The following is a 57,209-nucleotide window of genomic DNA, read 5'->3' as shown; positions in this document are numbered from 1 at the left end:
CGTCGATGTCGATGTCGACCGGCTGTCCCTGCCGCATCAGATCGAGCTGCGTCTCCTTGAAATTGGCCTTCACCCAGACCTCGTCGGGAACGAACATCATCAATACCTGGCCGGGTTGGGCGTAGGTGCCCTTAGCGGCGGAAATGCTCGTTGCGCGCCCGGCTGCGGGTGCTGTGATAGTCGTGCGCGACAGCGTCGTGCGGGCTTGCTCCTGGCTGGCCTTTGCCTGCTCGAGCTGCGCCTCGGCGCTCCTGGCCTGTGCCTGCAAGACCGAAACCTGGCTTTTTGCGGAGGCGACATTGGCCTCGGCGCTGTCCAGCGCGGCCTGGTCCTGACGCAACGTCGATGCCGCCTGCTGCGCCTGCTGCTGCGTTGCTGTGCCCCTGGCCAGGAGTTCGCGATTGCGTTGATCCTCGGCCTTGGCGAAATCCAGCGCTGCCTTGGCCTGTGCAACCTGCCTCTGGGCAGCGTTTACCTTTGCGTTTTGAGCCTCGATCTGGGCGGCGACATTGACGATTTCGGCCTCGGCCGCGGCGACGCCGGCGTCGGCCTGCTTCAGGTTTGCCTGATAGTCGCTGTCGTCGATACGCAGGAGGACATCGCCCGCCTGTACATGCTGATTGTCGGTAACCGCCAGCTCGGTAATGCGGCCGGCTATTTGCGCACCGATCATCACTGTGCGCGCATCTATGAAGGCGTCGTCGGTCGATTCGTACTGGCGAGCGTTCAGCCACCAGATCGCGATGCCTGCCGCGACGAGCAACAGCGCAAGCGCGATGGCTGCGGCCGCATAGGGATGGCGCCTGGGAAAGCCGAGCAGACCGGCCTTTCGTTGCGAGGCATTCCCGTCGGGTTTTTCCTGCCGGGGCTCTGCCGATCGCTCACGAGATTCTCGAACCGGGGCCGGTTGCTCCCGGGTTTCATTTACAGGCTCGACGTCTTGCTCGACGCGTTGAGGCTTCGTGTCCAACGGAATTGCTTTCAAGACTGATATTGCAGCCGCCGAAGCGGACGCAAAGCCAAACGGCAAGCTTCCGGAAAAGTTCCTGTCCGGAAACGGGTTCGGTTAACGGGTCGACATCGAACACAGGCGGGGGCGCGTCGGAATTCGAGCGCCGCTTCACCGGGCAGGTGATCCGTACGCCTCATGTTGCGACGGTCCGGCCTTGTCAGCGCTCCATGGCGCGATAATTGCTCATGTAGGCGTGGGCGAATTCACCTGTCGACAGGAGCCGACCATGAAACATCAAACACTCGACCAACTGCAGGCCGTCGCGGAAGTTGAGTCCTTCGCGGCGTATCCGGCGATGACTCGAACCCAGCGGATTGAACGTTGGGCGGAACTTCTCGAACAAAATCCGACGCGATGCCTTGGGGCGCTTCCAGGCACCGAATATATGAACAGGGAAGCACGTGACAGATCGCGTGGCGCTGGGACGCCGCTCACTGTCGCCTTCGAGGATCCGGTTCTGCGTGCCATGGGCCTCAGCGATGATACCTATGGTGAGGCAAAGCGCTTCTTCGAACTGAGCGACCGGCAGTTGCACCAAATCGTCTGCCATTGCCATGTCGGCGCTACGATGCAAGCGAGATGGGCCGCTGCCAGGGTGCGCGGGATAGTTCGCGGCAACAGATTTGTTGCCTGGATGAAGGGCTTGATCGTGCATTGAGGCGGTACGAGGAACGGCGGAACACGCGTTCTTTCCGCGCCGTGGAGAGCGCTTCCGAACTTGGAAGGGCTCGTGCCCCGTCGGGCCGCGCAGATTGTGAAACTCCTCGACGCTTGGCTGCGCCTTGTCGCGGCCATGCGTGCGTCCTTGATGTGAGAATTTGAGCTGGCCCGCCGCAGGTGAGGGCCTTCGTCTGACCGGCGGTCGAGCGCCGTCCAGGCCTGCCTGCGCGGCTACTAACGACGAATGATCCTGCGATCGGGGAAGATCCTGCGACCTGGCTAAACTAGCGATCGATTTCTCCGAACACGATGTCGAGCGAGCCGATGATCGCGGCAACATCGGCGATCATATGGCCTCGGGACAGGAAATCCATCGCTTGCAGGTGGGCGAAGGAAGGTGCGCGGATCTTGCATCGGTAGGGAATGTTGCCCCCGTCCGACACGAGGTAGACGCCGAATTCACCCTTCGGCGCCTCGACGGCGGCATAGACTTCACCGCTCGGCACGCGAATGCCTTCGGTATAAAGTTTGAAGTGGTGGATCGTCGCTTCCATCGAGCGCTTCATCGTGGCACGCGGCGGCGGCGTGATCTTGCGGTTCGGGATCGCGACCGGCCCCTGACCTTCTGGTGAGCGCAACATTTCCAGACATTGCCGCATGATCCGGACCGACTGGCGCATTTCCTCCATGCGGACGAGATAGCGGTCGTAGCAGTCGCCATGCTTGCCGACTGGGATATCGAAATCCATCTCCGAATAGCATTCGTATGGCTGCGCCTTGCGCAGGTCCCAGGACGCGCCCGATCCGCGCACCATCACGCCGGAAAAGCCCCAGGCCCAGGCATCGTCGAGGCCGATCACGCCGACATCGACATTGCGCTGCTTGAAAATGCGGTTCTCGGTCAACAGCTCTTCGAGATTGTCGCAGACCTTGAGGAACGGATCGCAGAACTTCCAGATGTCGTCGAGGAGTTCCGGCGGCAGATCCTGATGCACGCCGCCGACCCTGAAATAATTCGCGTGCATGCGGGCGCCGGACGCGCGCTCATAAAAGACCATCAGCTTCTCGCGCTCGGCGAAACCCCAGAGCGGCGGCGTCAGCGCGCCGATGTCCATGGCTTGCGTGGTGACGTTGAGGAGGTGCGATAACAGCCGGCCTATTTCGCAGAAAAGCACGCGGATGAGCTGTCCGCGTTTCGGAACCGATATTTCGAGGAGCTTCTCGGCGGCGAGACAGAATGCATGCTCCTGGTTCATCGGCGCGACGTAGTCGAGCCGGTCGAAATAGGGCAAGGCCTGCAGGTAGTTCTTGTACTCGATGAGCTTTTCGGTGCCGCGATGCAGCAGGCCGATGTGGGGATCGGCGCGTTCCACGATCTCGCCGTCGAGTTCGAGCACCAGCCGCAGGACGCCGTGAGCGGAGGGATGTTGTGGCCCGAAATTGATGGTGAAGTTGCGAACTGCAGCCTCGGCCATGACAGTCCTCCGCGATCGGGCGGCCTTCGTTTCCGTGCCGGAGCCGGCTTGTCCGCTTTCAGCCGCTCACGTCGTCGTCTGGATGATCAGCGTCAGCGTGCCGTCGCCGTCGATATTGGCCGCCACGACCTGCGTGGAATTAAGCCCGTTCGCCGCCAGCGCCGATGCCGCCTGCGGCGATGCGTCGATCGAACTTTGCAGGATGCGCAAATCCTCGGCGCTGGTCTGGGTGACGACGGCCTCCGCCTGTGCCTTGATGTCAGGAGGCAGATCCTCCATCGCCACGATTGTCACTGCGGTGAAATTCTGGGCGGAGAAGGCTTGGTCAGGTGTAGTCTGGTCGGGAGTGGTCCCTTCGGGCGTGGCTTGCTCTGGCAGGGTTTGCGGGGCCGTCGGCGGGACAGGGGCAAGCTCTGGTCCCACGGATTGCGCATAGACCGGCGAGGCAAGGGCCAGCGCCGAAAGTGTGGCAATTGTCGTCGATAGGCGCATGGCCGTTCCTTCCGTTTGCTCAGCGGACGATCAATTCGGTGACGACAAAACCATCGTGTCGAAATATGGTTCCGTGACCGAGGTGATGTCTTGCCGAAAGCCGTGATTGTCGCGGAAAGCAGGGCGCGAAATCCGGCGTTGCCTGTCTCAGGCAGCGGTGTGGCTGCGATCGGGCTGCGGCCAGCGCTGCAACGCCTCACGGCCCTGAGCGGTCAGTTCGTAGATCCCGCGATCGGTGCGTGCGAACCAGCGATACACATTGTGCAGCAGGATCTTAGGCGCGTTCGGCAGGTTGGGCTTCAAGTCACGCGGCCGCTTTGGGCCGTCGGCGAGGGCTGCGGCGCATGCCAGCGCCTGCTGGCGATAAGCGGTCATGATCGGCGCACGCGAGCCGCCGCCGGCGACAGGATCGCCCTGCCGACGCCGATGTTCGTCAATTAGCTTCGAGCGGCGCCGGGGATCGCGACGCGGAGCCAATGCCGTCGGGCTGAGCAGCACCTGAACCTCGCCGTTCGGTCGCACGCCAAGCAGGCCAAAGCCGAGCCGACGGCAGAGATTGCGGTATCTCACATCGCTCTCACGGCCCTTGCCACGGGCCGACATGCATGCCGCTAGCCAGACCTCGTCGCTTGCCGCCATACGGTCGACGCCCTGGAGGATGAGCTCGAGATTGAACTTCAGCTTCAGCTCGCAGATGACGACGATCGGTGGAGAGTCGGCACTCAGCGCCAGCAGATCGCAGCCGCCGATCTCGCCCTTGACCATAAATCCCAGGCCTTCCAGGAAGGCCTTGACCGGGCTGTAGAGTGACGTTTCGAGCATGGGCCTTTGTCGGCTGCGAATCATCCCGCCGATCGGCGGTTCAGCGCGATGATCGCTCTTTGCCGTTGAACAGGAGGTAAACGACGGCCAAACAAGTGGTCGGAGCCGTGCCATGGCCGCTTGCCAATTTGGTATGCTGGTATAATGTGTACCTAAGGTAGCATGCTCCGCGTAGCTGCGCTGTGCTGGACATCCGGGCGCCCGAGACATCGTCCACGGCATCGTCATTTGAGCGGCGGCTCTCCTGCGTTCTCTAATCCGCCAACCGGCGGCAATGTGCGTACAAGTCAATGGGATGACGATCGGCAGGGCCGTCGTTGGAATTCAGGAGTAACGGACACATGACAACGATTGCGCTGTTTGGTGCGGGCGGCAAAATGGGTTACCGCCTGTCGACCAATTTTCGCGGATCTCCCTATACGATACGCCATGTCGAGGTCAGCGACGCCGGCCGCGAGCGGCTTAAGTCGGGCCTCGGCATCGATGCCGTCAGCGCCGATGAGGCGCTTGATGGCGCCGATGTGGTGATCCTGGCGGTGCCGGACACGCACATCGGCAAGGTCGCGGCGAGTATCGAGAGCAAGCTTGCATCAGGCACGATGGTCGTCGTGCTCGACGCCGCGGCACCTTTCGCCGGGCATTTGCCGAAGCGGCCGGACCTGACCTATTTCGTCACCCACCCGTGCCATCCGCCGATCTTCAACGACGAGACTGACATGGCGGCGAAGAAGGACTATTTCGGCGGCGTCAAGGCCAAGCAACACATGGTCAGCGCCTTGATGCAGGGACCCGAGGAAGATTTCGCCAAGGGTGAGGCGATCGCCAAGATCATCTGGGCCCCGGTCATGCGCTCGCATCGCGTCACCGTCGATCAGATGGCGCTGCTCGAGCCCGGCCTTTCGGAAACGGTATGCGCTTCGCTGCTCGTCGTCATGAAGGAGGCCGTTGACGAGGTGGTGGCGCGCGGGGTCGACAAGCAGGCGGCGCTCGACTTCCTGCTTGGCCATATGAACGTGCTTGGCGCCGTCATCTTCGGCGAGACCAAAGGCGTGTTCTCCGACGCCTGCAACAAGGCGATAGAGTTCGGCAAGCCGGTGCTGATGCGAGACGACTGGAAGCGGGTGTTCGAGCCGGAGGAGATTGCCGCGAGCATTCAGCGCATCACTTGAGGGCAGCGACGCGTCTTCCGGAACATGTCACCTGAAATTGTCATTGACTCATCATACCAGTTGGCTTAGCTGTTCGATGGATCGGACCGTCAAGCTTCGCAGCAGGATCAGGCGCTGGATGAGTGGAGGATAGGGGGAGCGATCCGTCGAAGTGAAGCCGGCAAGGCTTGTGAATCTGACGCGACCCGCCGCCTAGGGCCGGCTAACGAAATCGATGCATATAGCCTTGGGATAAGGCACGGATTTTCAACGGGAGGAATACATGAAACTGACACGCAGAATGACGCTTGCGGCTTTTGCCGGCATGCTGGCGCTTGGCACCGCCGCACCCGCCTATGCGGCGGATTTGATCGCCATCATCACGCCCTCGCATGACAATCCGTTCTTCAAGGCGGAAGCTGTCGGCGCGGAGGCCAAGGCCAAGGAACTCGGTTACGAGGCGTTGGTGCTCGTCCATGACGACGACGCCAACAAGCAGTCCGAATTGATCGACACGGCGATTGGCCGCGGCGCCAAGGCGATCATCCTCGATAATGCCGGCGCCGACGCCACCGTCGCCGCGGTGCAGAAGGCCAAGGACGCGGGCGTTCCTTCCTTCCTGATCGATCGCGAGATCAATGCCACCGGCGTTGCCGTCGCGCAGATCGTCTCCAACAATTATCAGGGCGCCCAGCTCGGCGCACAGGAATTCGTCAAGCTGATGGGCGAGAAGGGTAATTTCGTCGAGCTCGTCGGCAAGGAATCCGACACCAATGCCGGCATCCGCTCCAAGGGTTACCACGACGTCATCGACGACTATCCGGACCTGAAGATGGTGGCGCAGCAGTCGGCCAATTGGAGCCAGACCGAGGCCTATTCAAAGATGGAATCGATCCTCCAGGCCAATCCCGATATCAAGGGCGTGATCTCCGGCAACGACACGATGGCGATGGGCGCTTATGCGGCACTTGCCGCTGCCGGCCGCAAGGACGTCATCGTCGTCGGCTTCGACGGGTCGAACGACGTGCGCGATTCGATCACCTCCGGCGGCATCAAGGCGACAGTCCTGCAGCCGGCCTTCGCGCAGGCGCAGATGGCGGTCGAGCAGGCCAACGACTTCATCAAGAACAAGAAGTCTCCGGCCGAGGAAAAGCAATTGATGGATTGCGTCCTGGTCAATGGCGACAATGCCGCCAAGCTGGAGACATTCGCGCTCACCAACTGAGCCGGCGTAACATCAAGCAGCAAGGGACGAGCCTCCGGTTCGTCCCTTGCTTCCATTTCGCCCTTGCCTCCATTTCTCTGGGTGCTCCTGACCGCCATGCCGAACGAGCCGACATGTTCAACACGCTGACCCGGCCGATCTTTGTCGCATTGTTCCTCGCAGCAATAGGCAGCCTGACCGCCTGCAAGATCTTGCCGACGCCGTCGGCGGAAAACGGCGGCACTGGCTCCGCGTTCAATCCCGACAAGATGGTCGAGGACATCTGGGCGGCGAAAGTGATACCCTATCTGCAGCAGAAGGCCGGGCCGTTTGCCGAGGTTCATGCCTTGGCCAAGACCGATCCCGCCGCTGCCGGCACCAAATACGGCAACCCGAAGAAGCAGGCGAATTCGCCATGGACCTTCGCGGTTCGGCTCGAGGGCAAGGTCGTTGCAGCCAATACACAGTCACGCGCGGCGACGATGGACATCGATGCCGACGGCGACGGCAAGGCGGACGCGCGGGTGCAGATCGGACCCGCCATGCGCGGAACCGCGCTGCGCGACAGCCTCGACTTCATCCAGTTCAACGATTTCACCAACCAGATCGACTTCGCCCAGTTCGGCAAGGCTTTCAACGCCTATGCCGACAAGACCGTGCTTTCCAAGCTGCCGCGCGAGGCACTCGAGGGCCGCAGCGTCGAAGTACTTGGCGCCTATACGCCGGGCAGTGGCCAGGACCTGCCGCTGGTGACGCCGGCGGAAGCAAAGATCGGGCCGAAGCCATGACCGGCGATCAAGATGTCATCCTAAAGCTGGAGGACGTCTCGAAAGTCTATTCCGGCACCGTCGCGGTCAAGCGGGCGAATTTCGAGGTGCGCAAAGGCGCGGTCAACGTGCTGGTCGGCGAAAACGGAGCCGGCAAATCGACGCTGATGAAGATCATCGCCGGCGTCGAGCAACCGACGCTCGGGCGCATCTTGCTGGACGGCGAGGAGGTTTCATTCTCGTCTTCCGGTGATGCCGTGAGCCGCGGCATCGGCATGGTTTTCCAGGAGCTGAATCTGTTCGGCAATCTGACTGTCGCCGAAAATATTTTCGCCACCCGCGAGATCACCAACCGCTTCCGCAAGATCGACCGCAAGGAGCAGGAGCGCCGCGCGGCGGAGTTCCTTGAACGCCTGGAAACCGGCATCCGGCCCGACATGCTGGTCGAGGATCTGCGCATCGGCCAGCAGCAGCTGGTCGAGATCGCCAAGGCGGTTTCGCTCGATGCGCGCATCCTGATCATGGATGAACCGACCTCGGCGCTGAGCGCGGCGGAAGTCGAGATCCTGTTCAAGGTGATTGCCGACCTCAAGGCACGCGGCGTGGCAATCGTCTACATCTCGCACCGGCTCGAGGAACTGATCCGCATCGGCGACACCATCACGGTGCTGCGCGACGGCCGCATCACCGGCCAGGCGGAGATGAAAGACGTCGACACCCAGTGGATCGTGCGGCAGATGATCGGCTCGGACGCCAAGGACTTCGCCAAGGCCGACGGCCATGTGCCGGGCGAGGAAATATTCCGCGCCGAGGACATCTGCCTGCCGCGCGTCACCGGCGGGCTTGCGGTCGATCACGTCTCGCTATCGCTGCGCGCCGGCGAAATTCTCGGCATCTATGGCCTGATGGGCGCAGGACGCAGCGAGCTGTTCGACTGCATCATGGGCCGCCACGGCCATTCGACGGGCACGATATTCATTGCCGGCAAAAAAGTGCACGAGCGCGACACGACGCGGCGCATCCGGCGCGGCCTGGCGCTGATCCCCGAAGACCGCCAGCGCGAAGGGCTGGTGTCGATCCTCTCCGTCGCCAGCAATCTGACGCTGGCCAGCCTGTCGCGGTTCGTGCGCCTGTTCCACATTCGCGGTGCCGCCGAAAGACAGGCGGTGGCCCGGACGGTGCGCGAACTGGCGATCAAGGTCGCCGATCCGGCGCAGGAAGTCTCGTCGCTGTCAGGCGGCAACCAGCAGAAGGTGGTGATCGGCAAGGCGCTGCTCACCGGCCCGAAGGTGCTGTTGATGGACGAGCCCAGCCGCGGCATCGACGTCGGCGCCAAGGCCGACGTGTTCCGCACCATGCGCAAGCTGTCGCGCGACGGCCTGGGGATACTGTTTGCCACCTCCGATCTCGACGAAGTGATGGCGTTGTCCGACCGTATCGCAGTGATGAGCAATGGAAAATTGACCGGCATGTTCGATCGCGCAGAGGCGACGGAGGCCGCACTCGTCGCTGCCTCGGCCTTCGGCCACGGACCGGTCCCGCACGGAGAGCAAGGCGCATGACTGACATCCCAGCCAAGGCGGCGGTCAACTCCATGTCGGGCGGCTCGGTCCTGCTGACGCTGATGAAGGCGAGGACGTTCATCGCGCTAATCGCCGTGCTGTTATTCTTCTCGATAGCCGCCCCCAATTTCCTATCGGCCGCCAATCTTATCCTGATGTCGAAGCACGTGGCGCTGAACGCATTCCTCGCAATGGGCATGACCTTCGTCATCATCACCGGCGGCATCGACCTGTCGGTCGGCTCGATCGTCGGCCTGTGCGGCATGGTGGCCGGCTACCTCGTGCTCAACGGCATCGACCTGCAGGTCGGCTACACCATCTATTTCAACGTCTTCGAGATCGCGCTGATCACGCTTGCCGTCGGCATATTGATCGGCGCCGTCAACGGCTTGCTGATCACCAGGCTTAACGTTGCGCCTTTCATTGCCACGCTCGGCGTGCTCTATGTCGCGCGCGGCCTGGCGCTGCTGTCGTCGGACGGCCGTACTTTCCCCAATCTCGTCGGCAAGCCCGAGCTCGGCACCACAGGGTTCGGCTACCTCGGCGCCGGCCGGCTGCTCGGCCTGCCGGTCGCGCTCTGGATTCTGCTCGTCGTTGCGCTAGGGGCGGCCTATCTCGCCAAATACACCCCGCTCGGCCGCCACATCTTCGCCGTCGGCGGCAATGAGCGGGCGGCGCGGATTTCAGGCGTCCGCGTCAACATGGTGAAGATGTTCGTCTACATGTTCTCCGGCTTCTGCGCGGCGATCGTCGGGCTGATCATCTCGTCCGAACTGATGGCCTCGCATCCGGCGACCGGAGAGAGCTTCGAGCTCAACGCCATTGCCGCGGCAGTGCTCGGCGGCACCTCGATGTCGGGCGGACGCGGTACCATCGGCGGTACCATTGTCGGCGCCTTCGTAATCGGCATCCTTTCGGACGGGCTGGTGATGATGGGAGTGAGCTCGTTCTGGCAGATGGTGATCAAGGGCCTCGTCATCATCGTCGCCGTCGTCGTCGACCAGGCACAGCGCCGGCTGCAGAGCCGTGTCACGCTGATGCAGATGGCAAAGGCCGGCTGACATGGCGGAACTGCGTGGAGCGCTGATCGGCTGCGGCTTCTTTGCCGTCAACCAGTTGCATGCCTGGCGCGACATAGAGGGCGCCTCGATCGCCGCCATCTGCGACCGTGATCCGGACCGGCTGCGGATCGTCGGCGACCAGTTCGGGGTCGCGCGGCGCTATACCGACGCGGCGGCGCTGTTTGCCGGCGAAAGGCTGGATTTCGTCGACATCGCCACCACCGCACCAAGCCACAGAATGCTCGTGGAGATGGCGGCGCAGCACGGCGTTCCGGCAATCTGCCAAAAACCGTTTGCGCCGACGCTTGCCGACGCCAAGGCGATGGTAAAGGCCTGTGCTGACGCCGGCGTGCCGCTGATGGTGCATGAGAATTTTCGCTGGCAGTCGCCGATCCAGGCGGTGCGTACCATGCTCGACAGCGGCGAAATCGGCACCCCCTTTTTCGGACGGATCTCGTTCCGCTCTGCCTATGACGTGTTTTCCGGCCAGCCCTATCTGGCGACCGGAAAGCGCTTCATTATCGAGGATCTCGGCATCCATATCCTCGACATCGCCCGCTTTCTGCTGGGCGACGTCTCGACGGTCACTGCGCGAACGGCGCGCATCAATCCCGGCATTGCCGGCGAAGATGTTGCGACGATGCTGATGGACCACACGAGCGGCGCCACTTCCATGGTCGACTGCAGCTACGCGAGCAAGCTCGCGACAGAGCCGTTCCCCGATACGCTGATCGAGATCGACGGCAGCGACGGCACGATCCGGCTGGCGCAGGGCTACCGGCTCACCGTCACCGGAAGAAGCGGGACAGTCGTCAGCGATGTCTCGCCACCGCTGCTGGCCTGGGCATCGCGGCCGTGGCACAACATCCAGGAAAGCGTCGTCGCCATTCAAAAGCACTGGGTCGATTGCCTGACCAAGGGAACCGAGCCCGCGACCTCGGGCGCGGACAACCTCAAGACATTAGCGCTGGTCGAGGCAGCCTATGCCGGCGCCGCAGGCCGGGAGCCGGTGCAGCTCGACGCCTTGCTGAAATGACAGCCGACGCCTTCCTCCTCTACGGTACACGTGCAGTTGAAGCCGAACCGGTCAGGCTGCGCGCCGGCGCGCTGACGGCGGACTTCGTCAACGGCAATCTGTGCACCATCCGGCATGGCGGCACCGAGGTTCTGCGCGCCGTCGCCTTCATCGTCAGGGATCGCGACTGGGGCACCTACGAGCCAGCGCTCACCGATTTAATCATCGACCAGGGCGATGACGCTTTCTTCGTCAGCTATTCGGCAGGTTGTTTCGGACCAGAGGGAAGCCGGCTCGACTTCCGTGCGACCATCAAGGGCTCGGCTGACGGCCAGCTGATCTTCGACGTGAGCGCTCTTCCCGACAACGATTTCGAAACCAATCGCTGCGGCTTCTGCATCCTGCATCCGATTGCCGGCCTAGCCGGCAGCCCGGTCACGGTCGAGCATACCGATGGCAGCGTGGTCGCGACGCGGCTTCCAGAGCTGATCGATCCCTGGCAACCTTTCAAGGATTTGCGCGCCATCACTCATGAAGTCCGGCCCGACGTCACCGCCGAATGCCGGATGGAAGGCGACACTTTCGAGATGGAGGACCAGCGCAACTGGTCGGATGCCTCCTACAAGACCTATGTTCGGCCGCTGGCGCTGCCATGGCCCTATGTGCTGCCCGCCGGCAAGACCTTCCGCCAGACCATCAGCTTGCGGATAGAGGGTCGCGGGAAAGTGCCGGCGGCTGCGGCAACCGTCGAACCAATTCGCGTCACGCTCGGCAAAGCCGGACCGGCGCTGCCGGATATCGGCGTGATCATCTACCCGGATGAGGTCGAGGCGGCGCTGGACAAGCTATCGGTGCTGTCCGAGCTTGGTCCGCAGCAATTGATGTTCCATTACGACCCGACGCGTGGCCATGGGCTCGACGCCTTGCGGGCTTACGCCCAGCTCGCCGCCGCCTATCCGGTCCGGACAACGCTCGAATGTGTCATTGCCGGCGACGGCGATCTCGACGTCGAGCTTTCAGACGTCGCCGACAGGGTGCGCAAGGCCGGGCTCAAGCTCTCGGCCATTGCCGTTTCGCCCTCGGTCGACCGGCAGTCGACGCCGCCGGGCAGTGCATGGCCGCAATGCCCACCGCTCGAAGACGTCTATGCCGCGGCGCGGCGCGCCTTTCCCGACACCCGCCTCGGCGGCGGTATGTTCAGTTATTTCACCGAACTCAATCGCAAGCGTGTGCCGGCTGACCCGCTCGATTTCGTCACGCATTGCACCTGCCCGATCGTGCACGCCGCCGACGATCTCAGCGTCATGCAATCGCTGGAGGCACTGCCTTTCATCACGGCGTCAGTACGAACGATCTTCGGAACAATACCTTATCGGATCGGGCCCTCGACCATTGCCATGCGCCAGAACCCTTATGGCGGCGCGACCAAGGCCAATCCCGACAATCAGCGCATTGCAATGGCTGACCGCGACCCTCGCCATGCCGGGCTGTTCGGGGCCGCATGGACGATCGGCTATGCCGCGCGCGTTGCGCCGGCCGGGCTCGAAATGCTGACGCTCTGCAGCTTCACCGGACCATTCGGCGTACTGGCCTCGTCGGGCGAACCTGTCGAAGAAGGTGCACCCCGGCCGATTTTCCACGCGGTGAAAGGACTTTGCGATCTGGCCGGCCATGCGCATGTGGCGGCGACAACGACCGATGAGACGCGGGTATTGGCACTGGCCGGCCGCTCCCAGACAGGCAAGATCATCGTCTGGCTGGCGAACCTTACCCCGGACGATTTTCCGGTCGATGTTTCCGGGCTCGGCTCCGATCGGGGTCCTCTGAAGATCTGGGATGGGCGAATGTCGCGCAAGATTCCGCAAGACACGTCGGGCCGAGACCATCTTGTGATGACACCCTACGCAATCGTCCGGATCGGCTGAAGTCATTTGCCGAGGCTCTTGGATAGCCGCACTTCGGCAGCGGTTGCCCGTAGCGGCAGCACTTCCGTTGCCGACTTGTCACCGGATCTGCTTTCGAAACTCGCCTGGTGCCATTCCAGTTGTCCTGGAAAAAAGACGGCTGAACGAGGCGACGTCCTGATATCCCACCCGATAGCAAATTTCTGAAACGCTCAGTTTCGTTTCCTCAAGGATGGATTTTGCCAACTCCAGCCGCCTTTCCTGGATCCATTTTCCCGGCGTTGTCTGGAGTTCGTCGAAAAATCTGCGAGACAGGGTTCGCGAAGACATGCCCAATTCGGTTGCCAGAAATTTCAGATCGATTTCCGACATCTTGTCGTTCGAGAGCTCGCGCAGCTTGTTCTCGAATGGGCTGGCCTCGTTCGAAATTTCGTCGAGAGAAAATTCGTAGGGACTCTGGAATTTGCGCGGCGGAGGAAGAACCAGAAGTTTTCGAATGATCCGCTCCTCCTTCGAGAAGCCCAGATCGATCAGCAAAGCCCTGGCGAGTTCGAGTCCGGAAAACCCGCCTCCGCATGTGTAAAGGCGGTCCTGGCGAATGAGCAGGCGGGAAGCGTCCCATCGCACTTGCGGAAACCGGCGGCTTGCCTCGGCTTTCAGCCACCAGGATATCGTTGCGCGTTTACCGTCCAATAATCCCGAATTGGCGAGCAGATAACACGCGCCGCAATGTGCTGCGATGATTGCGTCCTGCTGCTGCGCAAGCGCGATCAGCGGTTTTGAATGTTCACTCTCCTCGTCGAGCGAGCGCAGAAGCTCCGGAATCTCGACGCCCGGCATCGCAATGAGAATCAGGACATCCATTTTTCGCGATGGTTGAGCCTTTGTCGGGAAGGAAATTCCGGTGCTTGATGTCGACGGCGCGCCCCTTGAAACGAATTCACAGGAGAGAACCTGTGAACGGCAGACGTCATTCACAAGCTGAAACATTTCCACGAGCGTCGAGACGACGGCCGAATAGAAATTCGACGGCAGCCAGATCACGACGTGGAGGCTCCTGTCAGCCATTGCGGTTCTCCCGGTGTCGTTCTCGCCGATTGGCAAATCTAGCATAGTCTTTGCAAGAATTGCCAATTCAAGAAGAAGCCAGGCGCCTCCAAGACGGGCCTATGCGGGCCTGCTGACGAAAGCGGGCGGCGGAAATCCATGGCTGGGAAGATGCAAATGCTGAAATCGCTGAATGAAAACAACGCGGCACATACACCGGATTCAGACGGCAACATAAAACTGCGTCGGTCCGGGCTCAGGCTGATCTGTGGTCAGCCAGTAGGCCGAGAACAAGGTCCGACCGCGACGCCGGTCGGGACCTGCACTTGATTTTCAGTTGCCGGAATTCATCACGTAGAGCGCGCGCGAGCGTTCGAGGTGCTTGATCATCGCCTTCTCGGCGCCATCCGCATCCTTGGCTTCGATGCGTCCGACGATCTCTTCATGCTCGGTCAGCGTGAACTTTTCCTTGCCGGTCCAGATCAGCATTTCGGTGTGGTATTCCTTTAGCCAGCCTAGCATTGCCTCGCTGACAGCGACATAGATCGGGTTACCGGATATTGCCGCGATCTGTGTGTGGAATTTCATGTCGGCAGATATGAATGCTTCCGAGTTGCCACGATGGCTGCGCTGCTCGGCGACCGTTTCCCGCAGCCGCTGCACGTCCTCGGCTGTGGCCTTTTCTGCAGCTTCCTTGACCATGCCGCGCTCGAAGAAGATGCGCGCGTTCTTGAGGTGCTCGAGCGTGTCCTTCGATGACGACAGGATGATCTTGGCTGCGCCGTCGACCTGCTTGATGATCGACTTGGCGGTGAGCTGCAGCACCTTGGCACGCTCACCATGCGAGATCGCGACCAGCCCCATATTGCTCAACGCCTGCATCGCCTCGCGGATCGCCGGCCTGCCGACCTCGAAACGCTCCATCAATTCGCGCTCCGACGGCATGTCGTCACCCGGCAGCAATTCGCCGCCGGTGATCAGGCGCTTCAGTCTCAAGAATACTTCGTCGGAAAGCTTGCGCCGGACGATCGGCTCCGAACGGTTCATCGTCGCGAATCACTCCTTTGACCGGCCTATACCTAGCATTTCCGCCGTGAATTCCGGAACGCCTGTTGCCGACTCGCCCTTACCGCCAAGCCGGATAGGGCTTGCAATGCTTATGTACTCATTATACCAGATTTCGAGGGCCAAGGAACCTTTTTCGAAACCTCCCCGGCAGGCCGCGCGAATATGATTGTTCTTACCTATCGCATCGAAACGCCCGGCAATATCGAGGCGCTGGCGGCCAAGATTGCAAGCGACCAGTCGACCGGGACCTTCGTCGCGCTGGCCGGCGAGACGGAAGAGCTCAAGGCTAGGGTCGCAGCGCGAGTCCTGGCGATACGGCATCTGCCGGACGCGGACCGGCCGTCCCTTCCCGAAACCGGTTCCGGAGCAAGCCCCGAAGCACGCAACGGCCCGGTCAAGCGCGCCGACATCGATATCGCCTTTCCGCTGGACGCCATCGGCACCGACCTGTCGGCGCTGATGACCATCGCCATCGGCGGTGCCTTTTCGATCAAGGGCCTGTCCGGCATCCGTGTCGTCGACATGAAGCTACCCGAGGAGTACCGGGGCGCGCATCCGGGCCCGCAATTCGGCGTCGCGGGCAGCCGCAGGCTGACCGGTGTCGCGGATCGTCCGATCATCGGGACCATCGTCAAGCCGGCGCTGGGACTCCGCCCGTACGAGACGGCCGCAATGGTGCAAGAGCTGATTGCCGCCGGCGTCGACTTCATCAAGGACGACGAGAAGCTGATGAGCCCGGCCTATTCACCGCTGTCGGAGCGAGTGAGGGCAATCATGCCGCTGATCCTCGACCACGAGCAGAAGACCGGTAAGAAGGTCATGTATGCCTTCGGCATTTCACATGCCGATCCCGACGAGATGATGCGAAACCACGATCTGGTGGCAAAGGCCGGCGGCAATTGCGCGGTGGTCAACATCAATTCGATCGGCTTTGGTGGCATGGCTTACCTCCGAAAGCGCTCCAGCCTGGTGCTCCATGCCCACCGCAATGGCTGGGACATTCTCACCCGCCATCCCGGCCTCGGCATGGATTTCAAGGTCTGGCAGCAGTTCTGGCGGTTGCTCGGCGTCGACCAGTTCCAGATCAACGGCATCGCCTCGAAATACTGGGAACCCGACTGGTCCTTCGTCGAATCCTTCAAGGCGGTGACCACGCCGATCTTTTCGCCGGCCGATTGCGCATTGCCGGTCGCCGGCTCCGGCCAGTGGGGCGGGCAGGCGCCTGAAACCTTCCAGCGAACCGGCCGGACGGTCGATCTTCTCTATCTCTGCGGCGGTGGCATCGTCAGCCACCCGGACGGGCCGGGCGCCGGCGTGCGCGCCGTGCAGCAGGCCTGGCAGGCGGCGGTCCAGGACATTCCGTTGGCGGATTATGCCTTGAGCCATGTCGAGCTGGCGCGGTCGATCGAGAAGTTCGGCGGCGGCGAGGCGGCCTGACGCCATGCAAAACCTGCTTCTGAGTTACTATGGCGACGACCTGACCGGCTCGACCGACGTTATGGAGGCGCTCGAGCTCGGCGGCGTGCCGACCGTCCTGTTCATGCGCCAGCCGGACGAGGCGCTGCTTTCGCAATTTGCGCATTGCCGCGCCCTTGGGCTGGCCGGCACCAGCCGCAGCGAGACGCCGCAGTGGATGGACACGCATCTGCGAGATGCCTTCGCCTGGCTGAAGACCGTCAACGCCGAGATCTGCCACTACAAGGTCTGCTCGACCTTCGATTCCAGCCCGGCAATCGGCAGCATCGGCCGGGCGATCGAAATCGGCCGCTCGGTTTTCCGGCAAGACGGCGTGCCGCTGGTGGTCGGCGCGCCGCAGCTGAAGCGCTACACCGCCTTCGGTCATCTGTTCGCGGCCTATCGCGAAAAATATTTCCGCATCGACCGCCATCCCGTGATGAGCCGCCATCCGACCACGCCGATGGACGAATCCGACCTACTGATCCATCTGTCGCGCCAGACCAGCCTCGCCTCGGGCCTGGTCGACCTGGCGACGCTGCAGTCTGCGTCGCGGTCGAAAGCATTCGACCGGCTTGTGGAGAATGGCTCAGGTATCGTGCTTGTCGATGTCGATAGCCTGGAAACCCAGGCACTTGCCGGCAAGGAGATTTGGCGCGCTCGCAAGCCGGGCGGTTATTTCGTCGTCGGCTCTTCAGGCATCGAATATGCCTTGCTGGTCGAATGGGCATCGAACCGGATCGTGCATACCAAATCCGCCTTTTCGCCGCCGGGGGCTGCCGACAGGATCGCCGTGGTCTCGGGGAGCTGCTCGCCGACGACGGAACGACAGATCCGTCATGCTCTGGCCGACGGCTTCGACGGGATCGAGCTCGACCCCGTCGAACTGGTTTCTGAGGCTTCGAACGATGCGATTGCGCGCGCGGTGGCGACCGGCCGCTCCAGCCTACGGGCCGGGCGCAGCGTCATCCTCTACACCGCGCTCGGACCTGCGGCCGACCGCGGTGCAGAAATCGATCTCCGGGAAGGCGCCCGCCATAAGCTCGGCCGCGGCCTTGGCGAGGTTCTCCGCGAACTGACGCTTCAAGAGAAGCTACTGCGCGTGGTCATTGCCGGCGGCGACACGTCGAGCCATGCACTTGGCCAGATGGGCGTCGACGCGCTGACTGTGCGAATGCCGCTGCCGGCATCGCCGGGCTCGCCACTTTGTGTGGCGCATTCAAGCATTAAGGCGATCGATGGGCTGGAAATTGCCCTCAAGGGCGGGCAGGTCGGAACCGACCGCTATTTCTCCACTATTCGCGATGGGGTCGGCGGTTGAGAGCGGGGAATGTCAGGTCAAATCGGTGATGCTCGATCGGGATCGAGGATAGTCACTAGCCGGCAAACCAGAAATCTCAGGCGTTCAGATCAGCGGCAATGCCACTCATCCCGCTATCTGCCCATTGTCCTGCCTGGATGATACTGACGGGCGTAGGCGACACAGGCGTCTACCGTGCTGACACAGAGCGCATCGCGGTTATTCGGCAGGTTGTTGTCGCCGGCGTAGGCAACCTCGGCAACATGACCGTCAACCATTCGAATTTGCGTGTTGCAATAGCCGCCGGGGGCGACGTTGACGGAACCTCCCAGCGCCGGGACGGGGCCAATGGCCACGGTCGGAACGACAATGTTGAGATTGCCGCGTTGAACGACGCGCTGATAGGTCCAGATCTGGCCGGATTTGCCGACATCGGCAGTGGCGGTCGGAAAGCCGGCGCACATTCGAACGTCCGCCTCGCTAAGGCCGACCATCTCCCTGCGGGCTGCCGCCGCCGTGGCGTCTTCCTTCGCAGTGCTCGACGTGTCATCGGGCATGACGCAGGAAGACAGGATGGCGGCGCTTGCCGATAGAAGGAGAAGGGCAAGCTTTCGGGTGTGGAAAGATGTCATACCAACTTCGGATTGCACGGGAGCCCCGAATGCCAACCTAGGAAGTGGGCCAATCGAGTCAACCGGCAGAAAATTCACGAAGTCGTTTGGTCCGCCATTCCGCCGCACGCATCTGCTGGAAGAGGTTGAGGCTGCCGCCGTGACCCTCGCGCCCTATCTTCCGCCTGGGCATCGGATTTCCCAAACCGATCCCTTCTTGTCAGACGTACTGGCGCACGGTGCTGTGACTTTGGTTCGGCCGACGGTGTGCTAGTTTCAGCCAATTGCTCCGGAGACGTCATGCCTATCAAGCTGCAAGAAATCGCCCTCGCTCTTCTGCTGTTGGTTGCCGGAACTGGGGTGGGTCACGCGGAGACGGCCCAGCGGCCGCCGCCCACAGGCGGGGTTCTCTCGCTCCTGCCACCGCCGCAGACTTCCGATCATTCGATCGTCATTGCCGGACGCACGCTCGATTACGAGGCCAAGGCCGGCACGCTGTCATTGCCGTCCGGCAAAGGCGATATCACCGCCGAGATTTTCTACGTCGCCTATGCACTGCATTCCGGGAAAGAAACGGGACCGGATCCGCGGCGCCCGATCACCTTCGTGTTCAATGGCGGTCCGGGAGCAGCTTCCGCTTATCTTCATCTCGGCGCGCTCGGTCCGCGGGTCCTGGCGACGGCGGCCGATGGAAGTTTCTTGCCGCCGCCGCAGAGGCTGTTCGACAACCCCGACACTTGGCTCGACATGACCGACTTGGTCTTTGTGGACCCTGTTGGAACCGGTTACAGCCGTGAAGCGCCCGGCACGGAAGCACACAGCTTCTGGGGCGTCAGCCAGGACGCCGCGTCGATAGGCGCGTTTATCCGGCTCTATCTGGCGCAGACGAACCGTACGGTATCGCCTGTCTTCCTGGCTGGCGAAAGTTATGGCGGCTTTCGAGCAGCATTGCTCGCCAGGAAGCTTCAGGAAGACATCGGCATCAGCCCGAGTGGCGTCGTGCTGATTTCGCCGGCGCTCGAATTCACGCTGGTGCGCCCGGACGAGTTCCAGCCGCTCCACTGGGCGCTGGAACTGCCGTCGCTGGCGGCAGTGCGCCTACACAGCGAAGGCGTTTCCGGCCCGGCCCTGCAGGAGCGGCTGGCGGAAGTCGAACGCTATGCGCTCGGCGATTATCTGGCCGCGCTGGCAGGTGGGCTGGAGCAGGGTGGGCGCCTGGCGAGCCAGCGTGTCGCCGCAATCACCGGTCTGCCACTCGATCTCGTCCAGCGGCACTTTGCACGCATTCCCATAGGGCTGTTCGCCAAGGAGTTTGCACGGGCAAAGGGCAATGTTCTCAGCGCCTATGACGGCAACATCGCGACAGCGGACGTGGCGCCAGAGAGCCTGGGAGTCGAGGGTCCCGATCCGGTGCTCGACCGAAGCGTGCCGGCGCTCACCTCCGCTTTCGTCGGCTATGTGCGTGATGAATTGAACTTCCGCACGGATATCAGCTATCGGCTTCTCAACCGTGAAGTCAGCGGCAATTGGGACTATGGGACGAGCGCGACGCGTCAGGGCTATGCGGGTGTCATGGACGACCTTCAACAGGCGCGCGTGCTAAACCCCAGCCTCGGCGTGCTGATCGTCAACGGCTACAGCGACCTAGTGACGCCGTACATGGGCTCGCGCTACCTGCTTGGTCAAATTCCTTCGCTTGCCGGCGCAAAGCCCATTCGCACCGAGGTGCTGGAGGGCGGGCACATGATGTATCTGAGGCCGGATGGACGGGCGGCACTGAAGCAGGCCGCGTCCGAGCTTTACCGAACGACGCAATGAGACGGTTTGCCCAAAAAAGCGCCGGATACGCTGTTCGCCCTCTCATCAGGCCCTAGTTCCATCGCGATTGATCGGTTACACACCTAGGATGGCGTCTTTCAGCGACGTTCGACAACGGATTAGCCGGCTCTCCAGAATCGCGCCACTGGTGCGGCGTGCTGCCGAGCGGGCCATTCGGAACACCAAGCCACACAGGCTGACAAGCCTTGTTGACCGTTGGAATGCGCTGTCGCTGGCAACGCAGTTCCTGCTCGCGGGCGGTCTATTTTCCCTGTCAGCCATGGTGGTGGTGGGGATTTCCGTCACGAACCATATAGAAACCGTGGTCACGCAGAATTCGGCTTCCGCGACGGCTCTTTACGTGGACAGCGTTATCGCGCCGCTGCTTCCGGATATGCGCAAGAGCGAAGTGCTCGACGAGAGCGTCGCCCATGCGCTCGATGAAACGCTGGGACAAGGGGCACTCGGCACAAGGCTCGAATCCTTCAAGCTCTGGCGTCGCGACGGAACCATCCTGTATTCGACCGACAAGACATTGATCGGCAAGCGCTTCGAACCCAGCGACAATCTCCGGGCGGCATTCGCAGGCCAAATGGTCTCGGAGTTCGACAAGCTCGACGATCCGGACAGCGAGGCCGAAAGAGCCAGCGGCTTGCATCTCCTCGAGATCTACAATCCGGTGCTGCAGCCATGGTCGGGGGAAGTGGTGGCCGTTTCGGAATTCTACGAGGTCGCCACTGATTTTGAAAGAAACCTGCATCAGGCGCTCATTCGAACCTGGCTGGACGTTGCCGCCGTCACAGCGGCCTGCTTTCTCGGGCTGTCGGCAATCGTGTTCCGTGGCAGCCGCATGATCAGTTCGCAGAGCCGCTCGTTGAAGCAGCGCATTGCCGAGCTTTCCGATCTGCTTGCGCAAAACAGACTGTTGAGGCTGCGGGTGCAGCGTGCCTCGCAGCGTGCCACCGCACTTAACGAACGCTATCTCAGGCGCATCGGTGCGGACTTGCACGATGGCCCCGCGCAATTGGTTGCTCTCGCGGCGCTGGGGATCGACAGCCCCGTCATTGCCGATCCCGCTACGCCGCAATCGAAGCGCGCACAGGAATTGCTGGCCATCAAAGCACATCTGGACGATGCCATGCGCGAGATCAGGAGCATCAGCAAGGGCCTTGTCCTGCCGCATATCGAGCATGCCGAACTGGGTGAAATTCTCCAGCTAGCCGTACAGGCGCACGAAGAACGAACCGGCGTCAAAGTGAGATTATCGATGACCGGCGGCCATGCGCCGTTGTCGCCGGCGGCCAAGATTTGCATCTTCCGCTTCGTCCAGGAGGCGCTGAACAATGGATTCCGTCATGCCGGAGGTGAAGGTCAGTCGGTCGAGAAACATTTCGACGGCGAGCGCGTTTGTATCGAAGTGGCCGACGCCGGCGCTGGCTTTGACCCGCAAATCGTGCGTCCCGAGAGGCTGGGACTCGTTGGGCTGCGCGAGCGGGTGGAAAGCCTCGGGGGCCAGTTTACCGTGACTTCCTCACAGAGTGGCACAGTCGTAAGAATGGCCCTCAACATCGTTGAAATGGGGCAGACATGACAGTAGCCATCAAGCTCGCCATCGTCGACGACCACCCGCTGTTCAGGGAAGGCGTTGTGCGCACGCTCGATCAGATCGGCGGGTTCGAGATCGTCGGTGAAGGAAGCAGCAGAGACGATGCCCTGCGGATAATCGAAGACCAGCGGCCCGACATTCTGCTGATGGACATCTCGGTTCCTGGAGGTGGCCTTGGCGTGATCGGACCGGCCCTTGAGCGGCATCCGGCACTGAAAATTGTGATGCTGACCGTTTCGGAAGAAAACCAGCACGTGATGACCGCGTTGCAGAGCGGGGCAAGGGGCTATGTTCTGAAGGGGGTCGGGTCGAGGACGTTGGCTGCGATCCTGCGCACGGTAGCGTCGGGCGAACGATATGTCTGTCCACAATTGTCGGCGCGCCTGTTGGCCGATCTCTCGGCTCAATCAAAAGAGCCGGCGAAAGCTGACGGACTTGCCGACCTCACCAGCCGCGAAAGGGAGATCCTGACGCTGGTTGCCGCGGGACTGAGCAACAAGCGGATCGGGCTTCGGCTGAACCTGCATGAAAAGACGATAAAGCACCACATGACGCGAATCCTGGCCAAGCTCAACGTCAGCAACAGGACCGAAGCCGCCATGACCTTGCGCGACGCGACTGAGCGCCGCCATCCGCCTGTTCGCGATCATGCTTGAGCCGAAATTGCCGCACTGCGCGGCCATGTGAACTGGCCCTCAGTTGATCATTCCAAGCAACCTGTCCCGATCGGAACGCGTCGCCAGGCGCCGAATGATGATGCGGCCCTCGGCATCCCGCATTTCATATTGGTCGCTGTCGATGCGCTCACTGAGTCCGTTCGAATGCACCACGCCAATGCTCGGGCCGCTCACCTCGACCCGGTCTCCTGTGGATGCGTTGACAAAGAGTTTTGGCTTGCTATCGGGGTTTACCGCAGGGGCGGGATCAGGGAGATTGTCGTCCTGCGACTTTGCTTTGCCCTTGCCGGCACCAGCGTTCGAGTTCGAATTGCCGGAGTTTCCACCCGAATTGCCCGAATTGCCGTTCCCATTCCCGTTCCCGTTCCCGCCATTGCCGTTCCCGCCATCTTTGGCCCAGGCAGCCTGCGGGCCGAGCGGCTGCGATGATCCATCGACCACGACGCGATAGGGGCTCACGACGAGAATGAAGGTCAAGACGACTACAGAAATGCCGACATGACGTCCTCGTGAAGATCCGGTCCTTCGTTTCCGGGTCGTCATCAATGAACTTGCCAGTCGCATGTCGGAACTCCCCTTAATCATACGGCTCTGTCGTACTGCCTCCTGTTCGAATTCGTGTGATGCTTAAAACAATGGTTTGCGTCCGGAACGTCAAGACCCACCAGTCCCACGATGGTAACTGGTGGGTCTCGCTAGCGCAGGAAGGGACTATTTACTGCGCAAGTCTTTTGCCTTCCCGTGGTTGCGTCTCTCCGCGGTAGCGCCGACTTCCACCGTCAGCCAACAATAAATCCAATGGCCGCGACCCCGAAGCACAGGCCAAATAACGGAAAAAGCAGCCAACGTGCCTGGTGAATGCTCGGGTCCATGGCGGCCTCCTGTAACAGTCGGCATCGCAACGGGGCTCCTCGGAACTCAGTTCCTGAAACTCTCGCATTTCGGGCTTTTGCGATAGCAGCCTCGGACCAAAGTTTGGCCGTGCGGGTCCTTGGTCGATAGGCCTACAGACTGAAGTCCCTATGCCAGGAGCCGCCCTGCATTCGGCGACCTTTGTGTCCAACTGGCAGCTGCGATCCACCGCCCTCTTCGAATGCTTTGCGTTTCTGGCTCTATGGCAGCAACGCCGTTGGTCTACTGCCGCATCGTTGAAACGCCACCAATACAGACCCATATGCGAATTGCGTCGGATGTCTCCTCCCATTGCGTCCGGCGCGTTCCCCTCTGGAGGTTATAGACCTTCACACTTGGCCGGGCTTAACAACCCGGCCTTTTCTTTTGGCATTTGTGTAATCCGCCTGACGGCCCTAATTTGCGAGACATTGGTAAAATCGATTTGCAAATGCATTCATGTGCCCATAACTTGTCACCATGAGCACGATTTCCAAAGTTGCCACGCGAGCGGGCGTGTCGCGCACGACCGTGTCGCATGTCATCAACCATGCGGACCGGGTATCGAAATCGCTACGTGAGCGCGTACAAGCGGCGATCGACGAACTCGGCTACACGCCGAACCCGCAGGCGCAGAGCCTACGCACCGGCCGCACCAACATTATCGCGATGCTGATCCCGGACATCCGCAACCCGTTCTATCCGGAGCTGGTGAAAACGGCGCAGTCGACGCTCGAAGTGGTCGGCCTCGACATGCTGATCTTCAACACCGACGTGCCGGGCGGACATTCACAGGATCACGGCCGCGAGTATTTGCGCCAGATAGGGCGCAAGCGGGTCGACGGCGTCATCGTTGCCGACTTCGCGCTGCACGGCATGCACAGCGAACTGCTCAGCCTCGATCTGCCCGCCGTCTTCATCGGCCATCTGCCGAACCATGCTGTCGACAGCGTCCAGCTGGACGATTTCGGCGGCGGCTATCTGATGGGCGAGTATCTGGCGAAGAGGGGCCATCGCCGCGTCGCCCATGTCACCGGGCCATCCTTTTTCAAGGAGGCGATGGCGCGTGCCGCCGGCTTCGAAAAAGGGCTCGCCGACAATGGCGTGCCAATCTCCGTCGATCTGCGGTTCGAGGGAAGCTATCTTGCCCCGTCAGGGCGGGATGCGGTCACCTGGCTCAGCGAGAAGCACGGCGGAAACCTGCCGTCGGCGATGTTCTTCGCCAATTATCTGATGGCCTCCGGTGCGCTGACCGAATTCTACGACCATGGGATCAATATCCCTCAAGATATCGCCATCGCAGTCTTCGATGACCTGCCTCAACTGGAATATGTCAGGCCGAAGCTGACCCATGTCGGCAACAGTCCGACAATGCTTGCCAAGCGCGCCACGGAAATGCTGCTCGAACGGCTGGGTGGCAAAGTCGAGGGCGCGCCGCGCACCGAAGTGATCCCATGCGCGTTGAGCCCATTCGACAGCGCGTGACGCCAGATGCCGGCAAAGGGAACGGAGGTCCCTTCGCCAACGTTCGACCGAACAACATCCAAGGGAGGAATTGATGACTGACAAAACGACCCGCGACCGGCCATTGGCCAGCCTGAACCGCCGTCGGCTGATCCAGGGCGGCGCCACTTTCGCTGCCGCCGGCCTTACAGGCTTCCCGTTCATCAACAGGATGGCCGTGCGCGCTCAGGAAGCGCCGCTGAAATTCTGGCAGTTCTATGCGCCTGGCGGAGACGTGAAGCCGCAGGTCCAGTGGTTCGAAAAGCTGGTGGCCGACTGGAACAACGGCCACGACCAGAAGGTCGAGCTCGAATATGTCGTCAACAGCGAGTACATCTCCGGTTCCAAGCTGGCAACGGCCTTCGCGTCGGGCGAGGGCCCTGACATCTTCCTCATCAGCCCCGGCGATTTCCTGCGTTATTACAATGGCGGCGTGCTTGCCGACCTGACGCCGCATATCGAGGATGCCGCCAAAGCCGATTTCCCGGAAAGCGTCATCGCCAACCGCATGGTGGACGGCAAGATCTACGGTGTGCCAATGGAAGTCGAGCCGATGGCCTTCTACTATTCGGTCAAAGCGTTCGAGGATGCAAAGCTCAACGAGAACGACGTGCCGAAGACCTGGGACGAGCTGTTGGCGGTCGCCAAAAAGCTGACGACGCCCAGTCGCTACGGCGTGCTGTTCGAAACGACTCCCGGCTATTACCAGAACTTCACCTGGTATCCGTTCCTGTGGCAGGGCGGCGGCGAGTTCCAGGGCAAGGACGGCAAGAGCGCCTTCGATTCGCCGGCCACCGTCCAGGCGCTGAAACTCTGGCAGGATGCCATCAATACCGGCGTGGCGCCGCGTCAGGTGGTCGGCGGCGGCTTCGACATAGTCGCCAATCTCGGGGCAGGGCTGTGCGCCATGCAGAACTGCGGCATCTGGGGCATTTCGGCGATGGACAACAACGCCAAGGACGTGCCCTACGGCATCTTCAAATTGCCGACACCGGCCAATGGCAAATACGTCACCGTCGGCGGTGGCTGGGCCTTTGTCGCCAATGCCGGAGGCAAGAACCCGGATGCTTCCGCCCAGTTCTGCGCCTGGGCGCTGGCCTCAATGGATCCGGCATCGATCGACCGGGTCGTCAACTGGTGCACTGTCGCCAAGAGCGACATGCCGCCGCGCAACAGCGCGCTGAAGGCCGGCGCCGATGTCTTCAGCACCGGCAAGTTCGGCACCTTCGCCAAGGAGATCCATCCGGGGACGCGCGCCGAGCCGCGGGTTCCGCCGGAGGCCTACAAGATCATCTCTGACGCCATCCAGTCGGCACAGCTTGGCGGGGTTGATGCCCAGCAGGCGGCGACGACGGCCAGTCAGCAACTCGATGCGTTCCTCGCTTCCTATTCCGGCGCGCCGATCCTTTAGGCCCTTTCCAGCATGGATCAGATGAAACCGCCAGCCGCGGGCGCGAATTCCGCCCGCGGCCTCACCGCCAAGCAAAGGGAGCGCTGCGCCGCATGGCTGTTCGTCCTGCCCGATGCGCTTGGCCTGCTGGTGTTCGTCGGCGTGCCGATGCTGCTGTCGCTCGCCGTCGGGTTCTTCGAGGTCAACGGCTTCGGCGGCTACAGGTTCGTCGGGTTCGGCAATTACAGGCGCATGTGGGGCGACCCGCTGTTCTGGTCGTCCGTGAAGGTGACGGTAGCCTATGCCGTCATGCTGGTGCCGGCGCTCTACGCCGCCGGACTGGGACTGGCGCTTCTGGTGCAGAAGACCAACCGCTTCAACGCGGTCATGCGCTCGATGTTCTTTGCGCCGCAGATGGTCAGCCTGGTCGTGGTGGCGCTCGTGTGGCAGCTCATGCTGGTCGAAAAGGTCGGCATCGTCAGCCGGCTGGCGCCGCTCGTCGGCCTCGGCGGAATTTCGCTGCTCGGCGATCCAAATCTGGCGCTGTTCACGCTGGTGCTGGTCAGCGTCTGGTTCCTGATGGGTTTCTACATGCTGATCTTCCTCGGCGGACTCCAGGACATCCCGGCAGAGTACTACGAAGCCGCAAAGATCGACGGTGCCGGGCCGGTGACAAGCTTCTGGTACATTACTTTGCCCTTGCTCAAGCCGACCAGCTTCTTCGTCCTCCTGGTCTCGCTCGTCGCGGCTGTCGCCGGCGGCCAGGTCTTCGACCTGATCTATGTGATGACCAAAGGCGGTCCGGTCAATTCGACCTCGGTGCTGATCATCTACATCTACAAGCAGGCATTCCAGTTCGGCGCGTTCGGCTATGCATCGGCAATGGCATCGCTGCTGGTGCTGGCGCTGATGCTGGTCACGGTCTTCTTCTTCGTGCTGACGCGCGGCGGACGCTTCGAGCATGACTGACGGCCGAACTCCTTCCGGCCGTTCGCAGATACGAGCGGCGAGGCTTGCCTGGATGCTGGCGACTGCGGCGCTCGGCCTGATGACGGTGTTCCCGCTGGTCTGGATGCTGGTCATCTCGCTCAAGCCGGCGAGCGACGTCTTCACGCCGAGCCTCATTCCGGAACGCCCGACGCTCGGCAATTTCCTCTATGTGCTGACCGAGGTGCCGTTCCTGCGCTATCTCTTCAATTCGTTCTTTGTGTCGGCCACAGTAACCGTCGCTGCGCTGTTCTTCCATTCGATGGCCGGCTATTCGCTCGCACGGCTGCGTTTTCCGGGCCGCGACATTCTGTTCCTCGCCATGTTCTCGACCTTCCTGGTGTCGCTGCCGGTAATCATCGTGCCGCTGTTCATTTTGACGCGGACGCTGCATATGCTGGACAGCTATGCCGGGCTGATCATTCCTGCGATCTTCAACGCGTTCGGCATCTTTCTGCTCAGGCAATATTACCTGTCGCTGCCCAGGGAGTTGGAAGAAGCGGCGATCATGGATGGCGCCGGCTACTGGCGCATCTATTGGAGCATCATCCTGCCGCTCAGCCGGCCGATCCTGTCGGCACTGGCGATCCTGTTCTTCCTCGCCAACTGGAACGCTTTCCTGTGGCCGTTGACGATCACATCGGACCTCAACCTCTGGGTGGTGCAGGTAGCCATTGCGAACTTCAAGAGCCAGTACGCCGCCGCCTGGAATTACGTCATGGCCGCCTCGACCATCGTCGCCGTGCCGATGCTGGTCCTCTTCGTGATCTTCCAGCGCCAGATCATGGAATCCATCAAGACAAGCGGCCTGAAATAACCGCTGAAGCAAGAGGAGAAACACATGGATAATGCCGGCCTGTCGCCGCTTCGCGGGCTCGCCAAATTGCGCGACGCCAAAACCCGCCGGTTCTCAAGCTACGACCGCACCGGCGGCAATGACGACCGGCTGCACATTGAACCCGGCCAGACGGTGGTGATTGCCGAGTATGACGGTGCCGGCATCGTCACGCATATCTGGGCGACGCTCGCCTGCGAGAGCGAGGCGTTCCTGCGCAAGATCGTATTGCGCGCCTATTGGGATGGTGAGGCACATCCGAGCATCGAAACGCCGATCGGCGATTTCTTCGGCATGGGCCATGCCCGCACGCGCAATTTTGCCAGCCTGCCGGTGCAGGCAAGTCCAGAGGATGGCAAGGCCTTCAACTGCTACTTTCCGATGCCGTTTGCCAGCCACATGCGCTTCACCGTCACCAATGAGGCCGAGGACGACCTGCTTTTCTATTACTATGTCGATTTCGAACTGCATGAGGAACTCGAGGAAGGCCTGGGCCGCTTCCACGCCCAATACAGGCAGCAGCGACCTGACGGCATCGACCAGGCGGGGCTGGCCAACGAGCAGTTCCTGTTTGGCGGTGAAAATACCGACGGGAACGGCAACTACACCATTCTGGAGGCGGAAGGTCACGGCCACTATGTCGGCGTGCTCTATTCGGTCTATTCGCGGCGGCGTTCCGCACTATGGGACTGGTATGGCGAGGGCGACGACATGATCTTCGTCGACGGCGAGCCGGGCATTTCCGTGCCGGATACGGTGCGCAAGCCCGATCCGCGCATCGGACCGAAGGCCGAACTGATCGGCGATCGCGGCGAGACCAGCCCCGGCGCCAACGATGCCTGGCCGCCAACACTGCACGGCACCGGCACCGAGGACTATTTCAACACGGCATGGTGCCCGACACAGGACTACAGCGCGCCCTATCACGGCATCATCGCCGCCGGCGGGCCGAACTGGACCGAGCCGGTTACGCTCTATCGCTGGCACATAGAGGACCCGGTCATCTTCCACAAACGGATCCGGGTGACCATCGAGCACGGTCACGCCAATCGCCGCTCGGACGACATTTCGTCGGTCGCCTTCTGGTATCAGGCCGAACCGCACAAACCGTTCGAAGCGCTTGCCGATGTCGAGGACCGCATCCCCACCTATCGCGCGCCTTATCACAATTGGAATGCCGCCTTCGACGAGAAGAGGCGTTAGGCCGGGACGCGTTCGAATTGAACCGTGCATCCCGCGCTATCTGTGTCGGGGCACGACCGTGCCGCAGCGCGCCACCTCAGCTGCGAGGTGGAAGTTGCTGGACAGACCAGGTGTTGCCGTCGGGATCCTCAAAGAAGACAAATCTGCCCCAGGGAAAATCCTTGATATCGCTGACCTCGATACCTTGAGCGGCCAGGTGCCGGTGTGCCTCATCGACATCGGGCACGACCAGTTGCAGGCCCCTTATGGATCCCGGGGGGCTGTCGACGAGGCCCTTGCCCATGGCAATCGAACAGGCCGAACCGGGCGGCGTCAATTGCACGAAACGTATCTCGTCGCTTACGGTGTGGTCGTGATCGAGATGAAAGCCGACCTTCTCAACATAAAAGGCAATTGCTCTATCGACGTCCGATACGGGGACCGGGACTAGTTCCAGCTTCCAATCCATGACAGCCCTTTCGCAGCTTGATCGCCAAGTGGTGCCGAACACCGTGGGCGCCATCCCGCCATCTTCCCAATGCCATTGTCGGCGCGGGCCGCTCAGTCAGTCAAGAGATACCCGGGCTCGGGCAACGTGAGGACTGGTCTCATTGCTGAGACGGCGTTCGGAACCGATGAGCACAAGCTCAGTTAGGCGGAGGACAACCACCTTTCGGATCAGCAAGGACGACTTTAATGATCGGAACGCAGGGCGCCGAATACAACTGTGGGAAGGTTGAACGGGCGTCGTTGACGCGCGAAGGGATTGCTTGGAAGCGACGCTCGCCGAAGCTGGCGAGATCGTCGGACGGCGAAGCCGAAGCGCAATTATGCCGTGAATGCCTACGATTCGGCCTGCCTTCTCCTTGCCGCGATCAAAGACGCCAGCACTGTATCCAAGGGTATCCGAGCCGGCGCGACGTTCTGGCGGCGGTGCGCGATATCCGTTTCAGGGGAATCGCCTATCGCGAGCCGGTGCGGTGGGATGAAAAGGGCGACAATCTGGCCGCTGTGACCGCACTCAACGGGGTGGAAAACGGCCGCTTCCGACAGATCGCCGAAATCCAGCAGATGCAGAGTGTCGAGCAGACCTGACGCCGACAGGCTCTCCGACCGAACCGGTTTCCGCCGCTTTGCCAGGACGATTTTCACAGGACCACGAAACAATAATCTCCGGTCGCCGTTTCGCCCGCAGAACCTTTCGAGGAGGCGACGATGAGCGCAACCGGCTTGGACGTTTTTGACAAAACGCTGCAAATAACAAACATCTGGCTTGACGAGATCATGGCGGATCTTGGTCCGGATCGACACGTCGCCTGGCATACATTGGGCGCCGTTCTGCGAACCCTTCGGGACAGGCTGCAGATCGGACTGGCGGCCAACTTGGGAGCGGAACTGCCGCTGCTCGTGCGCGGCGCCTACTATGATCGCTATCGGCCCGCCGACATGCCCGACAAGACACGCTCGCTCGAGAAGTTCCTGCAACACATCGCCGATGAATTGAAATCGACCCGTCCTGTCGATGCCGAGGATGCGGCACGCTCAGTGCTGCGTGTGCTTGCACGGCATATCGACCTTGGCCAGTCGGCAAAGGTGCGGGATGCGCTGCCAAAGGAAATCCAGGTCCTCTGGCCTGAAAGCGTGGGCGTCAAATAGCGGCGATCCTGCTCATGCGGACGCGCGACGGACCAGCTGCCACGAAACGCTGAAAAGGGTAGGTATTGCGCCCGGTGTTGCCGAGATCAATGAGATCAGATGATCGGCAAGATGGTCGTAGTGGGCAGTTTCGGGGCCGATTGTCGTCAATGCCGGATGACTGAATTCGCCCTCGTCGATATTGCCGCAGCCGATGACTGCAATGTCGCCGGGCACGGAGAGGCCGGCCTCCTCGAATGCGTGCAGGGCGGTCACGGCGGCAAGATCGGATTCGACGAAAAGCGCGGTCGGCCGATCCTTGCGGGCGGCCAGCGCCGTAGCATTGGCAAACGCAGCCTTGCGCGCCTCTGCACCGCCGATCACCAGGTCGTCTCGCAGCGGAAGGCCGCGTGCTTGCAGGAAGCTGCGATAGGCGGCGAGACGGCTCGCGTCCACCGCTTGCTCATGCACCATATAGGCGATGCAGCGATGGCCGGCTCGGTAGAGGTAGTCGAGTGCCTCGAAGACGGCCCTGCCGGTATGCTGGCGCACAACCGAGAAGCCTGCCGGCTCGATGGTCGGATGGAAGATCACCGCTGGCCGGCCCGCGGCCGCCAGGCGCGCGGCCAAGAGCATCACCTCGGGCTCGGAGAGATGCTGCCAGTCGGCGATAATGCCGTCTGCCAGCCCGCTCTCGATTTCCCTCACGATCCGGTCGGTTCGCTCGAAGGTGTCTCCCGCGGTGATAATCGTCGAAAATCCCCTCAGCGCCGCTCCAGATTGGATATCCTGCGCGATCCGGTCGCTGAACGGCACGCCGAGACGAGGCAGTACAAGGCAGATTCGCTCGGCCTGCTGGCGGCGCAGCTGCCGCGCGGTGCGGTTTTGCACGTAGTTGAGCTCAGCGACGGCCTCAAGGATGCGCTGCCGCGCCTCCTTGCCGACGAACTTCAGGCGCGTGCTGTCGCCGCTGAGCAGGTACGACACGGCAGCGGTCGATACATTGGCGCGCCGGGCGACATCGGCCATGGTCGGCGCCTTTCTGCGATCGGAATTTCTCTCGTGCATTGTTGGATCCGCTGCGCGACGTGACATGATCAGCTGTCGCTCAGCCGGATTTCATTCCAGCTTCCATGCCCGGCGGCAAGGATCTCGGGCCTTGCCTCGCCGGCCTCCTCCATCAGGGCAACGATGCGGCCTCGCAGCCATGCACGCGTCTCTGCGTGATCGGGCGAAGCTATGAGATTGGTTAGTTCGTTTGGATCGGCATCGAGGTCGTAGAGCCTCGCCTCGACATAGAAATCGCTGCCGGAATCCCGCCAGCCGTCTTTTCCCGGTGCCTCGACCTCATATTTCCACCGTCTGGTGCGCAAGGCGCGGCCGACATGGTGCTCGCTGATTTGAATGAATATCTCGTCGCGCGGCGGCCGTTCGCCCTGCAGCGCGTCGAGCAGCGAGACGCCCTGCATCGAATTGGGCACTTTCAGGCCGGCCGCGGCGAGCAGGGTCGGCGCGAGATCGACGAGGCTGACCAGGCCTTCATATGTGCCGATGCGCTGGAAGCCGGGGCCGTGGAATAGCGTCGGCACGCGGATCGACGCCTCATGACAGGAACGCTTGTATTCGTTGTTGCGGGTCTTGAAGTGACAGCCATGGTCGGAGGTGAAGAGGATGATCGTGTCGTCAAGCCGGCCAAGGCTGTAGAGCGCCTCGATCAGCCGTCCAAACGCCTCGTCGAGGCGTGCGACCATGCCCAGATAGCCAGGGAAATGTTCGGCTGTCGTGCCGCCAAGTGCTGCGAGATCGCCGGGAATGGCGAGCTTCTTGCGGATCCTCTCCTCGTATCCGAGCGGGGCAGGGTAGTTGTCCGTCTGGTTCTGGTGATGCGGCTCGAGGAAGGACAGGAATAAAAAGAAGGGCTCGGCTTCGCTCGAGGCGACATAGCGGATTGCAGCGTCGGTGAGGGCATCGACGCGGTATCCCGGCAGCTTCACCGCCTTGCCGTCATTGTCGTGGACGACGGTGTCGAAGGGGCCGGAAGTGAACTCCAGGATGTTGGAGGCCAGCCAGTAGCGATAGCCGCCGCGTTCTTCCTGGGTGACCGGCTCGGCGGACCCCAGGTGCCACTTGCCGATGTAGGCGGTGTCATAACCTGCCGCGACGAAATGATGCGCGAGCGTGCGCTCGCTCTTAGGCAGTGGGATATCGTTACGGTAGCAGCCGGTCGTAGTCGGGTACCGCCCCGTCTGAAAGACGGAGCGGGCGGGGCCGCAAACGGGCTGGCATGTAAACGAATTCGCCAAGAACGTGCCGGTCCCGGCGAGGCGGTCGAAATTTGGCGTAAGCTCGAGCGGATTGCCATGGACACCAACGGTGTCCCAACGCTGCTGGTCGGTGAAGAAGACGATCACGTTCGGTCGGCGGGACGTCATAGGGTGCAATGCCTCCGAATGGTCATTTCATGCCTGCCAGCATCACGCTGCGGACGAAGTAGCGCTGCGTGAAGAGGAACAGCAGCAGGCTCGGGATGAAGAGAATGATCCCGCCCGTCGCCGTCAGGTTCCACTGGGTGAAGAATTCCTGGTTGAAAAGCGTCAGTCCCGTCGTGATCGGCCGCATTTCGGTGGTGTTGACGGCGACCAGCGGCCAGAGGAATTCGTTCCACTGGAACACGAAGGTGAGGAGGGCCAGCGTCGCCAGTGCCGGACGGACCTGCGGCAGCACGATGCGCCAGTAAAGGCCGAGTTCCGAGCAGCCGTCCATCCGTGCAGCGTCAAGCAACTCGTCGGGAATCGGACGGATGAACTGCCGCATCAGGAAGATTCCGTAGGCGCTCATGGCGAATGGAAGGATAAGGCCCTGATAGGTGTTGAGCCATCCCATCCGCGCGGTGAGCACATAGAGCGGGATCATGCGGATGAAGAATGGGATCATCAGCGTCGACAGCACCGCGACAAACATGACGCGCTTACCGGCGAATTCCATCTTCGCGAAGACGTAGCCGATCAACGGATCGAAGATCAGATGGAGGAAGGTAATCCCGCCGGCGATGATGAAGCTGTTGAGCGTGAAACGCGCGAACGGCGCCTTCTGCCAGATGTCGATGTAATTCGTGAATTGCCACGTCTCGGGGATCAGAATCGGAATGCCGCTGAAGACGTCGGCATCGCTCTGCAGCGACAGCGAAAGCATGTAGAGGACGGAAAGATCGACAGCGCCACGCAGAAGAGCAGCAGTAGGTAGGACGGGAGCGTTTTTGCGAATGTCATGCCAACCTCAATAGGTGGTTTCGCGGTTGAGCAGGCGGAACTGAACGAAGGTGATGGCCAGGATCAGCAGGAACATCAGGAAAGACAGCGCCGAGGCGTAGCCGATGTTGAGCTCGAAGAAGGCTGCCTCGAACACGTGCAGGCTGAAGAACCGCGTCGCGTCGGCCGGTCCGCCCTTGGTTATCAGGTAGGCCGGCGCCAGCTCCTGCAGCTGGCTGATCGTGCTGACGACCGCGATGAACAGCGTGGTCGGCGTCAACAACGGCCAGGTCAGATAGCGGAATTGCTGCGTCGGCGTGGCGCCGTCGATGGATGCGGCATCATAGAAGTCGGACGGGATCGACTGCAACGCGGAGAGGTAGATCAGCATGGCATAGCCGACATCCTTCCAGACCGTGATGGCGATGAGGGTCGGCAGCGCGGTCGAGGTGTCGCCGAGCCAATTCTGGGTGGGCAGCCCAAGCTCGGCAAGGAAGCTGTTCAAGATGCCAGTGTAGGGATCGAGAATTGCCTGCCACATCAACGCGACGATCACGAAGGAGGTGATGTAGGGAAAGAAGATGATTGCGCGGATCAGAGTGCGCCCCGGGATCGGCCGGTTGAGCACGACCGCCAGTCCGAGGCCAATGGCGATGCTGGCCGCGGTGACGCCTATCGCGAAGGCCAGCGTCACGAAGAGCGACTGCCGAACGCGCGCGTCGCCGAGGGCAGCAACGTAGTTGTCCAGTCCGGCGAATCGGCTCTCGCCGATCAGCGGCTGGCCACTGTACAGGCTCGCCCAAAACTCCAGTCCTATCGGATAGAAGAAATAGACCGAGAAATAGAGGATTGCTGGCGACAGCAGCAGGTAAGCGAGAAGCGTTTGTCTGGTGCGCCGGCTGAAGCGGCCAGCTCGCCGGGTCGACATCGCGCCGACGCCAATGTCCGTATCGGCCGTATCGGTGCTGCCGCTGATAAACATCGGCCTAGTTGTTGGCCAGGATGACGTTGGCCTCGGCCGCGAATTTCGGCATGATCTCGGCTGCTGGTTTCTGATTGTAGATGATATCCTCGAGCGCACTCTGCAGAAGCTTCTCGATTCGCGCGTGCTTGCCGGTGAGGCGCAGCTCGGCGGTGACGTCTTGCGCGTAAGGCAGGCATTTGCTGAAGCTGCCGATGACCGGATCGGCCTGAACCTCGGCGTTTTCGGCCCAGGATTTGCGCGGCATCGTCATGCCCGCTTCCTTGGTAGCCGCTAGTTCCGTGTCGAGCGCGACGAGCCGCTTCAACAAGTCCCAGGCCTCCTTCGGGTGCTTGGCGTCCTTAGGGATCATCACACTGACGCCGCCCGCGAACGTCGCCTGCACCTTGTGCTTGAGTGATGGCGCAACCGCCCAGTTGAGCTTCGGGTTGCCCGAGCGGATCGGCTTCACGTCCCACGGACCGGTTATGATCATTGCGACCCGGTTGGCCGTGAACAGCTTTTGCGGACCCTCATAGTCAGCACCCGCCGCCGGCTTGGTCGCTGCTTTTTCCTTGTGGATCAGGTCGGCGAGGAACTGGATCGCTTCGATCGCCTCAGGACTGTCGAGATTGACCTTGTTTGTCTTGGGATCGTAATAGCTTACGCCGTTCTGCAGTAGCCACGACGAATAATATCCGATGCTGGGGTTGGGAGCGAAGCCGAAGCGGGCGCCGGTCGTCGTCGCCTTGGCAACCTTCAGGAACTCCTCCCAGGTCGCAGGCGGCGCGTCGAAGCCCGCCTGCTTAAGCATATCGACGTTGTACACGAGGGTGGCGCAGGTGAGGTGGATCTGGACGCCATAGTACTGGTCGCCGAGTTTGTTGCGCTCGACGGAATAGGCTTGCCAGTCGTCGGGATAGCCGATCGCCTTGCCGTCTTGTTGGATGAAGTCGTTCAGCGGCCGCAGCAGATTCCGCTGGCCAAATTCCTGCACCCAGCCGCCGGGTTCGGCGACGAGATCGGGCGCGTTCTTCGCCGCAAAATCCGCCACCAGCTTGGTGCGCATATCCGGCCACTGGAATTTCTCCCACTGCACCGACCATCCGGTATGATCGGCCTCGAACTTCGCTATTGCATCGGCATAAGCTTGATAGGCGTGGCCGGCGTTCCAATAGAGCGTCAAGGTCTCGGCATGGGCCGCAGTCGCGGTCGTCAGGGCCACGCCCAAAACCATGCCGTGCAGGAATCCGACTGACTTGTAGCGGCTCATCTTGGTCTCCTCCCTGGTTTGCCACCCGCCTTCCTCACAATGGATGGCGTCATATTATTCGATTAATATACCCGCTAGACCGCAGTTTTTGTCAAGCTCCGACTGTAATGCAGTGCATAGTTCTGGCCGAACTCGGGCGGAGCTATCTACAGCGCGCGATGGCGAAGTTGCTTCCGGTACCCGGTATGGACGATCGCGGCCTAACCTGGAAAGATCGTGAAACCGCCATCGACGCGGATTACCTGCCCGTTGATGAAGCGCGCGCGCGGACCGGCGAGGAAGGCCACCGCTTCGGCGATCTCTTCAGGCTCCGCATACCGGTTCAGCGATTTCTTGCTCGAATCCATGCGCTGCGGATCGACCACACGGCTCGCCTGGAACCGTGCCGTCTTGGTGGCGCCGGGGCTCACCGCATTGACGCGTACGCCATCGTCGATCAGTTCCTTGGCGAGGCAGCGCGTATAATGGACGACAGCCGCCTTGAGCGTCGAGTAGACCACCTCGGGCGAGCATCCGATATGCGCTGCCGCCGAGGCGATGTTGATCACCGAGCCTGAGCCACGCTTGACCATCGGCGGAACGAACGCCTGGCAGACCAGCATCGTGCCGATGAGGTTGTTCTCGGTTAGAACCTTGATGTCTTCGTAGTCGATGTCCAGTGCGTTGTTGGGATTGGGCTTGACGCCCTTGGCGCCGATGTCGCCGCCGGCGCAGTTTACCAAGACGTGCACGTCGCCGAGCTCCGCCTCGATCTTCCTCTTCATTTCCGCGACAGCTTGCTTGTCGCCGATGTTGCCGGTGACCGCGGTGATGCGCGTCCCATGCTTCTCCAAGCCCCTGGCAGAGTCGCCGAGGTCCGCGAATTCGCCATATTGAGATGGCCGGGCCCAATCGAGGTCGTGGACCGCGACGTTTGCGCCAAGTTCGGCCAAGCGGTCGGCCATCACGCGGCCGAGGCCGCGTCCCGAGCCGGTGACGAAGGCGGTCAGGCCGCTGAGTTCTCGGGCAGTCATGCTGATTTCTCCATTGCAATGAAATCGAATTTCATCATGTTGGCGGCGCTGCGCCGGATCATGTCGAGCTCGTACGAAACGAGCGCACCGTCATCATCGCGCTCCCATGGCGTGCGGTAGTCGGCGTCGTCCGCAAGGCGGTTCAGGCGCGCAGCACTCAGGCAGGCCGCGAATTCGCGGGCGGTCTTCGGCGCATATCCGTTCCACCAGTCGTCGGTGAGACAGCGAACGTGACGGGCCTCCAGCGCGCCGGGCTCAAGCACCGCCGTCAGCGTGTCGTGGTGCTCGCCAAGGATGGCTGCCAGTTCGGCGAAAGGCACGGCGCCGTCGCCGATCGCGCAGCGGACCAGGCGGTAGCCCTCATCCGTGAACTGGACGCGATAGTCCTTGAGGTGAACGTGGCGGACATGGGGCGCGATCCGGCGCGTGAAGGCAAGCGGCGCCTCGCCGACAGGAAAGGTGTTGCCGGTGTCGTAGGTGATGCCGACACCCGGCCCGCCGAGTTCGCAGAACGCAACCAGTTCGTCGCTGCCGAAGTCCTGATGGTTCTCGATGCCGAGCACGCGTCCCTCGGCCGCCGCACGCGGCCCCCATTCCGTCAAGGCAGCGCGAATCGTTGCGTTGAACTCGCTCCATTTCGGACCCCACGCATTGCGGTCGCCGCACAGGACAGGCGTCAGTGCGATACGGATCGTCGTCGCCTCGAGCAGGCGCGCAGCCCGAAAGGCGTTGTCCAGCGGACCTGCCACTAGAAGTCCGCCGCTCACCACCGGGACGATGTCCAGCGCGGCAAGACGCCTGCGCAGGGCGACGATTTCGGCGTCAGTCAAGTCGGTCAACCAGGGTTCGTAGATCTCGAGCGTGCGTGCGCCCAGTTCCTGCGCCAGCGTGATGAAGCCTTCCAGCCCCACGCCGTCCGGATTGTGCCGCGGCGTGCCGCGGCCCTGCAGGCCGAGATAGTAGGTCAGTCCGTAAGGGTTGAGGCCGAGACGAAACATCAGCTTGGCGGTTCCAATGGAGAGCGGAGAGGCGTCACTAGCGCAGACCGGCATCGACGGTTATGGACTGTTTGGTGATCATGCGGCTGTCGTCGGCCGCCAGGAAGAGCACGGTGCGTGCAATCTCCTCGCCCAGCAGGACGCGGCGAATCAATTGCCGCTGCACCGTCTGGTCGACTGCCTCCTGCGTCTTGAACCACAGCTCGCGCTGCCGCTCGGTCATGACGGCGCCGGGTTCGATCGCATTGACGCGGATGTTATCCGGTCCGAACGACCGCGCCAACGCACGCGTCAGCGCCACCACGGCCCCCTTGGCGGTGGCATAGGCCACCATCTGGTCCGCTCCGAACCGCCAGGCAATGGAGGAGAAGTTTATGATCGAGCCGAAGCCGAGTTCCTTCATATGCGGATGCACTGCCTGCGCGGCGAAGAAGTGATGCCTCAGATTGACGTCGAAGCTGCGGTCCCAATAGTCGGCCGTTACCGCGTCGATGGGATGGCGCTGATCATTGGCTGCGTTATTCACCAGGACGGCGACCGGACCAAGCCGCGCGCGCACGCCTGCTACCGACGCCTTTAGCGCATCGACGTCGGTCACATCGCAATGGAGATATAACGGAGCCTGCCCGGCGGCACCAGCGAGCTCGCGCACCAACGCCTCCGCTGGTTCGTCCTGCACATCGAGAAAGGCTATCCGGGCGCCGTTCGCCACGAAGGCGCGGACCATATCGGCGCCAATGCCGGAGGCGCCGCCGGAGATCAGCACGACCCGATCGGTCAAGCTCGGATAAGTCGCGAATTGTACGGACATCAAACTACAGAAGCGCCTTGGTTGTTGGATCGAACAGACAGGCACGCGACATGTCGATGCCGAGCGTTATCGTCTCGCCCATGACGGGAGCGTCATCCGGCTCGAAACGGCCGGTGATCTCCAGGTCACCCAGCCTGAGCACGGCAAGCGTCTCGGCCCCGGTAGGCTCGACCAATTCGACCGGCGCCTGCATGGACGCCACAGCAGGTTTGCGCGACTTCAGATCGGTCGTGAAACGGTAGATGTGTTCCGGCCGGATACCGAGCACGACGTCCTGTGGCGCACCGGCGGGCATCGGCGCGGCAAGGGCGAGGCTGGCGTCGCTGCCGTCAGCGGCGCGTACCGAGATGCTGGTCGAGCCCGTAAGCCGGGCGGGAATGAAATTCATCGCCGGCGATCCCATGAAACCGGCAACGAACATGTTGGTCGGCCGGTCGTAGATCCGCTTCGGCGTGTCGAACTGCTGTACCGAGCCCTGGTTCATCACCGCAATGCGGGATGCAAGCGTCATCGCCTCGACCTGATCGTGGGTGACATACACCGTGGTCTTGCCGACGCGATGGTGAAGCTTCTTGATTTCGGTACGCATGTCGACGCGCAGCTTGGCGTCGAGGTTGGACAAGGGCTCGTCGAACAAAAACAGCTTCGGGTCGCGCACGAGGGCACGCCCCATCGCAACGCGCTGCCGCTGGCCCCCCGAGAGCTGGCCGGGCTTGCGTTTAAGCAGCTGTTCGATCTGCAGGAGTGCGGCAACCCGCTGGACAGCTTCCGCCTGCGCCGCTTTTGGCACGCCGCGGCTCTCCATGCCGAAGGTGATGTTCTGGCGCACCGTCATGGTGGGATAGAGGGCGTATGACTGGAACACCATCGCAATATCGCGGTCCTTGGGTTGCACCGAGTTCACCAGCCGGTCGCCGATCCATATCTCGCCCGACGTGACGGTTTCCAGTCCGGCGATCATGGCGAGCAAGGTTGACTTGCCGCAACCCGACGGGCCGACAAGGGCGACGAATTCTCCGGTCTTAGCCTCGAGATCGATGCCGGCAAGAATCTCGAGCGAGCCGTAGCTCTTGTGAAGGTTGCGGATCATCAACGCGGACATCGGCGACGCCTCATTTTATGGCGCCCTGGGTGAGGCCGCGCACGAAGTATTTTCCACCAAACAGATAGATCAGCAGCGGAGGCAACGCGCCGATCAGCACGGCTGCGCTCATCACATCGTAAGCACGCGCGGTCGTGCCGCCGGCCGTGAGCGCGACCAACGCCGCCGTAATCGGCTGCTGCTGGCCCGATGTGAAGACGACGCCGAACAAATACTCGTTCCAGATGCCGGTGAACTGCCAGATGACGGTGACAATCAGAATCGGCGGCGACAGGGGCAGGATGATCTTGCGGAAGATCCGCCAGAAGCCGGCGCCGTCGATGCGTGCCGCCTTGATCAGGTCGTCCGGTATGCTGACGTAGAAATTGCGGCAGAACAGGGTGGTGAACGAGATGCCCTGGACGACGTGGATCAACACCAGCCCGTATGTGGAATTGGTCAGGCCGAGCTTGCCGAGCAGGAACGCCCACGGCATCAACGAAATCTGGCCGGGCATGAATACGCCGAGCAGCATCAGATTGAAGATCAGTTCGGAACCCCTGAAGCGCCATTTGGAGAGGATGTAGCCGTTCATGGCGCCGAGAATGGTCGAGATGATGGTGGCGGGGATCGTCATCGCCAGCGAGTTGAAGAAATTGCGCTTCATGCCCTCGCAGGTACCGCTGACGCAGTAGGATCCCCAGGCCTGCGCCCACGCATCGAACCGGAAGCTGCGCGGTACGGAGATGAGGCCGTTGCGGGCAATCTCCGACTGCTCGCGCAATGAGTTGAAGATCACCACCAGCAATGGCACGAGATAGACGACCGCGAAAAGCGTCAGCACGGCATAGACAAGGAAGCGACTCCAGAAATGCCGGCGCGTGGCAGCGGCTTCTTCCGGATCAAAACGGGCATTAGGGGCAATTTCAGCCATTGCGGCCCTCCGCCCGCCGGCGCCAGACGATCCACAAGGAGTACGGCACCAGCACCACCGCGACCGCCGCGAGCATCATCATCGCCGCGGCGGCACCCTCGCCGATTTGGCCGCGCTGGAACATCAGGTCGTAGACATAGATGGCGGGGAAGGTGGTGGACACACCTGGGCCGCCTCGCGTCAACGCCGCCACCAGGTCGAAGGTCTTGATGGCGAATTGTATCTGAATGACCGCCACCGCCAGGAATATCGGAGCGATGGTTGGCAGGATGACCCTCCGATAGGTCCGGAAAACCGACGCGCCGTCGATTTGCGCGGCTTTGACGAGATCCGGATCGACCGACCGCAGACCGGCCAGGAAAAGTGCCATTGCGAAGCCGGACGACTGCCAGATACCGGTTATGATCACCGCATAGATCGCAGTGTTGCGGTTGGCCGTCAGGGCGAAGCTGAAGTCGGTCCAGCCAAGCCCGCGAACGAAGGCCTGGATACCGTCGACAGGATTATAGAGCCAACTCCACACCGTACCGGTGACGATGAAGGACACCGCCAACGGGTAGAGAAAGATGGTGCGCCAAACCGCCTCGCCGCGGACGCGCTGGTCGATCGCGATCGCGAGCAGCAGGCCAACGGCCATCGAGCCAACGATATAGAAGCCGCTGAACAGGAAGAGATTGGTATAGGCGATGTTCCAGCGCCGGTTTGCCCAGAGCGAAGCGTAATTGTCCAGGCCGACGAACCCATAGGTCGGCAACAGCGACGAATTGGACAGCGAGATGTAGAGCGTCCAGAGCATGAAGACGAAAACATAGATGAAACTCGCCGCTATCGACGGCGCCAGCACCAGAATGGGCACCATCGTGCCCAGGCGCTCGCGCCACGGAGGGGCCGCGGCAGCTGCGGCTGGTACAATCAGATCATGGGTGGACATCGGGCTGCTCCGGCGAGGTCTGGCCGGGAGCTTCGCCCCCGGCCATCATCGGCAGCGTCACTTCTGCGCTTCGGCCGCATCCGCCATCGCATTGGCCGCGTCCTGCGCACTCATATCCGGCGTTGCTACAAACTCCGTGATGCTATCCATTATTGCGCCGCGGACCTTTTGCGGAACCGTCATGTTGTGCGCCATCGAACGCACGAGCGTGCCGGCGGCGATCGAGGCTTGCAGATCCTTTTGCGAGAGCTGCTGGCAGGGATTGAAGCCGTTCGAAAGATCGACGTCGAGGCGGGCCGGAATGGACCCTTTGGTCTGATTGAAAATGGTCTGGAATTCGGGCGACAGGATGATGCTGGCAAGCAGCTTCTGTCCCTCGATATAGTCCGGATCCTTCTGCTTGAAGAACACGACCGAGTCTGAATTCAAGATGAAACCGGGCTTGCCCCAATCGGTCGGCGCCTGGGCGCAGACATAGTCGGTGCCCTCCTTGAAGCCGCCGGCCGTCAGCAGGCCGATCGTCCAGTCGCCCATGATGTGGAAGGCGGCCTCGCCGCGGCCGACGAGATGCGACATGGTATCCCAGTCACGCCCGTTCATGCCGGGGTCCATGTACTTCGAGGTCATGGTGCGAAACTGCTCGAAGGCCTTGACCATGCCGTCGCTGCGCATGGCATCGACGTCGCCCTCGACGAAAGCTTTCTTGTAGAGATCGAGGTCCTGACCGTACACGACCACTTCGAAGACGGTCGAGTCGGTCCAGTCGGCGGTCGAGTGCGAAATGCAGATCTTGCCGCTGGCCACGATCTTGTCGCAGGCGGCGTTGAATTCCGCCCATGTCTTCGGCATCTCGGTGACGCCCGCGTCCTTCATGACCTTCGGCGATGCCCACAGCCAGTTGATGCGGTGGATGTTCATCGGCGCGGCCACCCAATTCCCGGTCGGCTTCATCACCGGCAGCAATTCGGGAGCGACGACCTTCTCCCAATTTTCCGCCTTCGCCAGGTCGTCGAGATTGGCTGTCATGCCCGTCTCGTTCCATTCGGCGATCTCGGGGCCTTTGAGCTGCACAGCGGGAGGTGCGTTGCCGGCGATCACATCAGCACGCAGTTTGGCCAGGGTATTGGCCGTATGGCCTGCGATGGAGGTCTGCTGCCAGGTGCCACCCTTGGCGGTAAACATCTCGCCGAGCTTGGCGATAGCCTGGGCGTCCGATCCGGTGGCCCATTGATGCAAGAGGTTGGTCTTCGGCTCCGCGAGGGCTGTTCCGGTAATCAAGGTGAAGGCGGTAGCGGCCGCAAAGGCCGTCCTCAGGTATTTCATCGTTTCACTCCCATATGTGATGCACGGTTCGTATCGACCGCTTGTGGCCCGCGATTTGAGGTCGTGGCCGGCGAGATTCAGTAATCTCCGTTCTTTCCAAGATGACATATTTGGGCTATCAGTCAACGTGCTTTGTGCCCATCATGAACAAACCTTCGCTTAGAAATTGGCTGATCGACAGGCCGTCCGCGTCGCCGGAGAGCCTGATCGTCCGATGCTTGCGCGAGCGCGGCGTGCTTTCTGCGTCGCAAATTACCCGCATTACCGGTTTGGCGCGGTCGACGGTTTCAACCGCGCTCAACGGCTTGAGAAAATCTGGGATGGTGATCGAATCCTCGGCCCATCATGACGCGGCGAGGGGTATCGGCAGGCCTGCCACGACATTGACGCTCAATCCCGCTGCGGGCACCTGCGTCGGCATCCATCTGGGCCTCGACGAGATGCGGTGTGTCGTCGCTGACGTCTCGCATTCTTTCGTTGCCGAACAAACTATCCCCATGGGTCTGGACTACCAGCCGCAACAGGCGGCCCAGCTCGCCAAGTCAGTAATTGCCCGATGCTACGAAGAGAACGGTCTGCCGATGGCGGGGCTCCTGGGGGTTGGGGTCTCCGTCTCGGGCCCAGTCAGCCGCGAAGGAGTGGTGCTGCGCGCGAGTATCGTTCCGACCTGGGCCGGGGTCAACATCCGCGATGTGTTCGGGCCGGTCCTTGAACAGCCGATCTTCGCCGACAATGAGAGCAACTGCTCGGCCATTGCCGAGCTGATGTGGGGTGCTGCCGTCGGCCAGGACGATTTCGTGCTGTTCAAGGTCGATCTGGGCGTCGGCGGGGCCATTGTCCAGCACGGTCGGCTGGTGAGCGGCATCGCCGGCGGCGCCGGCGAATTCGGGCACATTAGCATCGATCCCGGCGGCGACCTTTGCCGGTGCGGCAATCGAGGATGCCTGGAGCTCTATGCCAGCTTTGCCGGACCGCTCGAGCAGATTTCGCGCATCGTGCGGCGGCCGGTCACGATGGACGACGTGATCATGATGGCCGAGGAGGGCGACGTGAGGGCGCTGCGGATGATCGAGGACACCGCCGAGTTCGCCGGCCGTGGCCTTGGCCTGATCGGTTCGGTTCTCAATCCGCCGCTCATCATCATCAGCGGCCGCATGGCCTTGGCGGGCGACATTCTCCTGGCGCCACTGATCGCATCATATGAACGCCACACGCTCATCAAGTCCCGCGATGTGGCGCCTGCGCTGCGCACGCGGATAATCGTTGGCAAGCACACGGAGAACGATGCATTGCTCGGCGCGGTCGGCCTCGTGCTGCGCCACAACAGCCGGCTTCAGTGACCCGGCTTGCTTCGGGTGGCGCTCTGATTTTGCGAGCTGCTCGCCGAAGCAGCGGAACTGATGTTTGCGTACGCGACACGCACCGTGCGCTGCCTCGGCTTGATCGCGGTGGCGAGCAGCAGGCCGGCGATGATAAAGGCGGCGCCGGCGAGATCGTAGTCGTGCAAGCTTTCGCCAAGGACCAGATAAGCGAGAACGGCGACGAAGGCGGTCTGGAGATAGAGCAGCATGCTGGCGCGCCCCGCACCAAGCGTCTCGACGCTACGGTTGTAGAGATAGTACATCAGAGCGCCGCCGGGGCCGGCAACATAGGCGAGAGCCAGAAGGCCGTTCGCATGCAGCGCCGAACGATCCCCGGAAAACAATTCCCAGAGATAGAAGGGCAGTGCGGCCAGCGCGCCGGCTCCCAGCAGCAGGACCACCATCGGCAGAAGCTCGATAGCGAATTTGGCGCGACGCAGCAGCACGGTGTAGAGGCCCCAACAAAACGCGCTGCCGACGATCCACAACTCGCCGGGATTGAACTGCAGCTGCATCAGCGCGGCAAGGTCGCCGCGCGCCACGATCACCACCATCCCGGCCAGAGCGACCAGCGCTCCAAGCGCTTTCCAGATACCGAGGGGCTCGCCGAGCACGAAGCGGGCAAGCACCATGGTCATGATCGGCGACAGCGCCATGATGATGCCGGCGGTTGTCGCGTTGGTGTAGTTGAGGCCCGTGTAGATCATGCCCTGACACAAGGTTAGCCCGATAGTGCCGATGACCAGCACCTCGATCACCCGGGATTGGATCAGCACGAGCATCGCCCCGTGATGACGATGGACGATAGGCAGCAGGATCGCGCACGCGAGCGTCAGCCGCCAGAAGCAGAGCGCCCAAGGCGGCATCTCGGGGGCAACCCACTTGGCGGCGATATAGACGCCGGCCGACAGGAGCCAGCAGAGCGTCGCGAGGGAATAGGCGAGCGGAAGTGATGCGCCGGGTGTCGCCTTCGCTACACTTGGATGTGCTATCGGCAGCGATTGGATATCCGTCTCCTCCCACCGCAGACTTTAGCAGATTTGCGGCGTCTTGCTAAGCAGCAACAACAGCTGTTTCACCAGCTGGTGCAATCGGTGGGTCATTGTGGGTCCCGCCGTTCACGGTCTCCTTCCATTCGAACGCATGTTGGCCCATGAGCAACTCGATACCGAAAAGCGCAAGCCGTACCGATTTCGCGCGATACAAATGTGAGATTTATATTGCGCGACAGATATTCGCGCGGTTGCCACAATCTTCTCGCGCCATATTTCTACCGAGCGCAGATCTGTCGCGAATTCCTGGCCCTCGGATTACGAGCGCCGCTGTTTCGAAGCAATTGGAAGAATAAGCCACTGACTTCCGTTTGCACAAAGAGCGCGACACAAATCCATGCGGAGGACGTCCGATGCATGCCGGCTTCCCAGGAAGCGTACTCGTAGCGGTGTTGGGCACCGTCATGGCAAGCTGCGCTGGCATTCCGGCGCAAAAAACCGGGGCAATATCCGGCTATGGCCCCAACCCCACTTTACCGAAACCAAGACCGACGCTGATCCCGACTGTTAACATCGCCGAGGCGAAAGGCTGGCAGAAAGAAGGTATGCCGACCCCGGCGAAGGGGCTGACAGTGAACGCCTTCGCCACCGGCCTCGACCATCCGCGCTGGCTACATGTGCTTCCGAACGGCGATGTGCTGGTTGCTGAAACCAATGCCCCTGCCAAGCATGACGAAGGCTTCAGTCTTAGAAAGGTCTTCATGGACCTAGCTATGAAGCGGGCTGGCGCCGCGACCAAAAGCGCCAACCGCATCACGCTCCTGCGCGACACCGATGGCGACGGCATTGCGGATGTGCGCACGACGTTCGCGGAAGGCCTCAATTCGCCCTTCGGCATGACGCTGTCCAAAGGCAAACTCTTTGTCGCGAATACCGACGCGCTCGTCGCTTTCCCCTACTCCAATGGCCAGACCCGAGTCAGCACGTCGCCGGAAAAGATCATCGACTTGCCGGCCGGGGACCTCAACCATCATTGGACCAAGGACGTGATCGCAACTCCGGATGGACGCAAGCTCTATGTCACCGTTGGTTCCAACAGCAACGTTGGAGAAAACGGCATAGCCGCGGAGAAGAACCGCGCTGCTGTCCTTGAAGTGGATCGGTCTACCCGCCGCACTCGGGTCTTCGCCTCGGGCCTGCGCAACCCGAACGGGCTCTCCTGGAATCCTGAGACTGGCCAGCTTTGGGTCGCCGTGAACGAGCGTGACGAGATCGGCGACGACCTTGTGCCGGATTACATGACCTCGGTTCGTGACGGCGCTTTCTACGGCTGGCCCTACAGCTACTACGGACAGAACGTCGACGAACGTGCCAAGCCGCAGCGCCCCGATCTCGTGGCGGCAGCGATCAAGCCCGATTACGCCCTGGGCTCTCATACCGCCTCGCTGGGACTGACCTTCTCCAAAGGCGCGCGGCTCGGTTCGGCCTACGGCAACGGCGCCTTCGTCGGCCAGCACGGCTCGTGGAATAGAAGCGTGCACAGCGGCTACAAGGTCATCTTCGTGCCGTTCCATGGTGGCAAACCGAGCGGTCCTCCGGAAGATGTGCTCACTGGCTTCATCGGGCGTAATGGCGAGGCGATGGGCCGGCCGGTCGGCGTCGCTATCGATCAGACTGGCGCACTGCTCGTCGCCGACGACGTCGGTAATGTCATCTGGCGGGTCCGCCGAGCGAATGGCCGTTGAGCGCAGGTGGCCTTTCTGATTCCGACCTCACAGCCTTCGGCTACAGCGCCACGCCCGATATGGCTGCATTCGGCTGCGATTTCGATGCAAATGCCAGGTGACGACATCGCGCCTGCCGCATGTCGGTCGCTATGGCGACGTCTATTTTGCGCATGGCTATTCGGGCAAGGGGGTGATCCTGTCGACGCTGTCGGGCAAGCTGCTCGCTGAGGCGATCACCGGTGATGCTTCGCGGCTCGAACTGTTTTCGACCCTAAGCCCGCTGCCGTTCCCCGGCGGCACGGCGCTGCGCGGCCCGCTCTATGTGCTCGGCATGCTTTGGTACGCAATGCGTGACCGCATCAAACATTGAGCGCAGGCATGCGCAATGAGGCCGAGCGCCGCCACCAAGCGATTAACGGCTGATTTCGCGGCGGCGTCCGACTTGATCGATCTTGAATATGGTCCGTAGGCAATGGCCGCGAGTCGGTCCATGCCCTGCTCCCGAAGCCTGAGCGCCGATAGACCTGCCTGCTATTTCCTCAGCTAATAGATCGATATGATTGCAGGATTGACCGTTTCATATCCCAGGCGCGGCTCCGATTTGTCTTTCGAAATCGCGCTGGAGACAGTTCCGGTTGTACTGCTATCCAATTTTGTTTCCCTGTTTTTCTTGATCGTGCTGCCCGACAGGTCGGCGCAGGCCGACGTTACTTCTGTACTGACCACTCTCTTTTTCTCGTGCGCAACGGCGGCGGTGGATACGGCCATCACAATTGCCGCGCAAACAATCGTCAATCTCATTGATTCCCCCTTAGAGCACCGCAAACGTGTGGTCGGCTGCTTTGAGACGCCGGCGAAGGCGGTATTCGCGCCTGGCCGGCCCATGCAGCTTCCGACTGCACAAGATTGTAACTACATTAGCTGCAGCGCAAGTAACCATTTCGGACTAGGGAACGGGTTCCCCTTCGATCGAAAGCGCTGGGCTGCCGGCGAAAAAGCAGGCGTTTTAGCCGTTCTCGCCGCCGAGCGCCTTCCAGTTTTGGGACAGAGGTTGGCTGATGCCCTTAAACTCACGGCTACGCATTGGTTGGATCTATGCAGCGACAAGGCCAACCTTGGCAAAGCCTCTACATAGTCACCTTCGGGCAGCACCAGTCTTGGAATTCACGCCCTCAAGCAAGGCGAGCAGGCCTTTCAGAATTTCGATTGGCGGCGGCGGACAACCTGGAATGTGCAGATCGACAGGCAAGGCCTCGGACACTCCGCGCACCACCGCATAGCTGCCGGCGAAACAGCCGCCATTGCCTGCGCAATCTCCCAGTGCGACCACCCATTTTGGGTTGGGTGTTGCGTCGTAGGTCAGCTTCAATGCCTCGCGCATGTTTTTTGTGACCGGCCCGGTGACGAGCAGTACATCGGCATGGCGCGGTGATGCGACGAACCGGATCCCAAAACGCTCGATGTCATAGAAGGCGTTGTTCAGCGCGTGCATCTCAAGTTCGCAGCCGTTGCAGGAACCGGCATCGACCGCCCGGATCGACAGGCTTCGCCCCAATCGTTTGTGAGCAGCCCCATCGAGCGCGCGTGCGAGTTCGTCGACTGCCGTGCTGCTTGCCAACGGCGGACGCTCGGTGAGAGGGGGGCGTATCAGGCTTTCAAAAAGAAGCTTGCGCATGACAGCGTGCCTTCAGAGATCATGGCCCGAATAAGAGCAGTTGAACGATTTGTTGCACAGCGGAAAGTCGGCAACGATGTTTCCTTCGATCGCCGCTTCAAGGAGCGGCCATTGAAACCATGACGGATCACGGAGGTGACAGCGCTCGACCAAGCCGCCCTTGCCAATGCGCAGCCAGGCCAGAATGTCGCCGCGGAAACCTTCGACGAGCGCCATGCCTTCATGCGATCGGTTTGTCTGCGCGAAATCGACGCGGATCGGCCCGTCTGGCAGCTGTCGCAGGACTTGTTCGATTAGGGACAGGCTCTGTTCGACCTCGTGGATACGAATCCATACACGGGCGTTCACATCGCCTTCCTGGAGGAGAGGTACATCGAAGGCGAGTTCGCCATAGGGTGGATAAGCGAGATTGCGTCGGGCATCGAAGTCCCGACCGGAGGCCCGGCCAACGTAGCCTCCGGCGCGATATTGACGAGCGAGTTCCACCTTCAGCCGGCCAGTCGCGACAGTCCGATCCTGCAGCGACGCAGTGTTGTCGTAGAGCTCGACCAGCGCGGGAAACCGCTGCCTGATCTCTGCGATCAGGGACCTGAGCGCTGTCGTGCCCTCATCGCTCAGGAAGCTTGCCACGCCTCCGGGCACGATGCAGTCGCGCATCAAACGATGACCGAAGGCAGCATCGCTTGCCCGCAATACGCGCTCACGCAGCACCCCACAGTGGGCATGCATGAGCGCGAAGGCGGCATCATTGCAGATAGCGCCGATGTCGCCCAGATGATTGGCCAGGCGCTCCAACTCGGCCATGAGCGCTCGCAGCCAGACCGCGCGTGGGGGAACCTGGACACCCAGCGCCGCCTCGACGGCGCGGGCAAAAGCGAGGGAGTATGCCACGGTACTGTCGCCAGAGGTTCTGCCCGCCAATTTGGCCGCACGGTCGATGTCGGACCCCGCCATCAGGCCTTCTATACCTTTGTGCGCGTATCCGAGGCGCTGCTCCAGCCGGACGACCGTTTCACCGCTCGCCGTGAACCGGAAATGGCCCGGCTCGATGATGCCGGCATGCACGGGCCCGACCGGGATCTGATGCAGGCTCTCCCCCTCTGCAGGCAGGAAACTGTACGGGAAGGCAGTCGCAGCAGACGTCCGAACGCGGGTACTCAACGGATAGCTGACACCCCAGTGGCCATGATCAAGCCACTGTCGTGTATCAGGCGCACCTTGTGGTAGGAGCCCGAACAGGTCAGCGGCCGCACGTTCCAGGCGCAATGCGGGCGGATGCAGCCGGCCGACCGATGGGTAGCGGCCACTGGGGCATTCCAGGCTGGCGACGCCAATGTCCCCGGCGCTTTCATCGAGAAGTGCCATGTGGACGGCGCCTGGCTCACCCCATAGGCCGAGCAAGCTCCAGTGGCCCTCGGCCAGTTGCTCGACGGCAAAGCCCCATTTTTTCGGAGTCACCACGGCGCGCGACCACGGGAAATGATTTTCGACACGTTGGCCAGCAAGGATGAGGTCGATCAGCCCGGGCATGCTCTTTCTCTCCTCTGCTCACCCCAGGATACTTGCGACGTGCTGGAACCATGTGACCAGCGGTGGCGGCAGATAGATGCCGGCGGCAAACACCAACGCCAAGTGGGAATACATCGGAATGTAGGACGCCTCGGCGGGTGCAGTGCTGCCGCGCGGTTCGCCGAAAGCGACGCCGGTCAGTCGAAGCAGCAGGGCGCCGAAAGCGAGCAGAATCCCGAAAACCAACGGCATCGCCAAAAGAGGGTGTCTTGCAAATGTCGAACTCACGACCAGGAATTCGCTCATGAAGATACCGAGCGGAGGGAGGCCGGCAATGGCAACGACGCCGATGACGAGCGCCCAGCCAAGGGCAGGATGTGTTTCCGTCAGTCCCCGGATTTCGGCGATGTTCTGTGTCCCCTTGACCTGGGCAATGTGGCCGACCGTGAAAAAGATCGCCGACTTGGTCAGGCTGTGCATGACCATGTGCAGCAGCCCGGCAAAATTGGCGAGCGGGCCTCCTATGCCGAAGGCGAACACGATGATGCCCATGTGCTCGATCGAGGAGTACGCGAACAGGCGTTTGATGTCGCGGCGGCGGTAGAGCATGAAGGCCGCGAAGACAAGCGACGTCAGTCCCATCGTGATCATCAATGGCCCAGGTGCGATCGCTTCCGGGCTTGCCGCGAGCAATAGCTTGAAGCGCAGCACGGCATAGAGTGCGACGTTTAACAGCAAGCCCGACAGCACTGCGGAAATCGGCGTTGGACCCTCAGCATGCGCGTCTGGCAGCCAGGCATGTAAGGGCGCAAGGCCGACCTTTGTCCCGTAGCCGAGCAGCAGAAAGATGAAGGCGACATTGAGCAGAGCCGGATCGAAGCGCGCGGCGTGAGCGATGAGCACCGTCCAGACCATCGCATTCGTCCCCTCGCCAACAACCGGCTGTGCAGCCATGTAGACGAGGATGGTGCCGAACAGTGCGAGCGCGATGCCGACGCTGCCCAGAATGAAATATTTCCAGGCTGCCTCCAGCGCTTCGTGCGTGCGGTAGATGCCGACCATGAGCACGGTGGTCAGCGTGGCAAGCTCCACCGCCACCCACATCAAGCCAATATTGTTCGACACGAACGCCAGGTTCATGCCGAACATCATGACCTGGTACATTGCGTGATAAAACCGCAAGTTCGGGACTGTTAGCCGCCCGCTCTCCAGTTCGTGGGCAATGTAGGAAGCGCTGAAGACGCTGGTGGTGAAGCCGACGAATGTGTTGAGCACGATGAAGACGATATTGAGATCGTCGACGAGCAGATACTGCCCAGGCTGCGGGCGGTCGGTGACAAGAAGCGACAGGGCGGCGAGCAAGGTCAGCAAGCTCGCAGCGACATTGACGCCCGCCGATATCCGGTATTTCGGCAGCGCCGCCAGAAGTGCGGCCGCGAAGACCGGTATCAGCAAAATGGCGGCCACCGCATCGAGGGAAAACGCGGTCAACGGTGTTCTCCCCTGTAGTCGTCGAGCGCGCCGACATCCACCGAGTCGAACCTCTCGCGGATGCGGAACAGGAAGACTCCGATGACGATGAAGGCGATAAGGATCGAGAAGGCGACACTGATCTCGACGACCAGAGGCATGCCCTTGGCCCCCGTGGCGGCGAGGACCAGACCGTTCTCGAGCGACATGAATCCGACAACTTGGCTGACGGCGTTGCGGCGGGTGACCATCACCAGCAGCCCCAGCAAAATGATGGACAGCGCGAAAGCCAGGTCCTCGCGGGCGAGGGGATCAGCCTCGGGAGTGACGCGCAGCATCAGGACCATGGACAGGGTCACCAGGCCTATCCCCGCAAGCATCGTCGTACCGATGCCGACGGCGGTCTCGACGTCACGATGGATGCCGAGCCGCTGAATGATGCGATGAAGCCCGACAGGAATGACGATCGCCTTGAAGACGAGGGCGATCGCCGCCGTGACGTAGAGATGATGCGCGTCCTGAATGTATGCCTGCCAAGCTACGGACAGGGCCAGCACGATTGCATGAAGCGCAAAAACGTTGATCAGAGCAAAGAGGCGATCCTGATACAGCATCATGAAACTGACCAGCACTAGGCCGCCGGCGAGCAGGTGAGCGATGTCGAAGGTGAGGCCGTTCATCAGAGGCTCCGCGAGACGAACAGCAGGAGCGTGCCAAGCAGGGCCAGCATCAGCGCTGCCCCGAGGAAATCCGGGACGCGGAAGACGCGCATCTTGGCGATGGCAGTCTCAAACACGGCGAGGAGAACGCCACATACGGCAAGCTTGCCAAAATAGGCGACGACACCCGGAGCAAGGGATTCCAGTCCTGCCCCGGCGCTCGCCAGGCCCCAAGGTAGGAAGACGCAGGAAATCAGCGACACATAGAGCAGAAGCTTGAGGAAGGCGGCAAACTCGATCATCGCCAGATGGCGACCGGAATATTCCAGCACCATCGCCTCATGAACCATGGTGAGTTCCAGATGGGTCGATGGGTTGTCCACGGGTATGCGGGCGTTTTCGGCGATCGCCACCATCACGAGGGCGATGAGCGACATCCCGAGCGACACCCGCAAGCCAACCTCCGGTGACCCCATGAAGGCGGCGACCGTTGAGAGTTGCGTAGCACCCGCGACGAGCGCCAGGCTGAACACGATGAGCAGCATGGCGGGTTCGGCCAGCGAAGCGATCATCACCTCGCGGCTCGAGCCGATGCCGCCGAAGCTCGTGCCGACGTCCATGCCTGCCAGCGCCAGGAAGAACCGGGCGCTTCCCAGCAGTGCGACAATGGCTATGAGATCGGCGGTCCAACTGAATGTAAGGCCGGCGGCGAATGTCGGGATGAGCGCCGCGCCGACCCAGGTGGTGGCAAAGATCAGATAGGGCGTCACGCGAAACAGCCAGGATGCGTTGTCCGCCAGAACGACTTCCTTGCGCATCAGCCGCAAGAGATCGCGGTAAGGTTGGATCAGGGAAGGACCCTGGCGGCGCAAGAGCCGTGCCTTCACCTTGCGCACGAATCCGGTCAGGAGCGGCGCCAGCAAAAGCACCAGCGCCATCTGCGCGCCTTGAACGGCCAACTCGAGAATCACGGCCATAGTGCGAGCACCAGGAGCAGGACAATGAGAAAGAGAAAGACGAGGGTCAGGTAGCGCCTGATCGTCAGGAACTGCAGATGGTTGAGGTGGTCGGTCGCAAAGTCGAGGGCCCGGCCGATAGGCAGGTACAGCGTCTCCCAGATCACATCATGCATTTCGACATTCAGACGAGCCGGACCGGTCTCGCCAGGTGCCGGCATTTCGACGGTTTCCCTTGCACGGAATACGAACGTGCCGAAGACGCGGCGGATAGGCTGCGCGAAGCTGACGGCCGTGTACTGCGAGCTCGGGACCACATCCGGGAAGCCACAACCCCAGGCGGGACCCCGACGGAGTGCATGTGATGCAAAGCGATGGATCACATATGCCGCAGCGGATGCGGAAAAGGCGATGAACAGGAACACCAACAGGCCGTTGTAGGAACTGCGGCTCGCTGCAATCGGCACGATAGACAGCCAGGGCTGGGCCATCTGCACAGGCATCCGACTGCCGATCAGTGGCAGTGTCACCGATGAGAGGCCGTCTATCACAAGACCGGGCAGAATGCCGGCCAGGAGACAAAGGGCAGCGAGAATGAACAATGCCGCCAGCGAGTAGCGGTCGACCTCATGCGCCAGTTCCACCGCGGCCGAGCGTGGCCGGCCGAGGAATGTAATCCCGAACGCCTTTACAAAGCAGGCCGCGGCCAGTGCCGCTGACAGCGCCAGCAGACCGCCAACGGCGGGCACCATGACCTTCAGTCCCCATTGTGGCAGATCGGGGCTCTGCAATATGGCCTGAAAGGCCAGCCATTCGGAGACGAAGCCGTTGAAGGGTGGAAGTGCCGAGATCGCGACGCAACCGACGAGAAAGGCAAAACTTGTAAAGGGCATGCGGTGGATGAGACCGCCCAGCTTCTCCATATCCCGCTCTCCGGTTGCCGTCAGAACGGCGCCCGCGCCGAAAAACAGCAGGCTCTTGAAAAAGGAATGGTTGAGGACGTGGAACAGCGCGGCGGTGAGGGCCAGCGCTGCAGCCGATGGCATGGCGTTCGCCTTGAAAGCGAGCGCGAGACCAAGGCTTACGAAGATGACGCCGATGTTTTCAATGGTGCTATAGGCAAGCAGTCGCTTCAGGTCCTTTTCCATCAGCGCGTAGAGGATGCCGAGAACCGCCGTCAGGCCGCCAAGGAAAAGCACGGCAACGCCCGACCACCATGCCGGCTCACCGAGCAGATCGAAAATAACGCGTATGAAGCCATAGACTGCGACCTTGGTCATCACGCCGCTCATGAGAGCCGAGACGTGGCTTGGCGCGGCCGGATGAGCGAGTGGCAGCCAAACGTGAAGCGGGACGAGTCCAGCCTTGGAGCCGGCGCCCAGCAGCATGAGAACCAGGACGAAAGCAGCGGCGAACGGGGTCGGGTCGGCGGCTCGCATCGCGTCGAATGTGTAGGTTCCATCGGATCCGGCGAGCAGGCCGAACGCAAGCAGCAGCGCGAGTGTGCCGAAGCTCGCCATCACGAGATAGATGTAGCCCGCCCGCGCATTGTCCTGCTCGCGATGGTGCGCCATGACGAGCGCCCAGGAGGCGAGCGACATGAATTCCCAAGAAAGCAGGAAAGTGAAGGCGTCGTCGGCCACCACGACAAGGTTCATTCCGGCTAGGAAAGCCGGGAAGAACGGCAGCACCCGATGCGGCGCAGACTCATGCCTGCCGTAGCCGAGGCCATAAAGGCTGGCCATGGAGCCGCCGAAGTTGACGACGATGAGGAAGAAAGTCGAGAGCGCATCCAAACGGAAATGAGCGCCAATCCATGGCAATCCAAGAGGCAACACCACAGTCGACGGGGTGACGGGATTGTCGGCGATGCGGCTCGCGAGAACCATGAGCACGGCCGCCGATATACCTAGCGTCAAGCCGTAGATCAGGCGTGTTCCCGAGTCGGATCTGCGGCTTTCCGCAATCGCAAGCACCGCAGTCCCCAGGAGCGCAGCGACGCCCCACAGGAGGACCGCGGCCCCCGAAATCACGCCACGCTCCTCACGGGGAGTTTGGCATCCGTATCGACCCCGCCAAGGATTTTGGCGGGGTCAAAATCCGCTTTCAGTCGCACGCCGCGCCCGCCGATTTGGCTGGAGGCGCCTTCAGCGATCAATTCCACGCCGGCGAGGTCAAGTGCCCCGATCAGCTTCATGAGAGAATCGACGTTACCCCGAATAATCGACTCGCTGGCTTCCATGCGTTGAATTGTCGGCACGGAAAGACCGGACAATTCGGCAAGCCTGCGCTGGTCGATGCCAAGGAGCGCCCTCGCGGCACGCAACTGTGGAGCAGTTATCACGGTCGCATCCCCCTTTTTGATCAGCTTTGAGATATTATCTCTACGTCTTGCAGCATATATTAAAATGCGGCGCATTCAATTAGTGATGCGTGGCGCATCTGTCTTGAGGCTGTAGAAAACCGGGCGATAGGCCCTGCGCCTCGAACCAAAGCCATGCGGCCGTTCCCGTCACTGCCAGTCTTGTCGCCAGCCGTCTCGGATTGCGCGTGATGGCGCCGGCGATGGGCCTTATCTCGGCCGGCCACTCGATTGGAGCCGCCGCGGGCTACAGGCCTTTTCAGGATCCGACCGGCACCTGGACCGTCAATGATGCTCGTACCGGGCGGCCCGCCGAGATGGGCAGCCGAACCATCGTTGGAATGAACCAGCACGATCCCGAGGAACTCGCCGATCTCCTCAACGGGCTGAATGCACAAAGGCAATCTGGTTCTGCGGACGGAATTTCTGAAGAAAGCGTAGGAGAGCCACCGCTGCGATGGGATGTTGTCTCGAGGCTTGTACGGGAGTGCAATCTAGAGCACCGAAACGTCATGGCCCTCGCAGCTATCGGATCGCCCTGTCTTGAGAGAAGCGCCCTGCTGCAAAACCGGGTGTCAAAATTGCAAAAATCGCGCGACCCGCTACATGAGACGACTGGCACCGTACATCTCTATGTATCTGATTTTTCTTGGAATTTGGTAGCGGGAGAGGGATACCGCCAATACAGTGCTGCCACTGAATTCGTTTGCTAACCGCCTTGATGCACGGCGATGAGGTTTTGGCGGCCTGAAGCGGCGATGTGGCCGCTGTTGGGCGCTTTTCCGCGAACCTCGTCAG

52 protein-coding genes and 2 pseudogenes (1 of these 54 running past the window's edge) are annotated in these 57,209 nt (G+C 61.6%); 25 read left to right on the top strand and 29 right to left on the bottom strand.

The annotated features are described in order from the left end of the window. Positions 1-763, bottom strand: the 5' portion of a protein-coding gene (locus NKK47_RS17970; protein WP_245274638.1) for an HlyD family secretion protein. Its footprint begins 206 nt before the window's first position; the window shows 763 of its 969 coding nt (coding positions 1-763); its start codon is at positions 761-763; the stop codon falls past the left edge of the window. Between the two features lie 475 nt (positions 764-1,238). Between NKK47_RS17970 and NKK47_RS17965 the strand changes: the two genes are divergently transcribed. After that, positions 1,239-1,670, top strand: a complete 432-nt coding sequence (locus NKK47_RS17965) for a hypothetical protein (protein WP_023675469.1) — start codon at positions 1,239-1,241, stop codon at positions 1,668-1,670. Between the two features lie 286 nt (positions 1,671-1,956). Here the strand turns inward: NKK47_RS17965 and NKK47_RS17960 are convergent, their stop codons facing one another. From NKK47_RS17960 to NKK47_RS17950, 3 genes are all read right to left on the bottom strand, one after another. Then, a complete protein-coding gene (locus NKK47_RS17960; RefSeq protein WP_023675470.1) occupies positions 1,957-3,147 on the bottom strand; it encodes an NADH-quinone oxidoreductase subunit D in 1,191 nt (396 codons plus the stop codon). 66 nt (positions 3,148-3,213) lie between these two features. After that, positions 3,214-3,639 (bottom strand): hypothetical protein, encoded by a 426-nt coding sequence (locus NKK47_RS17955; RefSeq protein ID WP_023675471.1) that lies wholly within the window; start codon positions 3,637-3,639, stop codon positions 3,214-3,216. 147 nt (positions 3,640-3,786) lie between these two features. Beyond that, the gene (locus tag NKK47_RS17950) at positions 3,787-4,461 is read right to left on the bottom strand and encodes a DUF2161 domain-containing phosphodiesterase (protein ID WP_352577760.1); all 675 of its coding nucleotides are present in this window, start codon (positions 4,459-4,461) and stop codon (positions 3,787-3,789) included. 341 nt (positions 4,462-4,802) lie between these two features. On the opposite strand from NKK47_RS17950, the gene NKK47_RS17945 reads away from it, so the two are divergent. The 7 genes from NKK47_RS17945 (at position 4,803) to apnL (ending at position 13,143) form a co-directional block, all read left to right on the top strand. Next, the gene (locus NKK47_RS17945; RefSeq protein ID WP_352568083.1) at positions 4,803-5,630 is read left to right on the top strand and encodes a phosphogluconate dehydrogenase C-terminal domain-containing protein; all 828 of its coding nucleotides are present in this window, start codon (positions 4,803-4,805) and stop codon (positions 5,628-5,630) included. A gap of 262 nt (positions 5,631-5,892) precedes the next feature. Continuing rightward, the gene (locus tag NKK47_RS17940; protein WP_023675475.1) at positions 5,893-6,834 is read left to right on the top strand and encodes a D-ribose ABC transporter substrate-binding protein; all 942 of its coding nucleotides are present in this window, start codon (positions 5,893-5,895) and stop codon (positions 6,832-6,834) included. A 113-nt stretch (positions 6,835-6,947) separates the two neighbouring features. Next, the gene (locus NKK47_RS17935) at positions 6,948-7,601 is read left to right on the top strand and encodes a DUF2291 family protein (protein WP_352577759.1); all 654 of its coding nucleotides are present in this window, start codon (positions 6,948-6,950) and stop codon (positions 7,599-7,601) included. After that, entirely contained in the window at positions 7,598-9,142 is a 1,545-nt protein-coding gene (locus tag NKK47_RS17930) for a sugar ABC transporter ATP-binding protein (protein ID WP_352577758.1), read from the top strand. The genes NKK47_RS17935 and NKK47_RS17930 overlap by 4 nt, the downstream gene beginning before the upstream one ends. After that, entirely contained in the window at positions 9,139-10,203 is a 1,065-nt protein-coding gene (locus NKK47_RS17925; RefSeq protein WP_352577757.1) for an ABC transporter permease, read from the top strand. Before NKK47_RS17930 ends, NKK47_RS17925 begins: the two co-directional genes overlap by 4 nt. 1 nt (position 10,204) lies before the next feature. After that, positions 10,205-11,239, top strand: coding sequence for a Gfo/Idh/MocA family protein (locus NKK47_RS17920; RefSeq protein WP_352577756.1), 1,035 nt, complete (start codon positions 10,205-10,207; stop codon positions 11,237-11,239). Beyond that, positions 11,236-13,143: a D-apionate lactonase gene (gene apnL, locus NKK47_RS17915; RefSeq protein ID WP_352577755.1), complete on the top strand. Its 1,908-nt coding sequence runs from the start codon at positions 11,236-11,238 to the stop codon at positions 13,141-13,143. The genes NKK47_RS17920 and apnL overlap by 4 nt, the downstream gene beginning before the upstream one ends. A 78-nt stretch (positions 13,144-13,221) precedes the next feature. On the opposite strand, the gene NKK47_RS17910 is transcribed toward apnL, so the two are convergent. Further along, positions 13,222-14,190, bottom strand: a complete 969-nt coding sequence (locus NKK47_RS17910) for a GlxA family transcriptional regulator (RefSeq protein ID WP_352577754.1) — start codon at positions 14,188-14,190, stop codon at positions 13,222-13,224. A gap of 312 nt (positions 14,191-14,502) precedes the next feature. Beyond that, positions 14,503-15,216, bottom strand: coding sequence for a transcriptional regulator NanR (locus tag NKK47_RS17905; protein ID WP_352577753.1), 714 nt, complete (start codon positions 15,214-15,216; stop codon positions 14,503-14,505). Positions 15,217-15,399: 183 nt separating this feature from the next. Here NKK47_RS17905 and oiaX point away from each other — a divergent pair, with 183 nt between their 5' ends. Further along, positions 15,400-16,674 (top strand): 3-oxo-isoapionate-4-phosphate decarboxylase OiaX, encoded by a 1,275-nt coding sequence (gene oiaX / locus NKK47_RS17900; protein WP_352577752.1) that lies wholly within the window; start codon positions 15,400-15,402, stop codon positions 16,672-16,674. 4 nt (positions 16,675-16,678) lie between these two features. Then, positions 16,679-18,013: a four-carbon acid sugar kinase family protein gene (locus tag NKK47_RS17895; protein ID WP_352568076.1), complete on the top strand. Its 1,335-nt coding sequence runs from the start codon at positions 16,679-16,681 to the stop codon at positions 18,011-18,013. A gap of 113 nt (positions 18,014-18,126) precedes the next feature. Here the strand turns inward: NKK47_RS17895 and NKK47_RS17890 are convergent, their stop codons facing one another. Continuing rightward, positions 18,127-18,624: a hypothetical protein gene (locus tag NKK47_RS17890; RefSeq protein ID WP_352469597.1), complete on the bottom strand. Its 498-nt coding sequence runs from the start codon at positions 18,622-18,624 to the stop codon at positions 18,127-18,129. 279 nt (positions 18,625-18,903) lie between these two features. On the opposite strand from NKK47_RS17890, the gene NKK47_RS17885 reads away from it, so the two are divergent. The 3 genes from NKK47_RS17885 (at position 18,904) to NKK47_RS17875 (ending at position 22,683) form a co-directional block, all read left to right on the top strand. Continuing rightward, positions 18,904-20,421, top strand: a complete 1,518-nt coding sequence (locus tag NKK47_RS17885; protein ID WP_352568075.1) for a S10 family peptidase — start codon at positions 18,904-18,906, stop codon at positions 20,419-20,421. Between the two features lie 148 nt (positions 20,422-20,569). Then, a complete protein-coding gene (locus NKK47_RS17880) occupies positions 20,570-22,012 on the top strand; it encodes a sensor histidine kinase (protein WP_352577751.1) in 1,443 nt (480 codons plus the stop codon). After that, positions 22,009-22,683 carry a LuxR C-terminal-related transcriptional regulator gene (locus NKK47_RS17875; RefSeq protein WP_352448141.1) on the top strand — a complete coding sequence of 225 codons (675 nt, stop codon included), beginning with the start codon at positions 22,009-22,011 and terminating at the stop codon, positions 22,681-22,683. Before NKK47_RS17880 ends, NKK47_RS17875 begins: the two co-directional genes overlap by 4 nt. 39 nt (positions 22,684-22,722) lie before the next feature. On the opposite strand, the gene NKK47_RS17870 is transcribed toward NKK47_RS17875, so the two are convergent. After that, on the bottom strand, positions 22,723-23,268 hold the full coding sequence (locus NKK47_RS17870) for a hypothetical protein (protein ID WP_352568073.1): 546 nt from the start codon (positions 23,266-23,268) through the stop codon (positions 22,723-22,725). A gap of 807 nt (positions 23,269-24,075) precedes the next feature. Between NKK47_RS17870 and NKK47_RS17865 the strand changes: the two genes are divergently transcribed. From NKK47_RS17865 to NKK47_RS17845, 5 genes are all read left to right on the top strand, one after another. Then, a complete protein-coding gene (locus NKK47_RS17865; RefSeq protein ID WP_352577750.1) occupies positions 24,076-25,080 on the top strand; it encodes a LacI family DNA-binding transcriptional regulator in 1,005 nt (334 codons plus the stop codon). A gap of 73 nt (positions 25,081-25,153) precedes the next feature. Continuing rightward, positions 25,154-26,509 carry an ABC transporter substrate-binding protein gene (locus tag NKK47_RS17860; protein ID WP_352577749.1) on the top strand — a complete coding sequence of 452 codons (1,356 nt, stop codon included), beginning with the start codon at positions 25,154-25,156 and terminating at the stop codon, positions 26,507-26,509. A gap of 21 nt (positions 26,510-26,530) precedes the next feature. Beyond that, positions 26,531-27,457 carry a carbohydrate ABC transporter permease gene (locus NKK47_RS17855; protein ID WP_352577748.1) on the top strand — a complete coding sequence of 309 codons (927 nt, stop codon included), beginning with the start codon at positions 26,531-26,533 and terminating at the stop codon, positions 27,455-27,457. After that, the gene (locus tag NKK47_RS17850) at positions 27,450-28,292 is read left to right on the top strand and encodes a carbohydrate ABC transporter permease (protein WP_352448136.1); all 843 of its coding nucleotides are present in this window, start codon (positions 27,450-27,452) and stop codon (positions 28,290-28,292) included. The genes NKK47_RS17855 and NKK47_RS17850 overlap by 8 nt, the downstream gene beginning before the upstream one ends. 24 nt (positions 28,293-28,316) lie before the next feature. Beyond that, complete coding sequence (locus NKK47_RS17845) at positions 28,317-29,513, top strand: glycoside hydrolase family 172 protein (RefSeq protein ID WP_352577747.1); 1,197 nt, start codon at positions 28,317-28,319, stop codon at positions 29,511-29,513. Between the two features lie 76 nt (positions 29,514-29,589). Here NKK47_RS17845 and NKK47_RS17840 read toward each other — a convergent pair whose 3' ends face one another. Further along, positions 29,590-30,015: a VOC family protein gene (locus tag NKK47_RS17840; RefSeq protein WP_352577746.1), complete on the bottom strand. Its 426-nt coding sequence runs from the start codon at positions 30,013-30,015 to the stop codon at positions 29,590-29,592. Positions 30,016-30,188: 173 nt separating this feature from the next. On the opposite strand from NKK47_RS17840, the gene NKK47_RS17835 reads away from it, so the two are divergent. After that, positions 30,189-30,587 carry a hypothetical protein gene (locus tag NKK47_RS17835; RefSeq protein WP_352577745.1) on the top strand — a complete coding sequence of 133 codons (399 nt, stop codon included), beginning with the start codon at positions 30,189-30,191 and terminating at the stop codon, positions 30,585-30,587. Between the two features lie 120 nt (positions 30,588-30,707). Further along, positions 30,708-31,148: a DUF2267 domain-containing protein gene (locus NKK47_RS17830; protein ID WP_352577744.1), complete on the top strand. Its 441-nt coding sequence runs from the start codon at positions 30,708-30,710 to the stop codon at positions 31,146-31,148. A gap of 12 nt (positions 31,149-31,160) precedes the next feature. On the opposite strand, the gene NKK47_RS17825 is transcribed toward NKK47_RS17830, so the two are convergent. From NKK47_RS17825 to NKK47_RS17770, 12 genes are all read right to left on the bottom strand, one after another. Then, positions 31,161-32,156 carry a LacI family DNA-binding transcriptional regulator gene (locus NKK47_RS17825; protein ID WP_352577743.1) on the bottom strand — a complete coding sequence of 332 codons (996 nt, stop codon included), beginning with the start codon at positions 32,154-32,156 and terminating at the stop codon, positions 31,161-31,163. A gap of 68 nt (positions 32,157-32,224) precedes the next feature. Continuing rightward, entirely contained in the window at positions 32,225-33,559 is a 1,335-nt protein-coding gene (locus NKK47_RS17820; protein ID WP_352577742.1) for a sulfatase family protein, read from the bottom strand. Between the two features lie 22 nt (positions 33,560-33,581). After that, on the bottom strand, positions 33,582-34,319 hold the full coding sequence (locus NKK47_RS17815; protein WP_352577741.1) for a carbohydrate ABC transporter permease: 738 nt from the start codon (positions 34,317-34,319) through the stop codon (positions 33,582-33,584). A gap of 84 nt (positions 34,320-34,403) precedes the next feature. After that, on the bottom strand, positions 34,404-35,357 hold the full coding sequence (locus NKK47_RS17810) for a carbohydrate ABC transporter permease (protein ID WP_352577740.1): 954 nt from the start codon (positions 35,355-35,357) through the stop codon (positions 34,404-34,406). 4 nt (positions 35,358-35,361) lie between these two features. Further along, positions 35,362-36,609 carry an ABC transporter substrate-binding protein gene (locus NKK47_RS17805; protein ID WP_352577739.1) on the bottom strand — a complete coding sequence of 416 codons (1,248 nt, stop codon included), beginning with the start codon at positions 36,607-36,609 and terminating at the stop codon, positions 35,362-35,364. Positions 36,610-36,809: 200 nt separating this feature from the next. After that, a complete protein-coding gene (locus tag NKK47_RS17800; RefSeq protein WP_352448128.1) occupies positions 36,810-37,622 on the bottom strand; it encodes an SDR family NAD(P)-dependent oxidoreductase in 813 nt (270 codons plus the stop codon). Further along, complete coding sequence (locus tag NKK47_RS17795; protein ID WP_352448127.1) at positions 37,619-38,620, bottom strand: sugar phosphate isomerase/epimerase family protein; 1,002 nt, start codon at positions 38,618-38,620, stop codon at positions 37,619-37,621. The genes NKK47_RS17800 and NKK47_RS17795 overlap by 4 nt, the downstream gene beginning before the upstream one ends. Positions 38,621-38,657: 37 nt before the next feature. Next, on the bottom strand, positions 38,658-39,431 hold the full coding sequence (locus NKK47_RS17790; RefSeq protein ID WP_352454144.1) for an SDR family NAD(P)-dependent oxidoreductase: 774 nt from the start codon (positions 39,429-39,431) through the stop codon (positions 38,658-38,660). A gap of 4 nt (positions 39,432-39,435) precedes the next feature. After that, a complete protein-coding gene (locus NKK47_RS17785; protein WP_352454145.1) occupies positions 39,436-40,533 on the bottom strand; it encodes an ABC transporter ATP-binding protein in 1,098 nt (365 codons plus the stop codon). Between the two features lie 10 nt (positions 40,534-40,543). Then, positions 40,544-41,446, bottom strand: a complete 903-nt coding sequence (locus tag NKK47_RS17780; protein ID WP_292660005.1) for a carbohydrate ABC transporter permease — start codon at positions 41,444-41,446, stop codon at positions 40,544-40,546. Beyond that, positions 41,439-42,377, bottom strand: coding sequence for a carbohydrate ABC transporter permease (locus tag NKK47_RS17775; RefSeq protein ID WP_352577738.1), 939 nt, complete (start codon positions 42,375-42,377; stop codon positions 41,439-41,441). Before NKK47_RS17775 ends, NKK47_RS17780 begins: the two co-directional genes overlap by 8 nt. 57 nt (positions 42,378-42,434) lie before the next feature. Next, on the bottom strand, positions 42,435-43,700 hold the full coding sequence (locus tag NKK47_RS17770; protein ID WP_023675509.1) for an ABC transporter substrate-binding protein: 1,266 nt from the start codon (positions 43,698-43,700) through the stop codon (positions 42,435-42,437). A gap of 101 nt (positions 43,701-43,801) precedes the next feature. On the opposite strand from NKK47_RS17770, the gene NKK47_RS17765 reads away from it, so the two are divergent. Continuing rightward, positions 43,802-45,040 (top strand): ROK family transcriptional regulator, encoded by a 1,239-nt coding sequence (locus NKK47_RS17765; RefSeq protein WP_352577737.1) that lies wholly within the window; start codon positions 43,802-43,804, stop codon positions 45,038-45,040. An 86-nt stretch (positions 45,041-45,126) separates the two neighbouring features. Here NKK47_RS17765 and NKK47_RS17760 read toward each other — a convergent pair. Then, positions 45,127-46,068 (bottom strand): annotated as a pseudogene (locus tag NKK47_RS17760) (DMT family transporter); the annotation flags it as partial. A gap of 398 nt (positions 46,069-46,466) precedes the next feature. Here NKK47_RS17760 and NKK47_RS17755 point away from each other — a divergent pair. The 3 genes and pseudogenes from NKK47_RS17755 (at position 46,467) to NKK47_RS17745 (ending at position 48,915) form a co-directional block, all read left to right on the top strand. Continuing rightward, positions 46,467-47,798: a PQQ-dependent sugar dehydrogenase gene (locus NKK47_RS17755; protein WP_352568060.1), complete on the top strand. Its 1,332-nt coding sequence runs from the start codon at positions 46,467-46,469 to the stop codon at positions 47,796-47,798. Positions 47,799-47,895: 97 nt separating this feature from the next. Then, positions 47,896-48,150 (top strand): annotated as a pseudogene (locus tag NKK47_RS17750) (FAD-dependent oxidoreductase); the annotation flags it as partial. Between the two features lie 198 nt (positions 48,151-48,348). After that, the gene (locus tag NKK47_RS17745) at positions 48,349-48,915 is read left to right on the top strand and encodes a hypothetical protein (protein ID WP_352577736.1); all 567 of its coding nucleotides are present in this window, start codon (positions 48,349-48,351) and stop codon (positions 48,913-48,915) included. Here NKK47_RS17745 and NKK47_RS17740 read toward each other — a convergent pair whose 3' ends face one another. The 7 genes from NKK47_RS17740 to NKK47_RS17710 are packed head-to-tail and all read right to left on the bottom strand — an operon-like array spanning position 48,916 to position 56,393. Further along, on the bottom strand, positions 48,916-49,455 hold the full coding sequence (locus tag NKK47_RS17740) for an NADH-quinone oxidoreductase subunit B family protein (RefSeq protein ID WP_023675516.1): 540 nt from the start codon (positions 49,453-49,455) through the stop codon (positions 48,916-48,918). Between the two features lie 12 nt (positions 49,456-49,467). Next, positions 49,468-50,985 carry a hydrogenase large subunit gene (locus NKK47_RS17735; protein ID WP_023675517.1) on the bottom strand — a complete coding sequence of 506 codons (1,518 nt, stop codon included), beginning with the start codon at positions 50,983-50,985 and terminating at the stop codon, positions 49,468-49,470. Between the two features lie 18 nt (positions 50,986-51,003). Continuing rightward, the gene (locus NKK47_RS17730) at positions 51,004-52,455 is read right to left on the bottom strand and encodes a hydrogenase 4 subunit F (RefSeq protein ID WP_023675518.1); all 1,452 of its coding nucleotides are present in this window, start codon (positions 52,453-52,455) and stop codon (positions 51,004-51,006) included. After that, positions 52,452-53,114 (bottom strand): hydrogenase-4 component E, encoded by a 663-nt coding sequence (locus NKK47_RS17725; protein ID WP_023675519.1) that lies wholly within the window; start codon positions 53,112-53,114, stop codon positions 52,452-52,454. The genes NKK47_RS17730 and NKK47_RS17725 overlap by 4 nt, the downstream gene beginning before the upstream one ends. Further along, complete coding sequence (locus NKK47_RS17720) at positions 53,114-54,070, bottom strand: respiratory chain complex I subunit 1 family protein (protein WP_352568057.1); 957 nt, start codon at positions 54,068-54,070, stop codon at positions 53,114-53,116. Before NKK47_RS17720 ends, NKK47_RS17725 begins: the two co-directional genes overlap by 1 nt. Further along, on the bottom strand, positions 54,061-56,082 hold the full coding sequence (hyfB, locus tag NKK47_RS17715) for a hydrogenase 4 subunit B (protein WP_502896717.1): 2,022 nt from the start codon (positions 56,080-56,082) through the stop codon (positions 54,061-54,063). The genes NKK47_RS17720 and hyfB overlap by 10 nt, the downstream gene beginning before the upstream one ends. Then, positions 56,079-56,393 carry a helix-turn-helix domain-containing protein gene (locus tag NKK47_RS17710; protein ID WP_023675522.1) on the bottom strand — a complete coding sequence of 105 codons (315 nt, stop codon included), beginning with the start codon at positions 56,391-56,393 and terminating at the stop codon, positions 56,079-56,081. Before NKK47_RS17710 ends, hyfB begins: the two co-directional genes overlap by 4 nt. 209 nt (positions 56,394-56,602) lie before the next feature. On the opposite strand from NKK47_RS17710, the gene NKK47_RS17705 reads away from it, so the two are divergent. Continuing rightward, the gene (locus NKK47_RS17705) at positions 56,603-57,124 is read left to right on the top strand and encodes a hypothetical protein (RefSeq protein WP_352577735.1); all 522 of its coding nucleotides are present in this window, start codon (positions 56,603-56,605) and stop codon (positions 57,122-57,124) included. Positions 57,125-57,209: the final 85 nt, after the last annotated feature.

This window comes from Mesorhizobium sp. M0019, assembly GCF_040323975.1.
Classification (GTDB): domain Bacteria; phylum Pseudomonadota; class Alphaproteobacteria; order Rhizobiales; family Rhizobiaceae; genus Mesorhizobium.
Note: the sequence above shows the minus strand (reverse complement) of the source record. Positions and strands in the feature narration are given on the sequence as shown.

Bases quoted from the DNA above. Each gene is read 5' to 3' on its own strand.
- NKK47_RS17965 (WP_023675469.1), top strand. From the start codon at position 1,239: ATGAAACATCAAACACTCGACCAACTGCAGGCCGTCGCGGAAGTTGAG.
- NKK47_RS17960 (WP_023675470.1), bottom strand. From the start codon at position 3,147: ATGGCCGAGGCTGCAGTTCGCAACTTCACCATCAATTTCGGGCCACAA.
- NKK47_RS17955 (WP_023675471.1), bottom strand. From the start codon at position 3,639: ATGCGCCTATCGACGACAATTGCCACACTTTCGGCGCTGGCCCTTGCC.
- NKK47_RS17950 (WP_352577760.1), bottom strand. From the start codon at position 4,461: ATGCTCGAAACGTCACTCTACAGCCCGGTCAAGGCCTTCCTGGAAGGC.
- NKK47_RS17945 (WP_352568083.1), top strand. From the start codon at position 4,803: ATGACAACGATTGCGCTGTTTGGTGCGGGCGGCAAAATGGGTTACCGC.
- NKK47_RS17940 (WP_023675475.1), top strand. From the start codon at position 5,893: ATGAAACTGACACGCAGAATGACGCTTGCGGCTTTTGCCGGCATGCTG.
- NKK47_RS17935 (WP_352577759.1), top strand. From the start codon at position 6,948: ATGTTCAACACGCTGACCCGGCCGATCTTTGTCGCATTGTTCCTCGCA.
- NKK47_RS17930 (WP_352577758.1), top strand. From the start codon at position 7,598: ATGACCGGCGATCAAGATGTCATCCTAAAGCTGGAGGACGTCTCGAAA.
- NKK47_RS17925 (WP_352577757.1), top strand. From the start codon at position 9,139: ATGACTGACATCCCAGCCAAGGCGGCGGTCAACTCCATGTCGGGCGGC.
- NKK47_RS17920 (WP_352577756.1), top strand. From the start codon at position 10,205: ATGGCGGAACTGCGTGGAGCGCTGATCGGCTGCGGCTTCTTTGCCGTC.
- apnL (WP_352577755.1), top strand. From the start codon at position 11,236: ATGACAGCCGACGCCTTCCTCCTCTACGGTACACGTGCAGTTGAAGCC.
- NKK47_RS17910 (WP_352577754.1), bottom strand. From the start codon at position 14,190: ATGGCTGACAGGAGCCTCCACGTCGTGATCTGGCTGCCGTCGAATTTC.
- NKK47_RS17905 (WP_352577753.1), bottom strand. From the start codon at position 15,216: ATGAACCGTTCGGAGCCGATCGTCCGGCGCAAGCTTTCCGACGAAGTA.
- oiaX (WP_352577752.1), top strand. From the start codon at position 15,400: ATGATTGTTCTTACCTATCGCATCGAAACGCCCGGCAATATCGAGGCG.
- NKK47_RS17895 (WP_352568076.1), top strand. From the start codon at position 16,679: ATGCAAAACCTGCTTCTGAGTTACTATGGCGACGACCTGACCGGCTCG.
- NKK47_RS17890 (WP_352469597.1), bottom strand. From the start codon at position 18,624: ATGACATCTTTCCACACCCGAAAGCTTGCCCTTCTCCTTCTATCGGCA.
- NKK47_RS17885 (WP_352568075.1), top strand. From the start codon at position 18,904: ATGCCTATCAAGCTGCAAGAAATCGCCCTCGCTCTTCTGCTGTTGGTT.
- NKK47_RS17875 (WP_352448141.1), top strand. From the start codon at position 22,009: ATGACAGTAGCCATCAAGCTCGCCATCGTCGACGACCACCCGCTGTTC.
- NKK47_RS17870 (WP_352568073.1), bottom strand. From the start codon at position 23,268: ATGCGACTGGCAAGTTCATTGATGACGACCCGGAAACGAAGGACCGGA.
- NKK47_RS17865 (WP_352577750.1), top strand. From the start codon at position 24,076: ATGAGCACGATTTCCAAAGTTGCCACGCGAGCGGGCGTGTCGCGCACG.
- NKK47_RS17860 (WP_352577749.1), top strand. From the start codon at position 25,154: ATGACTGACAAAACGACCCGCGACCGGCCATTGGCCAGCCTGAACCGC.
- NKK47_RS17855 (WP_352577748.1), top strand. From the start codon at position 26,531: ATGAAACCGCCAGCCGCGGGCGCGAATTCCGCCCGCGGCCTCACCGCC.
- NKK47_RS17850 (WP_352448136.1), top strand. From the start codon at position 27,450: ATGACTGACGGCCGAACTCCTTCCGGCCGTTCGCAGATACGAGCGGCG.
- NKK47_RS17845 (WP_352577747.1), top strand. From the start codon at position 28,317: ATGGATAATGCCGGCCTGTCGCCGCTTCGCGGGCTCGCCAAATTGCGC.
- NKK47_RS17840 (WP_352577746.1), bottom strand. From the start codon at position 30,015: ATGGCGCCCACGGTGTTCGGCACCACTTGGCGATCAAGCTGCGAAAGG.
- NKK47_RS17835 (WP_352577745.1), top strand. From the start codon at position 30,189: ATGATCGGAACGCAGGGCGCCGAATACAACTGTGGGAAGGTTGAACGG.
- NKK47_RS17830 (WP_352577744.1), top strand. From the start codon at position 30,708: ATGAGCGCAACCGGCTTGGACGTTTTTGACAAAACGCTGCAAATAACA.
- NKK47_RS17825 (WP_352577743.1), bottom strand. From the start codon at position 32,156: ATGGCCGATGTCGCCCGGCGCGCCAATGTATCGACCGCTGCCGTGTCG.
- NKK47_RS17820 (WP_352577742.1), bottom strand. From the start codon at position 33,559: ATGACGTCCCGCCGACCGAACGTGATCGTCTTCTTCACCGACCAGCAG.
- NKK47_RS17815 (WP_352577741.1), bottom strand. From the start codon at position 34,319: ATGCTTTCGCTGTCGCTGCAGAGCGATGCCGACGTCTTCAGCGGCATT.
- NKK47_RS17810 (WP_352577740.1), bottom strand. From the start codon at position 35,357: ATGTTTATCAGCGGCAGCACCGATACGGCCGATACGGACATTGGCGTC.
- NKK47_RS17805 (WP_352577739.1), bottom strand. From the start codon at position 36,609: ATGAGCCGCTACAAGTCAGTCGGATTCCTGCACGGCATGGTTTTGGGC.
- NKK47_RS17800 (WP_352448128.1), bottom strand. From the start codon at position 37,622: ATGACTGCCCGAGAACTCAGCGGCCTGACCGCCTTCGTCACCGGCTCG.
- NKK47_RS17795 (WP_352448127.1), bottom strand. From the start codon at position 38,620: ATGTTTCGTCTCGGCCTCAACCCTTACGGACTGACCTACTATCTCGGC.
- NKK47_RS17790 (WP_352454144.1), bottom strand. From the start codon at position 39,431: ATGTCCGTACAATTCGCGACTTATCCGAGCTTGACCGATCGGGTCGTG.
- NKK47_RS17785 (WP_352454145.1), bottom strand. From the start codon at position 40,533: ATGTCCGCGTTGATGATCCGCAACCTTCACAAGAGCTACGGCTCGCTC.
- NKK47_RS17780 (WP_292660005.1), bottom strand. From the start codon at position 41,446: ATGGCTGAAATTGCCCCTAATGCCCGTTTTGATCCGGAAGAAGCCGCT.
- NKK47_RS17775 (WP_352577738.1), bottom strand. From the start codon at position 42,377: ATGTCCACCCATGATCTGATTGTACCAGCCGCAGCTGCCGCGGCCCCT.
- NKK47_RS17770 (WP_023675509.1), bottom strand. From the start codon at position 43,700: ATGAAATACCTGAGGACGGCCTTTGCGGCCGCTACCGCCTTCACCTTG.
- NKK47_RS17765 (WP_352577737.1), top strand. From the start codon at position 43,802: ATGACATATTTGGGCTATCAGTCAACGTGCTTTGTGCCCATCATGAAC.
- NKK47_RS17755 (WP_352568060.1), top strand. From the start codon at position 46,467: ATGCATGCCGGCTTCCCAGGAAGCGTACTCGTAGCGGTGTTGGGCACC.
- NKK47_RS17740 (WP_023675516.1), bottom strand. From the start codon at position 49,455: ATGCGCAAGCTTCTTTTTGAAAGCCTGATACGCCCCCCTCTCACCGAG.
- NKK47_RS17735 (WP_023675517.1), bottom strand. From the start codon at position 50,985: ATGCCCGGGCTGATCGACCTCATCCTTGCTGGCCAACGTGTCGAAAAT.
- NKK47_RS17725 (WP_023675519.1), bottom strand. From the start codon at position 53,114: ATGAACGGCCTCACCTTCGACATCGCTCACCTGCTCGCCGGCGGCCTA.
- NKK47_RS17720 (WP_352568057.1), bottom strand. From the start codon at position 54,070: ATGGCCGTGATTCTCGAGTTGGCCGTTCAAGGCGCGCAGATGGCGCTG.
- NKK47_RS17705 (WP_352577735.1), top strand. From the start codon at position 56,603: ATGGCGCCGGCGATGGGCCTTATCTCGGCCGGCCACTCGATTGGAGCC.